Origin of the sequence: Janthinobacterium sp. HH102, from assembly GCF_001758625.2 — a bacterium.
In the GTDB taxonomy this organism is placed as follows: Bacteria; Pseudomonadota; Gammaproteobacteria; order Burkholderiales; family Burkholderiaceae_D; genus Janthinobacterium.
On sequence record NZ_CP062062.1, the window covers coordinates 2569658 to 2625369 of the forward strand.

Below are 55712 nucleotides of genomic sequence, written 5' to 3' on the forward strand. Positions count from 1 at the left end.
TTCCCTGTTTGACTGTTACGTCACTGCCGGCCTGGACGTGGTGGCGGGCCTGCCCCGTCATCCGCGCCTCAATCCGCCTTTATGGCAACTGGCGCAGATCGCCTGGTTTGCCGAGTGGTTCATCCTGCGCGAAGCGGCGTCCAGCCATCCGGCCGATGCCATTTATAACTCCCTGCTGACACGCGGCGACGACTTGTTCGACGCCAACATGGTGCAGCAGCGCGCGCGCTGGACGCTGGAACTGCCCAGTCCTGGCGCCGTCAAAACGTATTGCCACGAAGTACTCGACAGGGTCCTCGATAAACTGTCGCGCGAAGCCAATGTCGACAGCGCCCTGGCGCCGTACCGGCTGGCCCTGGCCCATGAAGACTTGTGTGGCGAGGAAATGCTGGCCGGTCTGCAATGGCTGGGCCTGGAAGCACCCGAATCCCTGGCCGCCAGCCCGGCCTTGCCGCCCGGAGCGGGCCAGATCGCTCTCCCTGGCGGTACCATCGCACTGGGTTCGCCGCGCGGTGCCGGATTTGCCTTCGACAATGAATCGCCGCCCCACAGCTGCTACGTGGCGCCGTTTTCCATCGATGCCTGCGCCGTATCCAATGCCCAGTTTGCCGATTTTGTCGCCGATGGCGGTTACCAGAACCGCCAGTTCTGGAGCGCGGCCGGCAGCGCCTGGCTGATGCGGCAGGAGCGCTCGTCGCCGCTGTACTGGCTGCGCGAAGCGACGCAGTGGCGCACCATGCGTTTCGGGCAGCGCACGACCTTGCCGCCGAACGAAGCCGTGCGCCACATCAACCTGTATGAAGCGCAGGCCTACTGCGCCTGGGCCGGGCGCCGCCTGGCGACCGAAGCGGAATGGGAGTATGCTGCGCTGTCCGGCCACCCGCGCTTTCACTGGGGCCAGGTGTGGGAGTGGACGGCGACGCCGTTCGAGCCGTATCCGGGCTTTGCGGTGGATGCCTGGCGCGAATATTCGGCGCCGTATTTCATGCAGCACCAGGTACTGCGCGGCGCCTCCTTCGCCACGCCGCCGCGCCTGCATTCGGCCCGCATGCGCGCCTTCCATGCGCCCGAACGGGGCGACATCTTTGCCGGCTTGCGCACCTGCGCCTGGTAGCGCGCCGAGAACAGACATCATTTCAGGATACCCTTGAGTACAGATAACGCCCCGCAGTTCATTCCCAAACGCATCACGCCCACGCCGGAGCAGGTCGCCATCCAGACGGCGCAAAAGAAAGTGGTCTTGATCGACGCCAATGCCGGCGCGGCCAAGACGACGACCCTGGCCCTGCGCCTGGCCGAGGCCCTGCACCGGGGCCGCGCGCCCGAACGCATGCTGGCCCTCGTCTTCACGGAAGCGGCGCGCGTGGCCCTGCGCCAGCGCCTGCTGGAAGTGGGCGTGCCGCTGGGCGTCGTCAAGCGCCTGACGATCGACACCTTCGACGCCTTTGCCGCCAAGGTGCTGTTGCAGCTGGAAAACATGCAGGTGGCCTCCATGCGCAGCGATGAAGAGCTGCGCCCCGTGGCCTGGGAAGCGCTGGAAGTGGTCTCCGAGAAATACGCTCACCGCTATCCGCTGGAAATCAACACGACGAATGGCGCCATCGCCGAATTCCTGAAACTGCAATTGCGCACCAAGGCGCGCCTGGATTTCCAGAATCCCGACTTCGAGAGCAATTCCCTGGACGACAACCTGGAAATGCTGGGCATGTCGCGCACGCATTATCTGTGGCTGCGCGAATATGAAGGCTTGCGCGGCGCCGACACGGGCGATATCCAGTTCCGCGCGCCCTTCGACGCCACCTACGACCTCGTGCGCATGCTCGACGGCGACGAACCGTTGCGCCAGCAATTGCCCGCGTTCCAGATCATCGTGGCCGATGAATTGCACGACCTGAACGAGGCGTCGTTCCGCCTGCTGACCATGCTGATACGCCGCGGCAACGCCTTTTTCTGCGGCGCCGGCGACAAGGATCAAGTGATCTACACGTGGTCGGGCGCTGACCACCGCTTCCTGCGCCAGCGCTTCGAGCAGGAATTTCCCGCCTTGCAGCGCCTGCCGCTGACGGCGTCCTACCGCTACGGCCCGCAACTGGCGCAGGCCGTGGGCGTGCTGAAAAACAAGCCCAGCGTGTCGGCCCTGTCGCGCGCCACCCACATTGAACTGCTCGAGTATGACCATGCGCAGCCGCAAGCGTGCAGCGCCCAGCTGATCGCCGCGCTCGAACACGCACATGCGGGCACGACAGCCATCTTGCTGCGCGACCGCGACCAGGCGATCCGCGTGGAAACGGCCCTGTTCCAGAGCGGCATCGCGTATGGCCTGGTGGACATGAACAGTTATCTGCTGAGCCTGGAAGTGCTGATGCTGCGCGGCATGGTCGCCATCGCCCGCAAGGATTTGCACGCGATCAAGAGCGGCCCGCGCCGCGGCGAAATCCTCGAAGCCCTGGTGGCCTTCGCGGAAATCCCTTTTACACGCGCGGAATTGCAGCAAGCCAAGGCCGACGTGGCCAATTACCCTGACTTGCTGGAAGGCTTCTTGACGAACCAGCTGGCCAAGTCGCAGAACCAGGACAAGGCGGCGCTGACCCTGGCCGCCGTCGACTACCTGCGCGCGCTGCCCCCCGACGCCCTGGCCGGCGACGCGCTGCAGCACATCTTTGGCCTGATGCAGCTGGAACAGACGGCGCGCCGCATCTATGTCGACCCTGCCCAGGCGCGGGTCGTCGCCCGTTCCCTGCATGGCTTTATCGCCGTGTGCCGCGAAGCGGGCGTGGCGCTGGGCGGCTTCGCCGGCTGGCTGGGCGAGATGGAAGACGCCGTGACGGTCTCGACTGGCAAGGCCAAGCTGGTCATCGCCTGCATCGACCAGATCAAGGGCCTCGAATACAACCACGTGATCCTGCCTTACCTGGCCGTCGACGAATTCCCGCGCAGCAAGACTGATCCGCTGGAAGAAGAGAACCGTTTTTATGTGGCCGCCACGCGCGCACGCGACAGGCTCAGCTTGCTGACGCCGGAAGACCCCGCCTACCGGAGCCGCTACATCGCCGCCCTGCAGCTGAAAAACAAGACTGTTGCGTCCAAGGCATAAATCTTTTGCCGCGCGGCCGCTTTTTGCGAAAGACGAAAGCGGGCATACTTTGTTGCTGTGATTGATTGCAATCTGAACCAACAAAGGAGTAATGATGCGAGTATTCTTGACAGGTGCGGCAGGTTTCATCGGCAGTTCCATCGCGGCGGGCCTCGTGCGGGCCGGCCATCAGGTCACGGGCCTCGTGCGCAAGCCGGAGCAGGTGGCCGAGCTGGCCACTATCGGCGTGCAGGGTATCGTCGGTACCTTGAACGACCGCGAGCTGATCATCGAGCAAGCGAAGGCGGCGGACGCCGTCATCAATGCGGCCAGCAGCGACCACCGAGGCGCCGTGGAAGCGATTATTGAAGCGCTGGCCGGCAGCAACAAGCCTTTCCTCCACACCAGCGGCTCGTCCATTGTGGGCGACGCGTCGGGCGGCGAGGGCACGGAACAGATCTATTATGAAGACAAGCTGCCGGCGCCCACGGCCGACAAGGCGGCACGGGTCGCCATCGATGAGCTGGTGCTGGCCAGCGCAAACAAGGGCGTGCGCGCCAGCGTGTTGTGCAACACCTTGATCTACGGCCACGGCGCCTTGCCGCGCGACAGCGTGCAGCTGCCCCGTTTGCTCAAGCAGGCGCGCAAGAGCGGCATCGTGCGCCACGTGGGGCCGGGCCGCAACATCTGGTCCAACGTGCATATCGACGATGTCGTCAGCCTGTATTTGCTGGCGCTGGAAAAATCCCCGGCCGGCACCTTTTACTTTGTCGAGTCGGGCGAAGCGGCTTTCCGCGACATGACGGCCGCCATCGCCCATGCACTGGACCTGGGCCCCGCGCAGGACTGGCCGCTGCCCGAGGCGATTGCCGAATGGGGCTACGAGATGGCCTCGTACGGCCTCGGTTCCAACAGCCGCGTGCGCGGGGAACTGTCGCGCAAGCTGCTGGGCTGGCAGCCGCAGGGGCCGTCCGTGCTGGCATGGATCGGGAACGACATGCTGCGTTCGCCGCACGCCACGGCTGCTTGATGCAGCTCAGCAAATCCGCATCTGTGTGCGCTAGCGAACGGTGCTTTAGTCCGATCGGGAGTATGATGCCTTTGCTTGGTTGAGACGCACTGCCGTGAAGTTGGCGGCATGTTCGATCTTCCAGCAGGTCAGCCGGTCGCCTCAAGGATCGGCACCAGATTTCTGCCCGCGTTTGCGCCCTGCGCCGCGCGGCTATGCACTGCAACTCCAGGTCGCGGTGTGAACTGCGAATCCCTTCAAGGCCGGCCCTAGCCGGTCTTTTTTTTGCCTGTCGTTCCGCCGTTGCGCCATTCACCGCCACCTGTCCGCCATTCGCCGAAGCGCTGTTTTCGCGCAGCCGAAATCCGCGTATCTTTACGATCAATTCACTTCAAGGGGCGACCGTGAAACCTGAACCAGCGTACTACCGCCGTACCCAGCTGTTGTGGGGCGTGTTGCTGATCGCCATCGGCGCCGTGATCCTGCTGGACCGGCTCGATGTGATCCATCTTCATGATTACTATGCACTATGGCATTATTGGCCGCTGATACTGGTCGTCTTCGGCCTCAACAAGCTGGTCGCGCCCGTGTCCGCCAAGCAGGTATTGAGCGGCTTGTGGCTGATCTTCTTCGCCGCCTGGTGGTATGTGTCGTATGAAGAACTGTGGAACTTGAATTTCTACAATAGCTGGCCAGCCTTGCTGATCGCCTGGGGCGTGGGCCTCGTGCTGGAGCCGCTGTTGAACAAACATTTTATTGCCTATCGGGAGTCCGAGCATGAAAAATAGACCGCCGCTGCACTCGCCATCGCAGATCGTGCTGGGCGTCATCGTCATCGTCCTGGGGCTGCTGTTCCTGCTCGATAACCTCGGCTTCATCAATGTGCGCTACACCTTCCGTTTCTGGCCCACCATCCTGATCATTTTCGGCTTGCTGAAAATATCGCAAAGCCATAACCGCTCCGGCTACATCCTCGGCGGCGTGATGGTCTTGCTGGGCCTGAGCTGGACCCTGAAAGCCATGGGCTTGTTTTATATTAACTGGAGCATGCTGTGGCCGCTGCTCATCATCGCCGCCGGCGTGGCCGTGGTGTCGAAATCCTTGCCTGGCGCACAGCAGCGGCAGCGCCGCCGGCATTTTGCCGCGCCGCCCGAGGCTGGCGCAGCGCCCGACGCCTTCGGCCAGGCCAGGAATGGCGCCGTGTCGCTCGACAAGGAACCCGCCGATGCCACTGCGGCGCCTGGCACGGGCGGCCAGGCCGACGACGACAGCATCATCGAAGTGACGGCCATCCTCGGCGGCTACGTGCGGCGCGTGTCGTCGCAGCGCTTCAGGGGCGGCGATATCAACGTCATCATGGCCGGCTGCGAAATCGACTTGCGCCAGGCATCGATCGACGGCGAAGCCGTGCTCAACGTGTTTGCCCTGTGCGGCGGCGTCACCATCAAAATTCCGCCCGACTGGAGCGTCGTGCTGCAAGGCACGCCCATCCTTGGCGGCTTCGAAGAAAAGACCATCGTGCCGCCAAACCAGAACAAGCGCCTGTACGTGACGGGTTACGCCATCATGGGCGGCCTGGAAATCCGCAACTAGGCGCGCATGTCCGGACCCTTGTCGAAGCGGCGCGGCGCCGTGGTGGTGTTCCTGGTGTGCATCGCGCTGGGCCTGGCCCTGGCCTCCCTCCTGGCCAGGGTGGCGCACGCGCCTTGGCTCAATGCCGTCCTGCTGGTGGTGCCCGCCACGCTCGTGTATGCGATCGGTTCGGGCTTTTCCGCGTTTTACCTGTGCCGCGCCTATCCCTTGCACGCGCGCCATCCGCTCGCCATTGCCGGCGTGATGGGCGTGGCGGCCCTGTTCGCGGGCTTGCTGTGGGCAACCCTGCTGCAATTTCTGAACAGCGTCAGCCTGTTGCCGGATGTGCGCTGGCTGGGCGTGGACCTGACGCAGTCGCTGCTGGCCCTGTTCTTCGGCCTGGGCGCGCTGCTGTATTGTCTGGCCGCCGCCGTGCATTATCTGCTGCTCGAATTCGTGCGCGCCAGCATGGCCGAGCAGCGGGGCCTGGAAGCGCAGCTGATGGCGCAGGAAGCGCAACTGCGCATGCTGCGCACGCAAATCGATCCGCATTTCCTGTTCAACAGCCTGAACTCCATCAGCGCCCTGACGTCTATCGATGCGGCGGGCGCGCGCCAGATGACGGTGCAGCTGGCCAGTTTCTTTCGCCAGAGCCTGAGCCTGGAAGCGCACAAGCACATTACCGTGCAAGAGGAGCTGGTGCTGATCCGCCACTTTCTCGCCATCGAGCAAGTGCGCTTCGGCGAACGCCTGCAAGTGGCGGAAAGCATCGACACTGCCGCGCTGGCCTGTTTGCTGCCGCCCATGCTGATACAGCCGCTGGTGGAAAATGCCGTCAAGCACGGCATCTGCGGCTTGACGGAGGGCGGCCTGATCGCCATCGAAGTCCGGCGCGCGGGCAGCCTGTTGCAGATTGCCGTGCGCAATCCTGTTGATGCGTATCAGGGGCCAGCGCGCGGCAATGGCGTGGGCCTGGAAAATGTACGCCAGCGCCTGGCCGGCGCGTATGGCCACAAGGCCGGCGTGCACTGGACGCGGCACGGCGCGACGTTTGAAGTAACCTTATCGATGCCTGCGCAGACCGGCGGCACGGAGGAAGCATGATGCAGGCAAGAATGCGGGTGGCCATCGTCGATGATGAATTACTGGCGCGCAGCGTGCTGCGCGAATACCTGGCGCGCCACGACGATATCGACATCGTGGCCGAGTGCGCCAACGGCTTCGACGCCGTCAAGGCCATCGCGGAACTGGAACCGGAACTGGTGTTCCTCGACATCCAGATGCCGCGCCTGGACGGTTTCGAAGTGGCCGAGCTGATCGGCGCGAAGACTAAGCTGATCTTTGTCACGGCCTACGACCAGTACGCCTTGAAGGCGTTCGAATGCCATGCGCTCGATTACCTGCTGAAACCGTTCAGCGAACAGCGCTTCGACCAGGCGCTGGCCCATGCGCGCGCCAACCGCAGCACGCCGGACACTGTGCAAATGGTGGCGCGCGAGGCGGCCACGCGCGCCGCGCCCCTGGATCGCGTGCTGATACGCGACGGCGCCAAGGTCCACGTCATCGCCAGTGCCCGGATCGATTACATCGAGGCGCAGGACGACTACATCAGCATCCGTTCCGAGGGCAAGTCCTACCTGAAAAGCCAACGTTTATCGGAGCTGGAAACCCAGCTCGATCCCGCCAAGTTCCTGCGCGTACACCGCTCGTACCTGCTCAATATCGACGGCATCCGCCGCATCGAGGCGGCCACCAAGGACAGCCACGTGGCCATCTTGCGCGACGAGACGAGGATACCCGTGAGCAAGGCGGGGTATCAGAAACTCAGATTACTGGTGGGCTAGCATTTTCTATGGCATAGATGCTTAATCATCTATGCGTGATATCATCAGGAGATGATAATTGAATGCGCCGAAGACTTGGCCGGTCACGTTTCACGATGACTTCGATGCGGAATTCGATGCTCTGCCGATAGATGTCCAGGATGAATTGCTGGCGAGTGCCGATGCGCTGTCGAAGCTGGGGCCGGCTGCCGGGCGTCCTCATGTCGGGACGTTGAAGCATCCTAAACACCCGAACATGAAAGAGCTGCGTTTCAAGGGCAATAACGGGGCAGAGGTGTGGCGTGCGGTCTTTGCTTTCGATACCCGGCGAGAGGCGGTGATTCTGGTTGCGGCAGCCAAGCAGGGTATCGGCGAGGACAGGTTTGACAGGGATTTGTTGTTCAAGGCAAATGCGCGCTACGAGCAACACCTCAAAAACCTGACCACGGCGACAGCAAGGCAGGGCAAAGGCAGGAGATGATTTCAGGAACAGGAGCTAGCCATGGGAAGAAATCTGAATGACGTGATCCACAGTTTGCCGGCCGAGCGTCAGGCAAAAATTGCGGCTCTGTCCCAGGAGAAAATGCAGGAAATGATAGCGCATGCTGCCACGCTGACGGATTTCCGCAAGGCCGTGGGCAAGACCCAGGCGGAGGTTGCCAGGGAACTGGGGATTCAACAGCATGCCGTTTCCCAACTGGAAAAGCGTACCGATACCTATGTCTCGACCTTGCGCCGCTTCCTGCAATCGCTGGGCATGACATTGGAATTGTCGGTCGTTGCGAAAAACGGTGTTCGTATCGAACTGCAGAATTTTCTGCGTAGCCAGGAAGTTGATGCCGATGTCCATGACAGCGCACTTGCTGCATCTGCGACGCCCCCAGGAAAGCGGAAGGCCAGTGTGCCGCGCAAGCGGGCTGGCAACACCTGAAGAGATTAACCGCGTGCTATCCGCCAGCCGGTTGCACATCCCACCACGTGGGCAAGAGCTGGCGGATTTCCGGGCGTGAAAAACGGTCGTCGATCAGGTACACGACGCCCTTGTCCGACTGGGTGCGGATGACCCTGCCGGCCGCCTGCACCACCTTCTGCATGCCCGGATACAGATACGTGTAGTCGTAGCCGGCGCCGAAGATGTCGCCCATGCGCTGGCGGATCTGCTCGTTGACGGGATTGATCTGCGGCAAACCCAGGGTGGCGATAAAGGCGCCGATCAGCCGGGCACCGGGCAAGTCGATGCCTTCGCCGAACGCGCCGCCGAGCACGGCAAAGCCGATGCCGCGTGTTTCCAGGCCGAAGCGGCCCAGAAATTGCGCGCGGGCACCGTCATCCATGCGGCGCGGCTGCTGCCAGATGGGCACGTCCGGGTAGTGCTGGGCGAACAGGGTGGCCGTCTTTTCCATGTAATCGAAGCTGCTGAAGAAGGCCAGGTAGTTGCCCGGCGTTTCTGCGTATTGCTTCGCTATCAATTGCACGATGGGCAGCAGCGAAGCGGCGCGGTGCTGGTAGCGCGTGGAAATGGTATCGGCCACGCGCACGGACAGTTGTTCCGCCTGGAATGGCGATTCCACGTCGACCCAGGCCGTGTCGGCCGGCATGCCCAGGGTATCGCTGTAGTAATTCCACGGGCTCAGGGTGGCGGAAAACAGGGCCGTGCTGTGGCTGGCCGCGAAGCGCTCTTTCAAGAACGGTGCCGGCACGATGTTGCGGATGCAGACGGTGGAACCCGTCTCCGTCTTGCTGACGTCGAACAGCGAATGCTCGCCAAAGCTTTCCGCCAGGCGGTTGATCAGCAGCACGTCGAAATAGAAGCGCTGCAAGTCTTCATCGAGCGCGGTAGCATGCTCGGCCATGTAGTCGCCGATGGCCGTGGCCACGCCTTGCAGGGCGCCAAAGAATTTGTCGGGCAAGGCGGCATGCACGTGGTAATCGCCATCCTGCTCCTTGAGCAGGGCCGTCCACTGGCGCGAGAGGCGGTCCAGCGGCTTTTTCAGCCCTTCGGGCGCGAACTTGCGCAGCATTTTCAGGTCGATCTGCGCCAGTTCGGCCGAATACATGCTGCGCGCGCGCGACACCATATTGTGCGCCTCGTCAACCAGCACATTGACTTTCCAGTCGTGGGCCAGGGTCATGCCGTACAGCATGGCACTGAGATCGAAATAATAATTGTAGTCGCCGATGACGACGTCGCTCCAGCGTGCCAGTTCCATGCCCAGGTAATACGGGCAAATACCCTGCTGCAAGGCGACGGCGCGCACGGCTTCCTTGTCGAGGATCAAACCGCTGGCCAGCGCCACCTCGCGCGCCAGCGGCAGGCGGTCGTAAAAACCCTTGGCCAGCGGACACGATTCGCCGTGACAAGCCTTGTCGGGATGTTCGCAGGCACTGCTCTTGGCGCTCAGTTCCAGCACGCGCAAGGGCAGCAGCGGCGCGCTCTCCTTGAGGATGGCGCAGGCGTCGAGCGCCATCTGGCGGCCCGGCACCTTGGCAGCGAGGAAAAACAGTTTGTCGAGGCCATGCGCGGCCGTCGCTTTCAACATGGGGAACAGGCTGCCCACCGTCTTGCCGATACCGGTCGGCGCCTGCGCCAGCAAACCGCAGCCGCGGCTGCTGGCCTTGTACATGGCTTCGGCCAGCTGGCGCTGTCCCGGGCGGAAGTCCGCGTGGGGAAAGGCCATGGCCGTGAGCTGCGCGTCGCGGCTGGCGCGGTGCGCCATTTCCTGCTCGGCCCAGTCGAGGAACAGCGCGCAATGCTGCTCGAAGAACAGGCGCAGTGCCTCGGCCGTGCATTCCTCGTGCATGACGGTTTCCTTCTGGCTGGCGATGTCGAAATACACGAGTGCCACGCGCAGCATGGGCAGGTTCAGCTGCTGGCACAGCAAGTGGCCGTAGATGCGCGCTTGCGCCCAGTGCAGCTGGCGGTGGTTGGCGGGCATCGTGTCCAGTTCGCCCCGGTAGGTCTTGATTTCTTCCAGCTGCCGCCGCGCCGGGTCGTAGCCATCGGCGCGGCCCCGCACGTGCAGGGGGCCGAAGTCGCCGCACAGGCTGATTTCGCGCTGGTAATCGTCGTCGCGCCGGCCCGTGACGGTGGCGTGGCCGGCCATGCCTTCCTGCGCCGTGGGCGAGGGCGTGAAACGCAGGTCCAGGTCGCCCACCTTGGCCGTGAATTCGCACAGGGCGCGCACGGCGATCATGTACCTCCTGGCGCTCATGCCGCCGCCTGCCATTGCAGATAGCACACGCTGACGGGCATGGCGTGCTGGGCGCAATACGCGATCCAGCGCAGCTGGTTGTCTTGCAGGCGGTCGCCCGGACCCTTGACTTCGATCATGCGATAGCGCCGTTCCGCCGGCCAGAACTGGATCAGATCAGGCAAGCCGCTGCGGTTGCTTTTGATATCGAGCAAGATGCGCTCGAACGCCTTCTTCAGGTGCGCGGCGGGCATGCAGGCCAGCGCCAGGTCCAGCAAGCCGTCGTCCAGCGCCTCCCAGCTGACGAAGGGCGAGACGACGCCGTGCTTCGCGGCAAAGGTGGCGCGGATGGCGGCGTGGTAGCTGCCGTCGTCCAGTTGCGCCAGGCAGGCGGCGAAGTCAATGCTGCGGCGCTGGTAAAAATCGGCGCTGTGCAAGTCGGCCGGGCCACGGTGGAACGGGTGGAAGAAGGCACCCGGCATGGCCTTGAAGATGGCGGGCCAGCACAGCAGGCCGAACAGCGAGTTGATCAGGGTATTTTCCACGTAGTACACGGGGGCCTCGTCCTGCATCAGGTGCTGCCGCACCACGCCTTCCACGTAGTACGCCTCGCTTGGATACGGCAGCAGCAGGTCGATGCGCTCGACGCTGGCGGGGGCGCTGGCCGCCTGCTTCGCATGGCCCAGCTTGCGCCGCAAGCGGGGGGCCATGCGCAGCAGCAATTGTTGTTCCGCCTCGCTTTCCGGCGCCGCCAGGGCAATCATCAGGCGTTCATAGGCCGCTTGCGGCTGCTCGTCTTTTTCCAGCACGCGGATGGCGCGGCCCCGGGCGCCCGGATAGCGGCAATCGGCATAGGCGCGGTAGGCGGCCGGCCAGTCCTGGCATTTTTCCAGGTGCTGGGCGATCTGGAAACGCAGCTTGTCGCGCCGGCTGGCCAGCCAGGTATTGTCTTCTGGCAATGGCAGCGCCGCCAGTTCCTGCAGCACTTCGTCCGCCGGTGCGCTGTCGTTGTAGCGTTCCCGGCACTGGTGCAGCACTTCATAGTGCTCGATATCCTGGCGCGTGCGAAAACCGCGCGACTCGGGCGAGAATTCCACTTTTTCATACTGGTATACGCCCAGGTCGGACAGCACGAATTCCGACCAGTCCTGATGATAGTTGCCAAAGTAAATCAGGCGCAGGCGGTCGCACAGGGGCTGCAAACCGATGCGGTACAGCACGTCGCTGCAGGCCGGATGCCAGGCGGAAAACGGTCTGTGTTCCCCATGCTGTTCGCGCAAGACCTCCAGCTGCTCGGCCTTGCGCGCCGCCTTCAGGGACGGGGCGAGATCGAAAGCCTGGGCGATTTCCGCTTTCAGCAGCAAGTCGAACAGCTCGTCGAGCGCAATGACGGGATCGGCTTCCACCCATGCCAGGGCCAGCAAGGGCAGGGCGGCCGCGCGCGTGTCGCCGATTTCCGGATACTTGAGCTTACTGGCGCGAAACAGGCAGCCTTTGCGCATGACGAGGCGCACGAACAGGGCGCGCGATGGCTGCGGCAGTGCGCCGAAGGCGGCGATGAAGCGCGTTTCTTCAGGGCTCAGCAGATCGGCGTAACGGGCGCTGATCCAGCTCAGCACGTCCTGGAAATTATCCAGATAGTACAGGGGATTTTCCAGGACTCTCAACATGGGGATGGCAATAGGGCAAGATGCAAGATGATCGGTTTTACTGTGTTTATATACAGTTTAAACCTTCAGCCGCCGCTTGCCCAGCGATTTTATGCTCAGCCAGCCGCGCTGTAGGCAAAACAGGTATCAAACTTTTCGTAGGGAATCAGTTCGGCGCGCAGGCGGGCCAGTTCGATGTCGGTCAGCAAGCCCCGGTGCGCCTGCTTGCGTCCTTTCGGCAACGCCACCTCGTAATCGAGGATGTCCCTGGCCAGCAAGGTTTGCAGCACGTCCGCTTGCCGCGCCGTCAGGTAGCGCGCATGCGTGCCCAGGGTGTTGGCCAGCTGTTCCCTGAATGCCTCGTCGCTGACCTCGTTATAGGTATCCTGATCCGCCATGCTGTTCAACAACATGTGGAACACGAAATCCTGCAGGTTTTTCGCCAGGTACTGCGCTTCATTCTGGTCATGCCACAGCAGCACGACGGGCATGTCGCCGTCCTGCTGGCCGGAGGCGAAAAAGCAGTAGTGGTCGCCCGCGCCCGTTTGCGCGAACGGGATGAAGCGGAAGGCGGGATCAATCTGCCGGTAATCGTCCGCGTCGCGCAAGGTGTCCGCCTCTTCGGCCACGGCCTTGATGTTGAGCAATTCGAAATCATCGGCATGCAACAGCAGGGTAGGGCGCTCCGTCAAGGTGGGATAGACCAGCTTGTACCAGTCGGGCCCGTATTCGCCCACGGCCAGCATGCCGTCGCGCTCGAGCTGCCGGTACAGCGCAGGATAGATAAAGCCGTGTTTGCTTTCCATTTCTGACAGCGTCATGTTTGTCCTGTTCAACGTGGGTCATGGCGGCATGATAGCCGAGGCGATGCCTGGCACGCTTCACGGCGGCAAGGATGAGCATGATTAATAGATATTTCAGTTTGCTTGTGTGGCATGGTCAACGTATGCTTGCCAGACTAAAATTCGCTGAGCCCGCATGAAAAACATCATCCTGATTTCCGCCGCCTGTTTGCTGGCGCTGCTGTCGACCATCGGCGCCTCCTTGCCATACCCGATCCTGCCGCCCCTGTTCGCGGCCGAGGCGCCGAATGCCTTCAACAATTTCCTCGGCTTGCCGTCCAAATTGCTGTTCGGACTGGCGCTGACCATCAACCCACTCGGTTTGCTGATCGGCTCGGCCCTGCTGGGGCCCCTGTCGGACCGCTACGGCCGCCGCCCCTTGCTGATGCGCACGGCCGTGGGCGCCGCCATCGGCCATGCCATCACGGCTTGGGCGCTGGTGATCCAGTCCTATCCGCTGTTCATCGTCGCCCGTTTCATCACGGGTTTGCTGGAGGGTAATGGCGCCGTGGCGCGCGCCATGCTGGCGGACCAGCTGACGGGAGCGCTGCGCCTGCGCGCCATGTCGTGGCTGAACGGCGCGTTTTACCTGGGCTGGCTGGTGGGCCCGATCCTGGCGGGCGCGACCCTGCATTGGGGCGTGACGGTGCCGTTCTGGATCGCCGCCGCCGCGCTGATGCTCGTCGCCGTGCTGGTGGCCGTCGGCTTGCCGCGCGAAACGCCCTCGCTATTGACGACGTCGTGGTGGCAAGTGGCGCGCGACCGCCATTCGCTCAATTTGCTGCGCCATGAGGAGCTGCGCACCCTGTTCATCGTGCAACTGGCGTTCACCTGCGGCGTGGCCAGTTTTTATGAGTTCTATCCGCTGTGGCTGGTCGAGACGGCCCATTATCATGCGCAGGAGATTGCCTGGGTGAATGTGGGCCTGTGCGGCACGATGACGGTCACGTCCTTGCTGGCGGGCGGTCCCAGCCGCCATGCGCCGCTGCTGCGCGCCTGCTGGTATGCCTGCGGCGTGGCGCTGGCCGTGGGGATTTTGGCGATGGGCAATATCTGGGTGGGCATCGCCGCCATCGTGCTGTTTGGCATTCCGAATGCGCTGTACAACACGGTGATACAGGGCTGGTGCGCCGAGCGCTTCAGTGCGCACGGACAGGGCGCCGTGATGGGCTTGCTGGCCACCACCTTTTGCATCGCCAACATCGTCGTGGCCCTCAGCGGCTCCGTGCTGACCCTGATCGACACCCGCCTGATCCTCGTCGCGGGCGCCTTGTCCGCCGCCTGGGCCGCATGGCGCATGGCGGCCTGGCGCCGCCAGCTGGCCGGAACCGTCGAGGCGAAGGCTCGCCAGGATTTCTGCAGCTAGGCTCAGGCTATTTCTGGGGTGTGGGAGGGGGGGCGAATACCGGACCCTGCCGGTGAATTCTTGTAGGTCGGGTAGGTCGGATTAGCGCGCAAGCGCGTAATCCGACATCACCATGAGCGCCAGCAGTGCGTCGGATTACGCGCGGCCTTGCCGCGCTAATCCGACCTACGGCTTACTTTTTAGCAGCCTTCGGTTTGGCCGCCGGCGCCGCTTTTTCAGCCGCAGCCTGGGCGCCGGCCGTCGCTTTTTCCGTGGCCTGCGCCACTTGCGCGCTGGCCTTGGCGATCTGCTCTTCCACGGTCTTCACGGCCTGTTTCGTGGCCTTGGTCACTTGTTCGTAGCCGAGGAAGGCGTTGTCGATGGCGGCCTTGACGATGGCGACGGCGTTTTCCGAGCCTGGCGGCACGTTTTTCGTGACGTCGTAGATCAGGGCGCTCAGATTGCTTTTCGCTTCGGCCACATGGGCTTCGGCGGCCGTGGTGAATTCCGTGTGGATTTCCTTGATGATGTCGTCGAGTTGCTGTTTATACGCTTTTGCACCGGCCACGCCCGGCTGCAGCTGGGCGGCGGCGGCGGCCATGGCGGCCTTCGGATCCTTGGCCTGGCTGATTTCCTTGCCGGCGGCAAGGCCATCCTCGATGCCGGACTTGGCGGTGGCCATGTTCAGCGCCAGCACCTGTTCCACGCCTTGCACGGCCTTGGAAGTAAGGGTATTGAAGGTCATCAGCTGGAATTCAAACAGGGCCTTGGTGGCCGATGCGAATTGTTCGGGATTCGTAAACATGTGGTCTCCTCGGTTTGAATAGATACGTTCTTATCGTTCCATACTCTTTCGACGCCGCATTGCCATCGCTTGATCTCAAGCCGGTGCCCCGTGTGGTCATGGCCCCATTATTTAACAAGCGCCGGTTTTTCGCAACGGCTATCTTTGTACGGTCCCGAGGCCAGTTCCCAGCCAAATCCGAGGGTGGACTGGGCGCACGACAGGGTGCCGTCGATCTTGCTGCGCCATTTGTACCAGGGAGCCGGTCCGGCCGTGGCGTACGCGCAGGCGGCCAGCAGGGCCGTGGCGATCAGGTATTTCATAAGTACTCCGAAAGAAAAGCCTGCCGGCATTGTAGCGTGCCTGCCGTTCAGGGGGCGGGCGATTGCGGCGCCACGGCGGGCAGCTGCAGGGTGAAGGTGGTGCCGCTGGCGTCGCCGATGCTGCTGGTGGCGTCGATATGGCCGCCCAGCACCCCCGTGACGATGTTGTGCGCCACATGCAAGCCCAGGCCCGAACCACCGGAACCGAGCTTGGTCGTGAAGAAAGGGTCGTAGACGTGCACGAGGTCGTCGGCGGCGATGCCCACGCCCGTGTCGGCGATGGACATGGTGATCGTCTTCCCGTCGTCGCTGCCGCGCGCCCTGACGTTTATGGTGCCGCCGCTGCGGCCCTCGAAGGCGTGGCGCAGGCAGTTTTCCAGCAGGTTGCTCAGCACCTGGCCCAGCGGACCGGGATAGCTGTCCATCGCCAGGCCCTCCGGCACGTCCTGCGTCAGGCTCAGGCCGGCGGCCTTGAGCTGCGTGCACAGGGGCAGCATCAGCTCGGCCACGAACTGGCGCAGCAGGAAGTGGCGGCGTTGCGAACTGGCGCGGTCGACGGCGATCTGCTTGAAGCTCGAAACGAGGTCGGCCGCGCGCTGCAGGTTGCGCAGCATGATGGCGTCCGCCTCGCTGGCCTGGGTCAGGTAGGCGCCCAGTTCGGAGCGGCGCAGGCCATCGAGAAAGCTGGCCTGGATTTCGCGCGTGCGTTCGGCCATGGTGGTGGCCACCACCAGACCGTTGCCGATCGGCGTATTGAGTTCATGCGCGATGCCGGCGACGAGCGCACCGAGCGCGGCCAGCTTGTCGCGGCGCACCAGTTCTTCCTGCGTGATGGACAGGTTTTCCAGCGCGGCGGCCAACTCGCGGTTCGTCTGCTCCGAGTGTTCCTTGGCCTGCGTCAGGGCCGCAGTGCGTTCGGCCACCAGCTCTTCCAGGTGGGTGCGGTGGCGTTGCAGCTCGCGTTCATGGCGCATGCGGCCAATCGCGATGCCGGCCAGGTCGGTGGCCGTGTCGATCAGTTCCAGGTCGCGCGCATCGGGCTGGCGTACTTCGCGGTAGTACATGGCGAAGGAACCGAGCACGGCGCCATCCTGGCCGAAAATGGGTTGCGACCAGCACGCGCGCAAGCCGAACGGCGCGGCCAGCTCGCGGTAGGGCGCCCACAGCGGATCGCGCATGATGTCGCTGACCACCACCTGTTCGCGCAGGAACATGGCGGTGCCGCAGGAGCCCACGCCGGGGCCGATGGCCACGCCTTCTAGCAGGGCCATGTACTCGGACGGTAGGCTGGGGCCGGCCGCGCTGTGCATGTGGGTGCCGTCGTCGTCGAGCAGCATGATGGAGCACAGCACGCCGCGCGACTGGCCTTCGATCAAGAGCAGCAGCTGGTTCAGCGTGGGGATCAGGGGCGCGCCCTTGGCGACCATTTCCAGCAGGGCGCTCTGGCCCGAGCGCATCGCTTCGGCGAGGTTGCGTTCGGTCAAGTCGATGATGCGCGCATGCACGAGCTGGCGGCCCGGCACGGACAGGCGCATCAGGCGGATTTCGCAGGCGATCGGGTGGCTGTCGCGGTGGCAGCAGCTGGCGCGGAAGACGACGATCTTGCCTTGCAGGGTATCGCGGATCTTTTCTTCCAGCAGCTGCGGCGAGGCGCGGCCATCGCTCTGATGTTTGGGGAACAGCGGCTCCATGCCGCCTTGCAGCAACTCGGCCAGCGGCATGCCGAACAGTTCTTCGGCCAAGTGGTTGGCGTCGATCAGCAGCTCGTTGTCGATATCGAACAGCAGCACGGCGTCGGGTGAACCGGCCAATATCGAGTGGTAATTGACTTCCAGCGTTTGCGGATGCACGGGGCGCGGCGGCGTGGCGGCATGCGGCGCGGAAGCTTCGGCCTTGTGCAAGGCCAGTTCCATGAGGATTTTTTCCGCCACGTCGCGTGCATTGAAGGGCATCTTGATGTAGTCGGAAGCGCCGGCGCCCACGCTGCGGCCCTGCTCCTCGGCGCTGGGCGTGGCCGACATCAGCAGCAGGGGCACGCTGTGGCGTCCGCCCGCATTGCGCAGACGCATGCAGGTGGCGCCGATATTCGAGCCCGCCAGAGCCGCGTCGAGCAGGATCAGGTCCGTGCCGCCGGCCGCCAGTTCCACGCCTTCGTCGATATCGCCCGCCAGCCCCGTGCCCAGGTTATGCCGGTCCAGCACATACAGCAGTTCGCGCACTTCGTTCGGCGAATTGCTGACCAGCAGTACATTGGCCCGGTCGGTGATGGAAGAAATCAACTGATTCATGGTGTCGCGCCCTTACGCGGTTCATGGGCCTAGTATTACATCAAGGCAAGTAGGAGTAAACGATAATTCTTGATGATCAAAAGCAATCTGCTCAAGCCGCATTTTGCGCTGGCGGTGCCGCATCCAGGGCCGCGCGCGCCTGTTCGATGCGCGGGTAATTGTCTTCGATCCAGTCGACCAGCACGGCCAGGCGTTCGGCCGCCTCGCGCCCCAGCGGCGTGAGGCTGTATTCCACCTTGGGCGGGATCACCAGATACGCCTGGCGCAGTACGAAGCCGTCGCCCGCCAGCGCTTCCAGGGTTTGCGCCAGCATTTTTTCGCTGACGCCGCCCACTTCGCGGCGCAGTTCGCTAAAGCGCCGCGTGCCGCTCAGCAGCAGTACCAGCACCAGCACGGCCCAGCGGCTGGTCAGGTGGCTGAGCACGGCGCGCGACGGGCAGGTGGCCGCCAGCAGGTGCGCCTCCTGGTTCTGGCGGGCGAGGGCGGCGCGCAGGCTGGCGCCGGGAGTGTCTGTGGGCATGATAGTTGGTCTTCAATGTGAGGGTAATCCATACTTACCAAAAGGTACGTACTTACAATAAGTAAGTAATAGTCCTATTATAGGGTTTTACCAGCCACCCTCCAAGGAGAAATCATGATCGTCATCACCGGCGCCACAGGCAATCTGGGCCAGCACGTCATCGCCAGCCTGCTCGCATCCGTCCCCGCAGCCAACATCATTGCCGCCGTGCGCAACCCGGCCAAGGCCGCCGGTCTGGCCGCCCGGGGCGTGCAGGTACGCCAGGCCGATTACAACGACGGCGCCAGCCTTGATGCGGCCTTCAAGGGCGCAACGAAAATCTTGCTGATTTCGTCGAGCGAAGTGGGCCAGCGCGCGCAGCAGCACCAGAACGTCATCGATGCGGCCAGGCGCGCCGGCGTTTCCCTGCTGGCCTATACCAGTGTCTTGCGCGCCGATACGTCGCCGCTGGGCCTGGCCGCCGAGCACGTGATCACGGAAGCGGCCATCCGCGCGTCCGGCCTGCCGTACACTTTCCTGCGCAACGGCTGGTATCTGGAAAACCATACGGAGCACCTGGCGCCCGTGCTCGAGCATGGCGTCGTGCTGGGCGCGGCGCAAAACGGCCGCTTCTCGTCCGCCGCGCGCGCTGACTACGCGGCGGCCGCCGCTGCCGTGCTGACGGCGGTCCAGCCGCAAGCGATCTATGAACTGGCCGGCGACCACGGCTTTACCCTGGCCGAGTATGCGGCCGAAGTGGCGCGCCAGTCGGGCAAGGCGATCGTCTACAAGGATTTGCCGCAGGCGGACTTCAAGGCGGCGCTGGTGAGCGTGGGCGTGCCGGAAGGCTTTGCCGAGTTGCTGGCCGATTCCGATGCGGGCGCCGCCAAGGGCGGCCTGGAAGACCATGGCAAGCAATTGAGCGCGCTGACAGGCCGTCCGACGACGACGCTGCTTGACGCCGTGAAGGCGGCGCTGGGCAAATAAGGGGAGGGAGGGCGCCATGGCAACACATGGCGTTCTGTGTCCAGTCCTAAAATAGGTTGACAGTATTTATTGCTGCACAAACGCCCGATGCACCGCATCGGGCGTTTTGTACTTCAAGGCCGTATGTGGTCGTTCCTGGTTGTATATCCGCACCGATTGCGCCACCATTTTGCTCGCCTGTTTCAGGTCTGCAGGTCGATTCAGCAAGAACTCGCCTTTCAGAATGCCGTTGATACGTTCGGCCAGCGCATTCTGATAGCAGTCGTAGCCGTCGGTCATGGAGCAAGTCAGTCCATGACGACGATGAATTTCTTGATAGTAAGTCGAGCAGTACTGGATGCCCCTGTCTGAATGATGGATCAGCGGCGTCTTGCGCTGTCGTGCTCGCAGGGCCATCTTCAAGGCCTCGCTGACCTCTTCGGTTTGCAGGCTTGCGTGCACGTGATAGCCCACGATCTTGCGCGAATACGCATCCGTTACCAAGCTCAGATAGACGAATTTTCCGGCGGTCGGGAGATACGTGATATCGGCTACCCACACCTGCTCCGGCCGCGTGGCGAGCACTTGTCCCGGCCCCTCCCTGAGTAAATTGGGATGGCGCCGGAAGCGGTGATGGCTATTCGTGGTCTTATGATAGGCCCGCTGTGGTTGCACCAGCAGCCGCTCCTGGCGCAAGATATCAAAGAGTCCATCGCGTCCCAATTTGATTTTTGCACCGGAAAAGGCTGCACCGAGCATGCTGTGCAGCTTGCGCGTGCCGATGCGTGGCTGGCGCAGGCGTATCGGCTGCACCAGCTTGACGACAGTTTGCGCCCTGTCCAGGCAATGTCGCTCGCGCTGACGGCGCTGGTAATACGCTTGGCGGCTGATGCCGACACAGCGGCAGGCCCGTTCGACGCTTAATCCTTCGACTTGCTTGCGCGCGATGACCTGCCCAAAGGCTTTTTTACCGGCACCCCGTATTCGTCACGCAGGACGTCGAGAACCGCCTCGAACAGCGCGGATTTCTGTTTTTCTTCCTTGAGCTGACGCTCCAGCTCCTTGATGCGCTGCTCTGGCGTCAGTGGCCTGGCTGGTGTGTCTGTCATGGTCGCTCTCCGTTGGCTTCGGCCCCTGGGATGCGTCCAATCCTGCAGGCCGTGTTTGCGACACCATACCAAAACTGTCGACCGACCCTGTATTCCGTAGCGCGTTTGCGCCTGCTTGTACGTCATCTCGCCTTTTTCAACCTGCTCGACAACGCTCAATTTAAAAGCCAGGCTGTAATCTCGCTGACTGCGTCGAAACCCTTGTTCCATCGGACACTCCTTCTCTGTAACGAAAAAGTGTCAACTTATTCCAGGACGGGTCACTGCAATGAAAAAAGCCGCAAACTCGTGAAAGTTTGCGGCTTTTTTGCGAATTAGGTAATGGTGCCCACGAAGGGACTCGAACCCCTACACCCGAAGGCACATGGACCTGAACCATGCGCGTCTACCAATTCCGCCACGTGGGCACTGATGCTGCTTACTGCTATATCTCACTACTGTACTGCTTTACTGCGGACTACAACGAAAACGACTCGTTGCTGGTGGTGCCCACGAAGGGACTCGAACCCCTACACCCGAAGGCACATGGACCTGAACCATGCGCGTCTACCAATTCCGCCACGTGGGCATTGTGCTGCGTTTTGCTGCTGCTTGCTGTCTGCTGCGTGTTCTGCAGCGACGGACAAAATAATAAGGGTTGGCGGCGATTCGGTCAATGAACATTTTGCTCTTTTCTTCAAGAAACCCCCTTTTCCGCTGAAAAAAGGGTTTTCCCTATGAGAAATGGCGTAAAGCTGCCTGTTTTTTCAGCGTAGTCAGCGTCGCTGCTGCCATGCCAGCAGCATCAGTGCCAGACATAACAGCGGGAAGGTGCCCGGCGCCGGGATGGCGTTCGGGGCGATATCCCAGCCGATGGCGTCGAGGGCGATCAAGTCGTTCCAGCGCAGGCGCAATAATTCGCCGTATGCCACCGCCGGGTCCATGATGCCCAGGTCTAAATTGTCGCGCCAGTGGCTGGCCTGGTCGCCGTCGCCGTGAAAGCTGCCGTTGGCAAACAGCGGACCGCGCGTCGCGCCGCCATCGAGCGAGAAATACTTGTCGCGGTTGTCGGCCGTCCAGTCGATCGCGCCGGCCGCGGCGCTTTCTGCCGAGTAGCGGAACAAGTCCAGTCCCGAGACGTAGGTAAATTCCGTGTCGTCATAGGGGCCGCCCAGCGGCGGTGAGTTGTAGTCGAGGATATCCACGCCGCTGAGAAAGCCCAGTGCGTGGCCGATTTCATGCATGGCCACGCCGATGAAGTCGATGCTGTGGGCGCCGATGCCATTGCCGGGATCGAAATCGAAGTTGAAATCGCTGTTGAACTGGATGAAGCCGTCGCAATTGCCGATGCAGCCGTCCAGCGATTGCGGCGGCGGCGCCAGGCCGACGGCCTTGGCTTCGGCATTGCTCAGGAATAAATACTGATTGTTGGCGTCGCCATTGTTGTCGAGATAGGGCAGGGCGCTGCCGGGTCCGTTGGGGCTGTTGGCCGTGCGGTTGATCAGCATGCCGAAGCTGTCGCCGCCGGGCAGGTGCGCCAACGCCCGCTGGTCGATGGTGGACGTGGCGTCGGCGGCCAGGGCGCCGCGAAAGTCGCTGTAGCGGTAAAACGCTTCCGACGAGCCCGTTTGCCCCAGGATGTTGCCGCCCAGCGAATTGAAGCCCACCGTCAGCTCGATGGTGACATTGTCTTTCAGGACGCGCGACCAGCGCGCGGCCGCCGCCTGGAATCCCTGCTGCGCCTGCAGCGAAGTGCCGGGTACGTATTGCAGATTGAACAGGGGCGAGGCGATAGTGCTGATAGGTAACATCAAGGCGAGGACGGCGACGAGGCTTTTCATGGCGGCGCTCCAGCAATGGCGATGCCATCGTGCAGGCAAGAAGCGTGCTCACTCGTAAAATCAAGGACTTGGCGCGTGCGCAGCCGTCACCTGTCAAGAATGCCGACAGGGTTTGCTGAGGCTGGAAATGAAAAAAGCCGCAAACTCGTGAAAGTTTGCGGCTCTTTTGCGAATTTTGGTAATGGTGCCCACGAAGGGACTCGAACCCCTACACCCGAAGGCACATGGACCTGAACCATGCGCGTCTACCAATTCCGCCACGTGGGCACTGATGCTGCTTTGCTGCTTGTCGCTGCGTGTTCTGCAGCGAGGACAAAATCATAAGGGCTGGCGCGCATTCGGTCAATCAACATTTTGTACTTTTCTTCAAGAAATACCCTTTTCACCTGAAAAAAGGCATTTCCCTAGGAGCGGAGGATGGATGCAGCTGTTTTTTTAGCAAAAAACAGGCGTTTGGCGCTTATTGGGGCAGGGTGATGGTTTGCGTGCCTATCTGCAGCAAGCGTCCGCCAGACACCGGCTGCAATGAAGTTGGCACCGATTTGCAGCCGATATCGAGCACGATCAGGAACTCTGCCGCCATGGCCGGGCTGGTCTTGACGTAGGCGGCATGCTGCTGGCTGGCTTCGAGGGGCGGATTGGGGGCGCTAAAGCCGGACAATTGCTCCTCGTCTGGCCGTAGTGATTGCAGGCAAAGTGATGCCGTGCCATTTTCTATGCTGGCTCGGCCATTCGGGTAAAGGTACAAGGTATTGAGTGCATGGATGTTCCATTCGAAAGTGCGGGCCGTCGCGGAGGTCAGCTTGTCGAGCACTACCACCACGTCATTCTGGCGCGAGTACCATACCTGGCGCCTGGCCAGGCTCAGGTCGTTGCTGTAGGCGGCGCTGGCATCGCCTTCCACATAGTCGAGGTCCGTACCGTGCGTGAAGGCCGTGATCTTGCCGTTTTTGTAGCGCGTCTCGTAATGGCCTTCGACGAGTTGGCCTTTTCCGCCATCAAATGTGATGGCGTTATGCGCGCGCGACTGGCGGTACCAGCTTTTCGAGAGCGGCGATGCATAGTAGTCCTGGTAGCCGGCTTCGATCAGCAGTGGTTTGTTGCCGCTGTTGATGACCAGGCTGTTTTGATCGCCGTGGCTGTGATTGAGGGCTCCAAACGGACTCGATTTGAAGTAGACGGAAGTGCGGGCAGCATTGCTGATGTCGCTATGCATGGCCGCCCAGCCAATGCTGGGAAAGAGCATGGCGTTGGGCGGTGCTTCGGGTGCGACCGTATCGGCGGGAAGCGGGTAGGGCGCCTGCAGCAGGGTGATGGGATTTTCTTGTGCGCCTGGCTGGTTGCTGTACCAGGCGGCCGCTGGCGTGGCTTGCCGTGCTACATATGCCTTCAGGAGTGCCGGGTCCGGTTTGCTTTCATGGACATCGCCGAAGACATGGCGCGGTGCGTTCGGTGGAATGAACTGCATGAAATAATTGGAGAATCCCGCCGTCCAGGGTTTGTTGAACAGGCTGACGCCAGTGGCTTCGGCCAGCGGCTGCCATAATTGCATTTGCATGTCGGTGGTGTACTGGCCATACGCCGAGCCGTTGGCAAAGCCGCCTTCCGGGCCACTCCAGACGTGGACGATATGCATGTACGAGCGCACGGCGAAGTTGAACCAGGCTTGCGCTTCCGGTCTGGCATCGAGCAGCAGGGTTGAGGTGGCGGCAAGGTAACCGAGCGCCTCGACGCCGTGCGAGTCCATGGGGGACTGGTCCAGACGTCCGCCGGCGATGGACAGGTCCGCATAAATCGGTGTCAGCCGCTGCGCGGCGACCGACAGCCAGTGCGCGCGGCGAGGTGCGTCCAGATCCAGCCACAGAAAATCGGCGCCCTTCGCAAGTACCAGGGCAATCATGCGCGCGACCTGATCCTGCGCCTTATAGCTGGTGGGGCCCTCCGGATTCAGCGCGGCCAACTGGTCGCCGCGCAGTATGGCTTCGTCCAGATATCTGCGTTCCTGTGTCAGGCGAAACAGGAGGGCGGCCGCTTCCATCTGCCGGATTACGGCGCCGGCGGCATTGGCAATGCGGTTGTACTGGCCGCTATCGTTGGGCTGGGTCCACAGGCCATCGTGGACGCTGGCCACGGCGGTGGTATTCAGATTGACCTCACTCACGAGGCGGTTCAGGAAGGGGCGCCGTTTGCTGTTCATGGCGGCATCCCAGGCGCTTGCTTGCGCAAAGGAGGCTGGCAACTGGCGCGGGCGCGGGTGGGCTCGCACGGTGGCCGCCAGCTCGGACGATTCGGGAACGACAAAAGTGCGTGAATTGCTGTCGATGGTAAATGGCCGCTTATTGGACCAGTCGGGGGACGTCGAGAGAGGGCTCACGCGCCATTCATAATTGCCTGGCGGCAGTGCGCTTGACGGCAGCAGGAAGTTGCGCGAAACGGTGTGGGTGCTTGCTGTGCCCTCAGCCGGCAAAATCTCCACGACATATTGCGCGGGATAGCTGGCATGGCGCGGCCAGGCAAAGGAAGGGGGATTTTGCACCTGCAAAGTCACCTGTTCGGGCGCCGGTTTGACGATTTCGGGGCTGCTGGAACGGGTGCTCACCCAGTCGGTCGCCTGGCTGGTGCCAGCGCCGAGGCTTAATGCGATGAGGCTGCTGAAAAGAATCCGTTTGTGTTTGCCGGGCCTGCATGTCATGACGTCTCTCCGTAATGCTGTTGCCAGTCACGCGCGATGCGTGGCATGGGGGAGATGTCAATATACTATTAAATGGAATGCAAATATTCTTTTTTGATAATTATTTGGCGTTCGATGTGCTGCATCGGTATCCAGTCCTAAAATAGGTTGACAGTATTTATTGCTGCACAAACGCCCGATGCACCGCATCGGGCGTTTTGTACTTCAAGGCCGTATGTGGTCGTTCCTGGTTGTATATCCGCACCGATTGCGCCACCATTTTGCTCGCCTGTTTCAGGTCTGCAGGCCGGTTCAGCAAGAACTCGCCTTTCAGAATGCCGTTGATACGTTCGGCCAGCGCATTCTGATAGCAGTCGTAGCCGTCGGTCATGGAGCAAGTCAGTCCATGACGACGATGAATTTCTTGATAGTAAGTCGAGCAGTACTGGATGCCCCTGTCTGAATGATGGATCAGCGGCGTCTTGCGCTGTCGTGCTCGCAGAGCCATCTTCAAGGCCTCGCTGACCTCTTCGGTTTGCAGGCTTGCGTGCACGTGATAGCCCACGATCTTGCGCGAATACGCATCCGTTACCAAGCTCAGATAGACGCATTTTCCGGCGGTCGGGAGATACGTGATATCGGCTACCCACACCTGCTCCGGCCGCGTGGCGAGCACTTGTCCCGGCCCCTCCTTGAGTAAATTGGGATGGCGCCGGAAGCGGTGATGGCTATTCGTGGTCTTATGATAGGCCCGCTGTGGTTGCACCAGCAGCCGCTCCTGGCGCAAGATATCAAAGAGTCCATCGCGTCCCAATTTGATTTTTGCACCGGAAAAGGCTGCGCCGAGCATGCTGTGCAGCTTGCGCGTGCCGATGCGTGGCTGGCGCAGGCGTATCGGCTGCACCAGCTTGACGACAGTTTGCGCCCTGTCCAGGCAATGTCGCTCGCGCTGACGGCGCTGGTAATACGCTTGGCGGCTGATGCCGACACAGCGGCAGGCCCGTTCGACGCTTAATCCTTCGACTTGCTTGCGCGCGATGACCTGCCCAAAGGCTTTTTTACCGGCACCCCGTATTCGTCACGCAGGACGTCGAGAACCGCCTCGAACAGCGCGGATTTCTGTTTTTCTTCCTTGAGCTGACGCTCCAGCTCCTTGATGCGCTGCTCTGGCGTCAGTGGCCTGGCTGGTGTGTCTGTCATGGTCGCTCTCCGTTGGCTTCGGCCCCTGGGATGCGTCCAATCCTGCAGGCCGTGTTTGCGACACCATACCAAAACTGTCGACCGACCCTGTATTCCGTAGCGCGTTTGCGCCTGCTTGTACGTCATCTCGCCTTTTTCAACCTGCTCGACAACGCTCAATTTAAAAGCCAGGCTGTAATCTCGCTGACTGCGTCGAAACCCTTGTTCCATCGGACACTCCTTCTCTGTAACGAAAAAGTGTCAACTTATTCCAGGACGGGTCACTGCAATGAAAAAAGCCGCAAACTCGTGAAAGTTTGCGGCTTTTTTGCGAATTAGGTAATGGTGCCCACGAAGGGACTCGAACCCCTACACCCGAAGGCACATGGACCTGAACCATGCGCGTCTACCAATTCCGCCACGTGGGCACTGATGCTGCTCTATTACTTGTTGTAAAATAACTTTACAGCAATTCTGCTATTATAGCGACTTGAAGAGTTTTGCGCCAGATGAGCTTTCGCTCCATACTGCACATCAACCCTGTACCGCTTTCCTGCAACTGCATTCCCGTGAAGGTTTGTTGCTGCAAGAGACCGAGATTATAGAGCAATATTTGGCGAAGTCAAATGCATTGCGCAGCTTTTCTCCTTTTTTTCATCGGCGGGGCACTTGTTCGGTTTCCGCTACGCTGTGCGTTAGGCAAACCAAGGCGTCCTCCGGTACACTACCGCACATCACCGTGTCAATATTGACGGTGATGTCATCGGTCTTTGTCTTCCGTTTGATCACTGTCAATAACAACTATAGAAATACTTTTGAGCCAAAATACCCACACCATCCCCAGCCGGGAGGACATTCTCGGCATATTCCGCAGCGTCAACGCGCCTCTCGACCCGCAGTCTCTCGGGAAAACGCTGCAAGTGCATGCCGATTCCATGGATGTCCTGGTCCGTCGCCTGAAGGCGATGGAGCGCGACGGCCAGCTCAAGTCTGACGCCAGCGGTGTTTTCAGCCTGGCCGACCAGAGCGCGCTTGTCGCCGGTCGCGTCATGAGCCACCGCGACGGCTTCGGTTTCGTCATTCCCGACGACGCCAGCGCCGACCTGTTCCTGCCAGAGAAAGAAATGCAGAAAGTTCTGCATGGCGACAAGGTCATGGCCCGCATCGTCGGCACGGACCGCCGCGGCCGCCCGGAAGGCACGATCGTTGAAGTCACGCAGCGCGCCAATACCCACGTCATCGGCCGCCTGATCCAGGAAAACGGCACCTGGGTCGTGGCGCCGGAAGACCAGCGCATCGGTCAGGACATTCTCGTCACCGGTTCGGTGGGCAAGGCGAAAGCCGGCCAGATCGTCAGCGTCGAGCTGACCGAGCAGCCGATGCGCTTCAAGCAGCCGGTCGGCAAGATCGTCGAAGTGCTCGGGGCGCTCGATGACCCCGGCATGGAAATCGAGATTGCCGTGCGCAAATTCAATGTGCCGCACATCTTTTCCGCCGCCGCCCTCAAGCAAGCTGAAAAACTGCCGTTCGAAGTGCGCGCCGCCGACCTGAAAGACCGTGTCGACCTGCGCGACGTGCCGCTCGTCACCATCGACGGCGAAGACGCGCGCGATTTCGATGATGCCGTGTATTGCGAACCCGTCAAGGTGGGCCGCGCCAACTGCTTCCGCCTGATCGTGGCGATTGCCGACGTCAGCCATTACGTGAAACCGAACGACGCGCTCGATATCGACGCGCTCGAACGCAGCACGTCCGTCTACTTCCCGCGCCGCGTGATCCCGATGCTGCCGGAAAAGCTGTCGAACGGCCTGTGTTCGCTGAACCCGGCCGTCGACCGTTTGACCCTCGTCTGCGACGCCGTCGTCAGCGACAAGGGCGAACTGAAGGCTTACCAGTTCTACCCGGCCGTGATCCACTCTGCTGCGCGCCTCACGTATGACGAAGTCGCTGCCGTGCTGGGCAATACCAAGGGACCTGAAGCGGCACGCCGCGCGGACATCCTGCCGCACCTGCAGAACCTGGAAGCCGTCTACCGCGCCTTGCTGAAAGCACGCACGGAGCGGGGCGCCATCGATTTCGAGACGACGGAAACGTATATCGTCTGCAACAGCGCTGGCAAGATCGAAAAGATCATCCCCCGCACGCGCAACGAAGCGCACAAGATCATCGAAGAGTGCATGCTGGCGGCCAACGTCTGCGCAGCCGATTTGTTGCTGCGTAACAAGCATCCAGGCACCTACCGCATCCACGCCAGCCCGACCAAGGAAAAGCTCACGCAAGTGCGTACTTTCCTGAAACAGGTTGGCTTGAACCTGACGGGCGGCGACACGCCGTCGGCATCCGATTACCAGACCCTGATGCAGCAGATCAAGCAGCGTCCCGATGCGGCCCTGCTGCAAACGATGCTGCTGCGTTCGATGCAGCAAGCCGTCTACAGCCCGGACAATATCGGTCACTTCGGCCTGGCCTACGAGGCGTATGCCCACTTCACCAGCCCGATCCGCCGCTATCCCGACCTGCTGACGCACCGCGCCATCAAGGCGATTCTGCAAGGCAAGAAATACGAGCCGAAACTGTCCGATAAGGTCGTGCTGAACACGAATGTGTCGAACGCCACGCGCAAGCAGCAGGCGAAGGACAAGGCCGACGGCAAGCCGAAGAAGACGGACCTGACCATCTGGGACGCGCTGGGCGTGCATTGCTCGGCCAACGAGCGCCGCGCCGATGAAGCGTCGCGCGACGTGGAAGCCTGGCTCAAGTGCTACTTCATGCAAGACAAATTGGGCGAGGAGTTCACCGGCACCATCACCGGCGTGACCACCTTCGGCGTGTTCGTGCAGCTCGACACCCTGTTTGTCGAAGGCCTGGTGCACGTCACCGAGCTCGGTACCGATTACTTCCAGTACGACGATGCGCGCCATGAATTGCGCGGCGAACGCACGGGCAAGCGCTACCAGCTGACCGACCGTCTGACGGTGCAAGTGGCGCGTGTCGACCTGGAAACGCGCAAGATCGACCTGCGTCTGGTTACCGATGCGGAACTGGCGGGCGACGAAGCGCCGGCCAAGCAGTCTGGCGGCAAGCGCAAGGGCGAAAAGAAGTCGATGGTCAAGCCCGGTCCCGCGACCGAGCAGCGCCATGAAATCAAGGCCAGCGGCAACAACGGCGGCAAATCCGGCAATGGTTCCGGCGGCCGTGCCAATGGCGCCAAACCTGCCGCCAAGGCGCAAGCCAAGGCAGCGCCGCAAGCAGCAGCCCCCAAGGCCGCCGCGCCGAAGCGCAGCAAGAAACCAGCCGCGGCACCCGCTGCGGCGGCACCACGAGCAGCAAAAACTGTATCAAAATCAAGCAAGAACAAGCGATAAAAGAAACGATAACAAATGAAGAATAAAATGATTTTCGGCTTCCACGCCGTCACTTCGCGTCTGCGTCATGAAGCGTCGTCCGTGGAAGAAATTTTCGTCGATGCCAGCCGCGTCGACGGCCGCATGAAGGACATGATCGCCGCCGCCAAGGCGGCCAACGTGCGCGTCATGCCCGTCGATTCGTCGCGTCTCGATAAAATCGTCGGCACGCGCCGCCATCAGGGCGTGATCGCGTTTGCGTCGCAGCTGTCGCTGGCGCGCAATCTCGACGAGTTGCTGGACGCCATCGATGGCCCGCCGCTGCTGTTGATTCTCGACGGCATCACCGACCCGCACAACCTGGGCGCCTGCCTGCGCGTGGCCGACGGTGTCGGCGCGCATGCCGTCATCGTGCCGAAGGACCGCGCCGTGGGCTTGAATGCCACGGCCGCCAAGGTTGCCAGCGGCGCCGCCGAAACCGTCCCGTACATCACGGTGACGAACCTGGCGCGCACCATGCGCGAACTGAAGGACCGCGGCATCTGGCTGATCGGTACCTCGGACGATGGCGAAAAAGGCTTGTACGAAGCCGATTTCACGGGCCCGACGGCCCTCGTCATGGGTTCCGAAGGCGAAGGCATGCGCCGCTTGACGCGCGACACCTGCGACATCCTCGTCAGCATCCCGATGTTCGGCTCCGTCGAGAGTCTGAACGTGTCGGTCGCCTCCGGTGTGTGCCTCTACGAAGCCCGCCGCCAGCGCATTGCGCTGGAAGCCTAAAAAACGTCCATGGCTGCGGTGCATTGCCTCGCCGTACATTCGTACTGTCTTCGGCAATGCGCCTTGCCCTGAACGTTTTGTAGCGCTTCCAGAAAATCAGCCGCCGCCCTTGAGGCGGCGGTTGTTTATCTGCCTCTCCGGCAGCACGCCGCCGAATACGCTACCATTTGCATTCCACCTTATCCATTTTCATTATGTTCCACCACCTTCGCGAAGACATCAACAGCATCATTGAACGTGACCCCGCCGCCCGCAATGGCTGGGAGGTGTTGACCTGTTATCCGGGCCTGCACGCCATCGTCATGCACGGCTGGGCGCACTGGTGCTGGACGCGGCGCATGAAATGGGTGGGGCGCTTCATTTCGTATATCGCCCGCATCATCACGGGCATCGAGATCCATCCGGGCGCCGTCATCGGCCGGCGCGTCTTCATCGACCACGGTTTCGGCGTGGTGATCGGCGAGACGGCCGTCGTCGGCGACGATTGCACCATCTACCAGGGGGTTACCTTGGGCGGCACCTCGCTGCACAGCGGCGCCAAGCGTCATCCGACGCTGGAGCGCGGCGTCATCGTCGGCGCCGGCGCGCAGGTGCTGGGCAGTTTCACGGTGGGCGAGTACGCCAAGGTGGGCTCGAATGCGGTGCTGCTCAAACCCGTGCCGTCCGGCGCGACGGCCGTGGGCAACCCCGCGCACATCGTGCAAAAGGATGTCAGCGCCCTGCGCGAAGGCAGCACGGCGCATCTGTTTGCCGCGTATGGCGTCACGCCCAACGGCGACGATCCGCTGTCGAAAGCCCTGCAAGGCCTGATCACGCACGCCGTGGCGCAGGAACAGCGCATCGAAACCATCCTCGCCACCCTGAAGGCGGCGGGCATCTGCTGCCAGGGCGTGCCCGAGTGTGATAAATTCGATTCCGAGCAAATGAACAAGCTGGTTGATTAAGGATACAGGCATGAATACTGATGTGACGGCAGGCGAAAAAAGCAATGACAATCCGAATCTGCTCGACCCCTTCGAGATACGCGTGCTGGCTGTGCTGGCCGAAAAGGAAGCGCTGACGCCGGACAGCTACCCGCTCTCGCTCAACGCGCTGACGAACGGCTGCAATCAATTGTCCAGCCGCGACCCCGTCATGGCCCTGTCCGAAGAAACCGTCTACGACGTGCTGCAGCGCCTGATGCAGCGCAAGTTCGTCAACGGCATCACGCAGGCCGGCGCGCGGGTCGCCAAGTACGAACACCGTATGCGCATCAAGTGGTCGCTGGAACAGGACAAGCTGGCCATCCTGACGATCCTGATGCTGCGCGGCTTGCAGACGGCGGGCGAAATCCGCAGCCGCAGCGGCCGCGTACATGAATTCAAGTCCGTCGCCGAGGTGGAATCCGGCCTGCAGTTTTTGATCGACAAATACCCGCCGCTGGTGGCGAAACTGGCCGTCGCCCCCGGCGCCAAGGAACCGCGCTACGGCCATCTGCTGGGCGGCGAGGAAGCGCTGGCGCAGATCGAGACGGCGGCAGGTTACGCTGGTGCCGTCAGCGCGCCGCAGCAGGGCAGCAGGGTGGCCCAGCTGGAACAGGAAGTGCTGCAGCTGCGCAGCGACTTCGATGGCCTGGCGGCGCAGTTCGAGGCGTTCCGCAAGCAATTCGAATAAGCAGCCTTCACGCATGCGTTTTTCCTTCCTGTGCCGCGCCTGCGGCGAGACTCACACGGGCATGCCCAGCTTCGGCGCCGACGCGCCGTGGCTGGTTGAGCAGATGGCGCCCGCCGAGCGCGAAACGCGCTGCCAGCTCGACAGCGACGCCTGCATCGTCGACGAAAAACACTGCTTCGTGCGCGCCACCATCGACATCCCCGTGCATGGCTCGGATGAACCATTCAGCTGGGGCGTGTGGGTGTCGCTGAGCAGCGAGAGCTTCGATGCGTGGGATGCCTGTTTCAATGACGCCAGGCGCGCGCACATCGGCCCCTTCTTCGGCTGGCTCAGCACGCAGCTGCCCGTGTATCCGGCTACCCTGAACCTGAAAACCCGCGTGCACCTGCGCGACGACGGCATGCGTCCGTACCTCGAGCTGGAGCCGACCGGCCATCCGCTGGCGGTGGAACAGCGCGACGGCATCACGGCCGAGCGGGTGGCCGAGCTGTATGTGCGGCTCGTGCATGACGCGTGACAGGAGCCGCTCCCTGTCAGTCCGCCCGCGTTTCCGGTATCATTCGGCATGAATAATATTTCCTTCCAACCGTTTGTTATTGGTGTCGCTGGCGGAAGCGGCAGTGGCAAGTCAACCGTATCACAGCAGGTGCTGGCATCGTTCGGTGCCGACATGGTCTCGGTCGTGATGCAGGACGACTATTACTGCGACCAAACCCATCTCTCCCCTGAAGTCCGGCGCCAGCAGAATTACGACCATCCGCAGGCGTTCGAGTGGCCATTGCTGGTGCAGCACATCCAGGCCTTGCGCAATGGCGAAGCGATCGAGATGCCGGAGTACGACTTCACGCTGCACAACCGCTCCAACAGGACCATTCCCGTCAAGCCGGCGCCGGTGATCGTGATCGAAGGCCTGTTTGCCTTGTATGACGAAGACTTGCGCAACATGATGTCGCTGAAGATCTTTGTCGACACGGCTTCCGACGTGCGCTTCATCCGCCGCATGCAACGCGATATCACGGAACGCGGCCGTTCCGTGGAAAGCGTCATCGAGCAGTATCTGGAAACGGTACGCCCGATGCACAAGCAATTCATCGAACCGACCAAGCGCAATGCCGATGTGATCTTGCCGCACGGCGCCAACGGTCCCGCGGTCGACATGATCACGGCCAAGGTGGCCAGCGTGATCGGCCGGTTGACGCGGGCCTGATCCCCGCCGGTCCGCTGCGCGTATGCCGGGCCGGCATACGCGTTACGCGTGCAGGGCGCTGCCCAAATTCTCCCATCATGGAAGAGGGGACTCAGCCTTCCTCGCGCCAGCGGCGCAGGCGGATGGCGGCGTAAATCAGCGCCGTACCTGCCGCCGTACCCAGCCACACGGCTGGCGAGGCCAGGCTGGACCAGGAGTTGCTGAACACATCAGTGCGCGTCGCGTGCGATCCCCCCTCTGCCAGCGCGTGCATCTGCGGCAGCAGGTCCGGCTCGAACAGATACCAGCTGCCGGGGAGGGTGCCCAGCAGGGCGCGTCCGATGACGTTCATCTGTATCCAGTCGACGCCGCTTTCCGTCTGCGTCAGCTTGCCGGCCCAGACGGCCAGGATGAGCAGCAGCAGCGGCACGCCGACGGCCCACAGGAAGACTTTCGACTTGGCCCAGCTCGATACCATCAGCAGCCAGCCGACCGTCGGCAAGGCCCACAGGCAATACACGGGCAGCAAGCCGAACACGCGCAGCGGTCCCAGATACAGGCCGGGCGTGGCGAGCAGTTCGGCGAACACGTGGATGCCGTTGGCCGCAAGCACGCCGCTCAGGATCAGCACGAGCAGCAGCGAGGTCACGCTGGCGGCGGCGGCCACGATCAGCGGCGCGACGAGCAGGGCGATGGCCGCTTTCGACAGCACCGTCTGGGCATCCGAGATGGGCAGCGACTTCCAGAACAGCACGCTGCGGTCGCGGCGGTCTTCATGCAGGGCGCTCAGGCAATAGAAAAACACGAGAAAGCCCAGTGCCAGGAACAGCGGCGCGGCCGCGTACGTGTAGTTGTTGGCGACGGCGTCGATGATTTCCGTGCGGCGCGGGCCGAAGGTGCGGGTATTGAAGACCGTGCTCCAGGACACTTCTTCGCCATTGACGATCAGCGCCGTGCGCATCTTGGTCTTGGCGATGGTGGCTATCGTCATCAGGGCGCCCAGTACGGTCATGACGACGCCGATCAGGGCGGGCGTCCATACCAGCATGCCCTTGTGTTCCCACAATTCACGCCGGATCAGCCATTGCATCTTGTTTGCAGGGGAAATACTCATTGGTACGATCCTTTCATGGTCGCGACAAACAGGTCAGCCAGGCTGGGCGTGCGGACTTCGCCCAGGGCGGCCAGCTGGGTGCGGGCGACGCCGTCGAACAGCATCACCGACTTGCCGAACACGCTGCGTTCGCTGATCGGCTGCAGCGCGCGCGCCGGATTGACGTGCTGCGGGCCCACCATCACCTCGATGTAGCGCTCGCCCACCTCTTCCATGCTCGAGGCCAGCACGATCTTGCCGTCGCGAATAAACATCAGGTCGCTCAGGATGTGTTCCACTTCCTCGATCTGGTGCGTGGTGATGACGATGGTCTTGTTTTCATCGAAATAGTCTTGCAGCAGGTTCTGGTAGAACTGCTTGCGGTACAGAATGTCCAGCCCCAGGGTCGGCTCGTCAAGCACCAGCAGTTTGGCGTCGATGGCCATCACCAGCGCCAGGTGCAGCTGCACCACCATGCCTTTCGACATGGCCTTGACCTTCATCTTCGGCGCCAGCTTGGTGTGGGCCAGATAGCGCTCGGCCTTGCTGCGGTCGAAACGTGGATGCACGCCGGCAACGAAATCGATGGCGTCGGCCACGCGCAGCCAGCCCGGCAGGATGGCCACGTCGGCGATGAAGCATACGTCGTCCATCAGCGCGTCGCGCTGCAGGCGCGGATCGCGTCCCAGCACCGACAGCTGGCCTTCGAAGCCCGTCAGGCCCAGGATGGCTTTCAGCGTGGTGGTCTTGCCGGAGCCGTTCGGCCCGATCAAGCCGACGATGCGCCCCGGCGCGATATCGAAGCTGATGCCGTCGATGGCGACCTGTTTGCCATACTGCTTGCGCAGGCCGCGGGCGCTGATGACGCTGTCCTTGTTCAATGCATTCATGCGCTCTCTCCGTGTGCGCCACTGTCGCGGCTCGCCTGCAGTAGTTGCTCGAGGTTAAGGTCCAGTTGCGTGATGCGTTCCAGCATCGCCGGCCATTCTTCGCACATGAAGCGCTCGCGTTCACTGGCCAGCAATTTGTCGCGGGCGCCTTCCAAGACATACATACCGAGTCCTCTGCGTTTTTCCACCAGGGCATCGTCGACCAGTTCCTGATAGGCGCGCGAAACCGTGATGGGATTCAATTGATAATCGGCCGCCACCTGGCGCACCGACGGCAGGGCGTCGCCGGACTGCAGCACGCCATCGAGCATCATGCCCACCACCCTGGCCTTGAGCTGGCGGTAGATGGGGCTATTGTCATTCCATTCCGTGCTCATGGGATGCGCTCCCACAAGGGCGGGGCCGTGCGGCGCGTGAAAAATGCTGTAGGCATCGAAGCTCCGTGATGTAGTTGATCGGTGTTGTAGTTAACTATGACACTAAGTCTCAAAAAATCAACACGTATTTTCAGGCCATCCGCGCCTGCAGGTCCAGCGCATTGAACAGGGCTGCGCCGGCCGCCGTGTTGTCGAAGATGCACCAGCTGCCCGCCTGCGCCGATGTGTGCAAGTCGGCGGCCAGCGCCGCCAGGTAGTCGGCCGGGTAGTCCGAGTAATAAATCTTTGGGCTGCCGTGCAGGCGCAGGTAGGTCACGCTGGTCGTCGGTATGTGCGGCCCCGGCTGTCCCGCAGGCGGATCGGCCCGCACGCGCGTGATGCCTTGCAGCGTCAATAGTTCGGTCGCGCCCGCCTCGAACCAGCTGGGGTGGCGCGCTTCGCAGGCGAGCATGCCGTCGAAGCGCTGGCGCAGCGCATGGAAAAATGCGGCGGCCACGTCGGCCTCGAAACGCAGGCTGGGCGGCAGCTGCACCAGCACGCAGCCCAGTTTATTCCCCAGTTGCATGACCTCTCCCGCGAAGCGATCCAGTTCGGCCGCACAGTCGCGCAAGCGCCGTTCGTGCGTGATGCTTCGCGGTAATTTCACGCTGAAGCGGAAATGCTCGGGCACGCTGGCGGCCCAGCGCGCGTACGTGGAGGGCTGGTGCGGACGGTAGAAGGAACTGTTGATTTCCACGCAGTCCAGTACCTGAGCATAGCGCTGCAGGTGGCTGCCATCGAGGGGAAAGTGGCTGGCGGCGGCGCTGGCGATGCTCCAGCCAGCCGTGCCGATGTAAACGGTATGCATGGCGCCATTACAGCAAGGCCAGGCGGGCGCGGCTATCGGACAAACACCCGTGCGGCCGTCGGCGCAGGCCTAGTCGACGATCTCGCCGTTCAGGTCGTGGCGCGTGATGTTGCCGCGCGTATCGATGGCGATCCAGCCGCCGCGCGGCTGTTGTGGCGGCGTCACGTCGCATTCCCAGTCGGGCAGGACATAGCGCAAGGTATTGTCGACCTGGTGCAGGGCGGGGCGGTGCGTATGGCCGTGGATCATGACGGTGCTCGCATGTTCGGCAAACACTTGCGCGACAGCATCGGGGGTGACATCCATGATGTCCATGGATTTTTCGCCATTGTGCTCGCGGCTGCTTTGACGCAAACCATCGATGATGGCCTTGCGCTGCGCCAGCGGCATGGACAGGAACTGTTTTTGCCAGGCGGGCTGGCGCACCATGGCGCGAAACTCCATGTAGCTGACGTCTTTCGTGCATTCGGCGTCGCCATGCAGCAAGACGATGCGCCGGCCGGCAATCGTGGCCACGTGCGGTTCGCTGAGCAGCGTAGCGCCGGCGGCGGCGGCAAAGCCGGAGCCGACAAGAAAGTCGCGGTTGCCGGCGATCCAGTAGACGTGCACGCCAGCATCGCTGACGGCGCGGATGGCGGCCGTCATGCGCGCATTGAACGGGTCTTCCAGGTCATCGTCGCCGGCCCAGTATTCGAACAGGTCGCCTAATAGATACAGCGCTTGCGCATATTGCGCATGGTGTTCCAGGAAAGAAAGAAACGCCGCGCTGGTGCGCGGGTGCGAACTCTGCAGATGCAGGTCGGAAATAAAGAGTGCGGCAGGCATTGTCATCGTTCAACGCTCCCAAAAAGTGATGTAGATGGAGAGGCGCCAACGCGGCAATGCCTGTGATTCATGATGCCGTAGCCGAATTAAACTGCTTCGACTTTTTCGATGATGACGTCGGTCACTGGCACATCGGCAAACATGCCGGCGCGCGAGGTTTTCACGGCGCGGATGGCGTCGACGACTTCCTTGCCATCGGTAACTTTACCGAACACGGCGTAACCCCAGCCGTCCTGGCCTGGGTAGTCGAGGAAGCTGTTGTTCTTGATGTTGATGAAGAACTGGGCCGATGCCGAGTGCGGGTCCGACGTGCGGGCCATGGCCAGGGTGTAGGTATCGTTTTTCAGGCCGTTCTTGGCTTCGTTTTCCACGGTGGTGTCGGCAGGCTTCTGTTTCATGCCTGGCTCGAAACCGCCGCCCTGGATCATGAAGCCGTCGATGACGCGGTGGAAGATCGTGTTGTCGTAGTGGCCGGCTTGCATGTAGGCCAGGAAGTTGGCAACCGTTTTCGGCGCTTTTTCGGCGTCCAGTTCAGCGGTGATCTTGCCCAGATTGGTGGTGATGATGACGGAGGTCATGATGATCCTTAATAAATTGGATGAATAATTGATTCAGCGGCGCCAGGCAGGCCGGCGCCGCAAAAACGCTATTTTACAGTTTTGCGGGCGCGGACTTGAGTAAAGTCGCCGATTCGATCACCACGGGGGTGACGGGCACGTTCTGGTGCGGTCCCTTGTCTGCCACGGGCACGGCCTTGATCTTGTCGACCACGTCCATGCCTTTGATGACTTTGCCGAACACCGTGTAGCCGAAGCCGTCGCGGCCAGGGTAGTCGAGCGCGCCGTTGTCGTTCACGTTGATAAAGAATTGCGCGGTGGCCGAATGCGGATCGCCCGTGCGCGCCATGGCGATGCTGTAGGTGACGTTTTGCAAGCCGTTTTGCGCTTCATTCTTGATCGGCGCCTTGGTGGCTTTCTGCTTCATGTTCTTGTCGAAGCCGCCGCCCTGTATCATGAAGCCGTCGATGACGCGGTGAAACACCGTGCCCTTGTAATAACCGCTTTTGACATACTGCAAGAAATTGGCCACGCTTTGCGGCGCTTTTTCCTGATTCAGTTCCAGCACGATTTCGCCCATGCTGGTTTTCAGGGCCACATGGGGCGTGGGGTCGAGGGCGGTCGCCGGAGCGGCCGCCACGACGGCGCTGCCCAGCGTCAGGCCGGCAAACAGGGTGCAAAAGCGGGCCAGGAAAGACAGGCGTTTTGATTTGGTTTCTTGCATGAAGGCGTCCTTGATCGTTATTTTTCTCTAAACTTGCTTTAATTGTAAAGAGCTGAAAATTCGGTTGAACATCGTAAAAACCTGATTCATATCGGGCCAGTATGGTTTTTATCAATGTTATACTTGACCGCTAACGCCCCAATTCTAACAAACAAGAACAACAATATAGCGGGTCGACAGTTTTCGGCGCACACGGCAGTTCAGTGGCGCGGCACCCCCGGTGTCCGCGCCTGTCTGTCGTTTTGCCAGGCTGGCGGCCGCTTCACTTGCAAAGTACGATGAGCAATCTAAAGATTTACAACACCCTGGCTCGCGAGAAGCAGGTATTCGTCCCGATGGAAGCGGGCAAGGTACGCATGTACGTCTGCGGCATGACCATCTACGATTATTGCCATATCGGCCATGCGCGCATGATGATGGCCTTCGACGTCATCTACCGCTGGCTGAAGGCGTCCGGTTTCGACGTCACCTATGTGCGCAACATTACGGACATCGACGACAAGATCATCCGCCGCGCCGTGGAAAACGGCGAGACGATTTCCCAGCTGACGACGCGTTTCACCCAGTACATGGATGAAGACACGGCCGCGCTGGGCATTTTGACGCCCGACCACACGCCGCGCGCCACCGAGTACGTGCCGCAGATGCTGCGCCTGATCGAGCAGCTCGAAGCGAAGGACCTGGCCTACCAGGGGGCCGACGGCGACGTCAATTACGCCGTGCGCAATTTCCCCCACTACGGCAAGCTGTCGGGCAAGTCGCTCGACGACCTGCGCGCGGGCGAGCGTGTCGACGTCAACACGGGCAAGCGCGATCCGCTCGACTTCGTGCTGTGGAAGTCGTCGAAGGAGTCCGAGCCGGAAGAAGTCAAATGGGATTCGAAGTGGGGCAAGGGCCGCCCGGGCTGGCATATAGAGTGCTCGGCCATGTCCTGCGCCTTGCTCGGTGAACAATTCGACATCCATGGCGGCGGCGCGGACTTGCAATTCCCGCACCACGAAAACGAGATCGCCCAATCCGAAGGCGCGTTCGGCCACACCAGCGTCAATTACTGGATCCATAACGGCTTCGTGCGCCTGGACAATGAAAAAATGTCCAAGTCGCTCGGCAATTTCTTCACCATCCGCGAAGTGCTGCAAAAGTTCGATGCCGAAGTGATCCGCTTCTTCATCCTGCGCGCGCATTACCGCAGCCCCCTGAATTACTCGGACGTGCACCTCGATGATGCGCGCCTGTCGCTGACGCGCCTGTACACGGCGCTGGCCGACGTGGCGGTGGAAGAGGGCGCCATCGACTGGAACGAAGCCCATGCCGTGCGCGTGCGCGAAGCGATGGACGACGATTTCAATACGCCGCTGGCCGTGGCGGCCCTGTTCGATCTGGCAACGGAAGTCAACAAGAGCAAATCGCCCGCCCTGGCGCGTCAATTGAAGGGCCTGGCGGGCGTATTCGGCTTGCTTGAGCGCACGCCGCAGCAATTCCTGCAGGCGACCGTCGGCGCCGCCGGCGGCCAGGACGAGGCGGCCGGCATCGAAGCGGCGATTGCGGCGCGCAGTGCGGCGAAAAAGGCGCGCGACTTTGCCCAGTCCGACAAGATCCGCGCCGACTTGCTGGCCGCAGGCATCATTCTTGAAGACAAGCCTGACGGCTCGACCAACTGGCGCCGCGCATGATGGCGACGTCCAGGGAAAACGGGGAAGCGCCAGTAATCGCTGCGCAGGTGATCCAGGTGCCGCACTACTGGGAAGAGGCGAAGATCGAGCTGATGAAGCGCGACCGCATCATGAAAAAACTCATCCCGCAATTTGGCGACCTGCACCTGGTCGGCCACAGCGACCCGTTTACCACCCTGGCCCGTTCGCTGGTGGGCCAGCAGATCACGCCCAAGGCGGCTGATGCCGCCTGGAAAAAGCTGCTGCTGGCTTGCCCGAAATGCACGCCTTCGCAAGTATTGAAGGCAGGCGCCGAGCAATTGTCCGCCTGCGGTTTGTCCAAACGCAAGACCGAATACATCCTCGACCTGGCCGACCATTTCAAGGCCAAGCGCGTGCACGCGAGCCAGTGGGACCAGATGGATGACGAAGCCGTCATCGCCGAACTGGTGCAGATCCGCGGCATCGGCCGCTGGACAGCCGAGATGTTTCTGATATTTAATCTGCTCCGGCCGAATGTCTTGCCGCTTGACGACCCTGGTCTGATCCAGGGCATCAGCGTCAATTACTTCTCCGGCGAACCCGTTTCCCGCAGCGATGCGCGCGAAGTTTCTGCCAATTGGGAACCGTGGCGCACCGTGGCGACGTGGTATTTGTGGCGCAGTCTCGACCCTGCAGCCGCCCCTGCCGCATCCGATACAGCCCCCGGCGCACCAGCCGGTACGGTAAAATAAACATAGATGACGCCGCGCGCCCTGGCGCCGTGGCCGGTAAAACCTGGAGGTACAATGACTAAAACGACTTTCCTCAATTTTGAACAGCCGATCGCGGAACTCGATTCCAAGATCGAAGAGTTGCGCTTCGTGCAAGACGATTCGGCCGTCGACATCTCGGAAGAGATCGACCGCCTGGCCAAGAAGAGCCAGCAGCTGACCAAGGATATCTACGCCAAGCTGACCCCTTGGCAAGTGGCGCAGATCGCGCGCCACCCGCAACGCCCGTACACCATGGATTACGTGAATGAAATCTTTACCGATTTCCACGAATTGCATGGCGACCGCAGCTACGCGGACGATCTGTCCGTCGTCGGCGGCCTGGCCCGCTTCAACGGCCAGCCGTGCATGGTCATCGGCCACCAGAAGGGCCGCGACACGAAAGAGCGCGCCATGCGCAATTTCGGCATGCCGAAACCGGAAGGCTACCGCAAGGCCATGCGCCTGATGAAAGTGGCGGAAAAGTTCAACCTGCCCATCTTCACCTTCGTCGACACGCCAGGCGCCTTCCCCGGCATCGACGCGGAAGAGCGCGGCCAGTCGGAAGCGATCGGCCACAACCTGTATGTGATGGCCGAACTGAAAGTGCCGCTGATCGCCACCATCATCGGTGAAGGCGGTTCCGGCGGCGCGCTGGCCATCGCCGTGGGCGACGCCGTGCTGATGCTGCAATACTCGACCTACGCCGTGATCTCGCCGGAAGGCTGCGCCTCGATCCTGTGGAAGAGCGCCGAGCGCGCCTCCGACGCGGCCGAAGCGCTGGGCCTGACCGCCCACCGCCTGAAAGCCATGGGCCTGATCGACAAGATCATCAACGAACCGCTGGGCGGCGCCCACCGCGATCCGAAACAGATGGCAACCTTGCTCAAACGCGCACTGGCCGACACCCTGCGCCAGTTCCAGGGCATGAAAACCAAGGACTTGCTGGCCGCGCGCCACGAAAAACTGCTGAGCTACGGCAAGTTCAAGGAAACCACGCCGAGCGAGTAAGCCAGCGCAAGTCGGCGTAGGTCGGCTTAGCGCAGCGTAAGCCGACAAGACGTAAGTCGCCAAGACGTAAGCCGACAAAATATCAAGAGTTACCAGGGACAGTCCGCTAAACGACACCATCCGTTTAGCCGCCTGTCCCTCTTTGCATTCCCGGAGTCCGAATGAAAAAGCAACAAACCGCCACCGTGCCCGACATCTTCGCCCGCGCGCTGGACGCCTGCGCACCTGCACCCGGCAGCACCGTCGGCATCGCCCTGAGCGGCGGCCTCGATTCCGCGGCCCTGCTGCACCTGGCGCATGCCTGGGCGCAAGAGCACGGCGTGGCCTTGCACGCGTTTCACGTGCACCATGGCCTGAGTCCGAACGCCGACGCCTGGCTGGCCCACTGCGCGCAGTTGTGCGCCGGCATGGGTATCGCCTTCGAGGCGCGCAAGGTCACCCTGGAAAAGAATGCGAAGACGGGCACGGAAGAGGCGGCCCGCAAGCGCCGTTATGCGGCCCTGGGCGAGCTGTGCGCCGCGCACGGCGTGCGCCTGCTGCTCACGGCCCACCACCAGGACGACCAGGCGGAAACGGTGCTGCTGCAATTGCTGCGCGGCTCCGGCACGGCAGGCCTGTCCGGCATGGATGGCGCCAACAGCGCGCCCGAGCTGCTGGGCAATCCGGACCTGGTGATGGCGCGCCCGCTGCTTTCCGTGTCGCGCAAACAACTCGAAGCGTACGTGGCGAAGCATGCGATCGCGCACATCCATGACGAATCGAACGACGATCCCCGCTTTGCCCGCAATGCCTTGCGGCACCAGGTGATGCCCGTGCTGGCGCAGGCCTTTCCCGGTTTTCAGGAACGCTTCGCCCGCAGCGCCCAGCACGCGCAATCGGCGCAGCGCCTGCTGACGGAACTGGCGACGCAGGATCTGGCAATGTGCCTCGATGGCGACTGCATCGAACTGGCGAAATTGCGCGCGCTGAGCGCGGACCGCTGCTACAACCTGCTGCGCCACTGGTTCGGCACGCGCGGCTTGCGCATGCCGTCGACGGCATGGCTGGCGGAAATGCTGGCGCAATTGCTGGAAGCGCGGCCCGATGCGCAATTGCTGGTCACGCATCCCGAATGCCACGTGCGGCGCCACCGCGACCGGCTGTACCTGACGCCCAAGCTGAATGACCTTGCCGGCATGCGCGAGCGTGACGACGCGGGTATTCCCGGCCTGGAAAAGGCCGGCCAGCAATTTAGCTGGCAGGGCGAAGCGAGCCTGGCGTTCCCCGCGTATGGCGGCGTGCTGCATTTCGATGCGGTGGAAGACGGCGGCCAGGGTATCGATATTGCCTGGTTGCAAGCCCAAACCTTGACCATCGACTTCCGCCAGGGCGGCGAGCGCTTGAAGCTGGCCTTGAACCGTCCCACCAAGAGCTTGAAATACCATTACCAGGCGTTTGACGTGCCCGCCTGGGAGCGCGAACGCCTGCCGCTTGTCTGTGCGGCGCAACAATTGCTGTATGCGGCTGGTATCGGCCTCGACTGCCATTGTCTGAGTCTGCTGGATCGTCCTCGCGTGACCTTACGCTGGCTCTCCTGCTGAGCGCAGGGGTGGCCGCCACGGCCACTCCCGGGGCGGTCGCCAAGTGGCTGCTCCAGCCAGCTGGACTGTATGGATTGGTTATTTCCATATGTACAATTGGTATGAGCTAATGCGCTTTTTAGCTTGTTATTTTGCATTGCGGCATGTAGAGTAAAGCCCTCCTTTTTTATTCTTCTTGAGCGGAAACTTCACTCTTATGGCTTTAATCGTCCACAAATATGGCGGTACGTCGATGGGCTCGACTGACCGTATCAAGAATGTCGCCAAGCGCGTTGCCAAGTGGCACGACGCCGGGCATCAAATCGTGGTGGTGCCATCCGCCATGTCGGGCGAAACCAACCGCCTGATTGGACTGGCCAAGGAAATCATGGATCAACCCGATCCCCGTGAACTTGACATGATCGCCTCGACAGGCGAACAGGTGTCCGTCGGCCTATTGTCGATGGCACTGCTGGCGATCGGCAAACAAGCCGTATCCTATGCTGGCTGGCAAGTCGCGATCAAGACCGATTCCGCCTTTACCAAGGCACGCATCCAGTCGATCGATGACGAAAAAGTCAAACGGGACCTCGATGCGGGCAAGATCGTCATCATTACCGGTTTCCAGGGCGTCGACGAACACGACAACATCGCGACCCTGGGCCGCGGCGGTTCCGATACGTCGGCCGTGGCGATCGCCGCCGCCATGAAGGCGTCCGAATGCCTGATCTTCACGGACGTCGACGGCGTCTACACGACCGACCCGCGCGTGGTTTCCGAGGCGCGCCGCCTGAAGACCATCACCTTTGAAGAAATGCTGGAACTGGCTTCGCTGGGTTCCAAAGTGCTGCAAACGCGTTCGGTGGAATTTGCCGGCAACTACCGCGTTCCCACGCGCGTGCTGTCGTCGCTGACCGACCCGATGTTGCCGCTGGAAATAGAAGCCAATTCAGGCACCCTGATTTCGTTTGAGGAAGATACAAACATGGAACAAGCAGTCATCTCCGGCATCGCCTTCAACCGCGATGAAGCCAAAATCACCGTGCTCGGCGTGCCCGACCGTCCAGGCGTGGCCTACCACATCCTGGGACCGGTGGCGGACGCGAATATCGAAGTCGACATGATCATACAGAATCAGTCGGTCGACGGTAAAACGGACTTCACCTTCACCGTCTCGCGCGGCGAATACACGCGCGCGCTGGCCGTGCTGGAAGCGAACCGCGAAGCACTGGGCGCGGCCAGCATCACGGGCGACGCGAAAGTGTCGAAACTGTCCGTCGTCGGCGTGGGCATGCGCAGCCACGTGGGCGTCGCATCGCAAATGTTCCGTACCTTGTCGGAAGAGGGCATCAACATCATGATGATCTCCACTTCCGAGATCAAGATCTCCGTGCTGATCGATGAAAAGTACATGGAACTGGCCGTGCGCGCGCTGCATAAAGCGTTCGAGCTGGAAAAAGCTTAAATATCCAAAAATATTGCCCCACGCCCTTGACCAAAGGGGGGGCAATCGATATTATGACGTTCGTCGCTGCAGCGCAGTTAGCTACAGAGACATAGTTGAGTAATCAGCTAGGAGACGTGGCCGAGTGGCCGAAGGCACATCCCTGCTAAGGATGCATACGGCTTATACCTGTATCGTGGGTTCGAATCCCACCGTCTCCGCCAGTATTATGAAAAAGCCCCTATGAAGGGGCTTTTTCTTTTTCCCCTACCCACATCTCTACCCCCATTAGTTTTTTGCCGACGGCGTACGCGCATCCTCGATAATTTTTTCCTGCCATGCTGCGATTGCTGTCGAATCCCACACCACCGCGCGCGGCCCCAGGCTGATTGGCGCAGGGAAGGTGCCCTTCTTGATGCGGTCGTAGATTGCCGTGCGCTGGATGCCGACGATCTCGATCACCGAGGGCAGGCGCAGGAATTTTCGAACTTCGGTCATAGTGCTCATGATGTGCTTTCCAGTTGTTTCAGGGGTTTGATCAGGTCGAGCTGGCGCGGATCGCTTTTATCCAGCACGTAGATGTAGGTCATGCCGGCCGGCGAGCGGTCGTCGCAGTCCGGCTGGTCGTTGGCCACGGCCAGCGCGGCGGCCGTTGAGCACACGCCCACAGAGCGCTCGAACAGGCAGCCTTCGCAGCTGGGCGCGTTCGCTTCCTGCGCTTTGAAGCGCACGGTGGACGGGATGACCGGTTCATCACGGTCACCGCGCCATTTGTCGCTGGTGATGCACTTGGTCATGCAAACATCCTCCCTTGCGTTCTTTCCGCCTCCAGCGCTGCTGCGCATGCAGGATTAATCCACACCACCTCTGTTCTGGCTTTGCCACCATCGGCGACATGGCGCCGCTCATGTCGGATCCAATCCGGATACAGATCGTCGTCATACAGCTGGCTCGGATATCCCGATAGCACCACCATGCCGCGCGCCTGGCGCAGCGTGCCAGCCAGCGCACGATGATCGTCGTCGGTCATTTCATGACGGTAGCCATGCGTTTTGTTCGATCGGCCTACCAGCGATGACCTGGTGCTATGGCAGTAGGGCGGATCCGCGTAGATAAGCGTGTTCGGTGAGTCCATGCGTTCAATGACCTCGATTGCGCTGCGGTTTTCTATAACTACACCCCGCAAGCGATTGGTGAATGAAGGGATCGCATTCGACCAGGTGGAGTACTCCACCGAAGGCAGCACGCGGCCGTCGCTCAGCTTTGAGCGAAAGCCCGTGCGGCAGGAGCGCGTCGCTGAATCGGAACCGTGGCCCATGAAGGACTTCACTATCGTTTTGTGGGCCGCGTCCATATCACTGATGGCCGCCTCGTAAGCCCAGTCGAATTCTTGCCGTGCAAACGGCGTGAGTTCCACCAGACGTTGCAGCTCGAGCGCTTGCAGGGGATCGCGCAGCAGCCGGAATAGGTTGACCACGGTACCGTCCAAGTCGTTGTAGCATTCGGCACCCACGCGAGGCTTCTGCAGCAGCACCGAGGCGGCGCCGCCGAACGGCTCCACGTACACGACGTGGCTCGGGAAGAAAGTCAAGATCCAGGGGGCCAGGCGGAACTTACCGCCGTGATAGCGCAGCACCGGGCGCGTTGGGGCGCTCATGGTGCACTCCGGACACAGGTGACGCAGCGGCCGTACTGGCGCAGCTGGCGCGCCGTGGTGGCCTTGCCGCAGGCGCAGCGCTTACGCGTCAGTGTGTAGAACGGCCCCTTCTTGTTGGCCAGGTGTTGCCTTGTAATTTGAGCCGGGTTGGCAATCATGCTACGATTCCCTTTTTACATGGAGGCGCACCATGTGGACCTGCAAACGATGCACCGTTGATCTGAAATTTTCCGAGGTTGAGCCGGCTGTCGACCACTTCGGCTGCTATTTCCTTTGCCCGCGCTGCGGGTATCGAAACAAGCTGAAGAACGTTGGCCGTCCGGACGGTGATTTTGAGTTGGTCCAGACAGGCGACTAAATTTCGCAATGTCATGCCACCCTCGCAATCTCACGCTCATGCGCGAAGTTGGCGAGGATCAGTGCCTTGGCCATGGGTGGGCAGACTGAGTTGCCGCACATGCGCACCTGGGCGCTCTTCGTCAGTTTCAGGCCCTGGGCCGGGTCGTCGCCGATGATGTAATCGTCGGGAAATCCCTGGGCCCGGAACAACTCGCGCGGCTGCAGCATGCGCAGGCCGATGTCCACGATCTGATAATCCTGACCGTGGATCGTCACCAGGCCGAAGCGGTCACGGCTGGTGACGGTGGCAAGTGGCCCGTCGATCTCGGGCGCCTGGTCGGTACCGTAATACGACAGCAGGAAGGCGCGCACCTCGGCGTGGTGCTGGCCGCCGGCGCTGATCGTGCCCAGCGGCTCGTTGGTACCGGCCGCCGTGCTGGTGCCGCGCAGCTTTATCATGTTGCTCGTGACCAGTGCCGACTTGCCGCCACCGCCGGCCATGACCGTGCCGAGCGGCGCATCGGCGGCGTGGCCAACGCTTGCGCCCATGTCGCGCTGGATATGCGCCGATACCATGCTGAAATGGCCGCCCTTGACCTGTGCGCAGATCGTGCGCAGCGGTTCGTCTACCGACATCACGCGCTGATTGCTCGCGTTGGCGTGCTCGGTCAGGAATGCCGTCACCAGGCTGTGGTGGTCGCATGCGGTGACTGTGCCGATAGGGTCAGTCAAGTCCGACCCGACGACGCCCGTGTAATGCTTGGCCAGGAACGCGGTGGCCACGGCCTTGTTGCCGCTTGCCGTCACGGTGCCCAGCGGAGCCTCGACGGCGTGCGCGCCAGCGCCCCAGCGCTTCACGCCGCCGGGCGATACCTCGCCGTGCGCGGCGTCGACCAGCACAGCCGTCACCAGAGCTGCGTCGGCTTTCGACGTGGCGGTCGCAGTTGGCTCGTTCAGGCCGCGCGGGCGGCTCTGACCAGCACGGCCGCCGACGCCGGTCAGCAGCGCCGATACCAGCGCATGCTTGCTCTCGCCCACCACCGTGCCCAGCGGCTTCTCGATATCCAGCGCACGCGGTGCCTGGCCCTTGCGTTCGCCGTAACCCACCTGCACCAGCGTGGCCACGCCCAGCGCCTTCTCGCCGCGGTGCGCGCCAGTGATGGTGCGGAACGGCTCGCCGATGGATTCGGTGCGGTCGGCGCCCTGGTGTGTGACCGGGACGATGGTTGGCGCCACGACAGAAAAGCCTGGCGCACTGGTGATGGTCCGCAGGGGTTCGGCCGCCTCCCACACGTTCGGGGCCCTGCCGGTGGTCTTGCTGTTGGCCGTGTTCACGATAAACGGATCGGCCGCGTCGACCACATAGCGCATGATGCCCTTGGCGATGCGGCGCAGCGTGGCCGGCGCCAGCGGCTTGTCGCGCTCGAAGATGCTCGGGCACGGCAGGCTGAAGTCGATGCACTCGGCCGCCGTGCGGTACGGCAGCAGCTTGCCGGCGCGCACGCCGATGCTGTCTGGCGCACCATGGGTAGGCTCTGGCCACTTGATGGCGATGCCGTCGCGGCGCGCCACCAGGAAGAAACGCTTGCGGATTGTGGGCGTATCGTGGTCGCAGCCTCGCATTTCACGGTAGTCGACGGTGTAGCCGTGCCCGCGCAGCTGACGGATGAACGAATCGAACGTCTTGCCCTTGTTCGCCGGATCCGGCTTGGCGCTGCCGTCGGCCTCGACCAGTAGCGGGCCCCACGTCTTAAATTCCTCGACGTTTTCTAGCATGATGACGCGGGGCTTGCACTTGGCTGCCCAGCGCAACGTCACCCAGGCCAGGCCACGGATGCGTTTTTCGACGGGCTTGCCGCCCTTGGCCTTGCTGAAATGCTTGCAGTCCGGCGACAGCCAGACCAGGCCTACGGGGCGGTTGCCCGTCACCTTGATCGGATCGACGTCCCATACGCTTTCGCACAGGTGCGTGGTGTGCGGGTGGTTCGCCGCGTGCATGGCCAGTGCTTCGGGATCGTGATTGATGGCGATGTCGACCGGGCGGCCGAAAGCCTGCTCCAGGCCGGTGCTGGTACCGCCGCCGCCGGCGAAGTTGTCGATGATCAGCTCATTGCCCAGGTCAAGGGACATGGTGAAGAGGTCGCGCTTCATGGGCGCACCTCTGCCACCTGGCGACGAACCACCAGTACCGGCATGGCGCCCGCCACGCCGCGGAAGTGCGGCGCCGCTACTTGGCCAGCCGGTGCCGTCTGGATGCCCAGCAGCGCGGCGCGGGAGGCTTCCTTGAGTACGTACATGATGCCGTCGAGGCGGGCGTGGCCCTGGATGCCGCGCGAGAAGATCATGCGCAGGCGGCTCTCCATGCCCGCTTCTTCGATATCGAAGCCGGCTCGCTCTGCGATCTGGTAGAAGGTGCCGGGGCCGGCGATCAGCGCCTGCAGCAGGGCGTAGGAGCGGCTGCTGGGTTTCGGCAGTGGCAGGCGCCTCATGCTGCAACTCCTTCGGGAGCGGCCTGCAATTTCGATGCGTCGTATTTCTCGATTCCCCAGGCCAGTGCATAGCAGCACCAGACGAAACGGTGCGAGTATTCCTCGCTGTCCACCTCGTAAAAATCGGGGAAAACGAGCTTCCCGTTCCAGACAAAATCCATCGCTGCGCGGTAGGCCGCGTCGGCGCCATCATCCGCATGGTCCAGCACTTCGGATTGAAGCTCATCGCGCAGGCCGTGCCCGAGCTTTCCAGCCAGCCCCCGCTGCTCAATCCAGTCCATGACATTCGTCTTGAATTTCTCGGCAGAGTACTTCCGATAACCGTCGTGGTCTGTCGCCTGAAGCTTTTCGCCCCAGTACGAGAGGTTGACCGCCAACTTGGCGCCGTTGCGTTTTTTGTACTCCCGATCTGTGCGGAAGAACTCAAACATGTCGGTCAGTCGCTGAAACACGTAGGTTCCCATGTCGCCGGTGTAGCAAAGGTAGCCCGGCCAGGTGATCAGGTCGAAGTGCATGCAGCTCGTGCCCGGCTTGGCGAACCGAATATGTCGGCTCACGCCGTCTTCGCGGATCACGGTCATCGCATGCTCGGCGACGTCGCGCAGGAATTGGTCTTCAGGGAAGGTGGCGCTCACAGCACACCGCCTTTCGCATCCAGCAGCTGCTCGAGCTCGCGCTCCAGCCGGTTGCGGGTGGTGATCAGGCAGCTGGCCTGGATGCGGCGACCGGTCTCGATGCTGGTCAGGCGGTCGATCTCGGCCTGCGACGCCACGCTGCCGGCGCCCCAGCCCAGGACCAGCACGGACAAGAGGATGATGGCGGCGCTGGCCGCTGGTTCGATTTCGCCCAGGCTCATGGCCAGGCTGCCGGTGATGGCGCCGATGATGGCCACAGCGATCAGCAGGTAGATGTTGATCTTGAATTTCATGCTGCACCGCCTTCCAATGCGGCGAGGGCGGACTTGAAGTTGAAGCGGGACATGCGCGCGTCGGCCTGGGCCTGATCCATGCCCCAGTTGTGCATGAACATGGCGCGGATCTCGACGACGAGCTCGCTGTCCTCGGGCCACAGTTCGGCGTCGAGCAGACTGTCGGCGATGGCATCGATTGCCATAGCTGACGCGGTGTTGGTCAGGAAGGGGATGGGAACGTGCGTTTTGTGCAGGTCGGCAGGGCTGGTGGCGTGTGACATTTTCTCTCCATCGGTTGAGGTGGTGCGTCGATGGATGAATAGTAGCACTGCTATTTTTTCAATGCAATAGCAATGCTATTTAAAATTATTATTTTCATGAGAAATAAAAAAGCCCGCACGATGGCGGGCTTTTGCTTGTTCAGTTTTTAGCTTATGTGGGGAATGGCTCACCGCAACGGCGACACTCCTGCGCGTCGCCCGCGCCCATGTGATGACAGTTTCTACAGATTGATACTGAATTGCTTGTAGCACCTGAATCAACCGGATCTGCCGCGGATTGTTCTTGCTCGACTGGAAGTGCATCATTATTTTGGGGTTTCGAAATCGACGAAAAACCCACTAAAATTGCTCCGACAACTGACAGTATTCCGGAAAAAATGAGGAAGCTCTGGCGTTTTGCTATCAGGTCAATGTTGGACACCCGCATGTCAGGCGAGGTTACGCCATATCCGTAATCCCTCGCGGCCACACCAACAGTCGTGTCCATAAAAAGGCAGAAAGTTGCTAGAATTAGGCCTGCTACAAGTATCAAAATTCCTGCCAACTTCATATACGCTCCGTTTCCCTTTTGACGACCCTGCCGACTACGAGGCATTCACTATTACTACAGCGTTTCCGTCGATACTTCTGTTGGTCTGGATTGTCAGATGTAAGCCACCAATCGCCAGACTCACGCATGAAGCGCTTAATCACAGCCTCACCTTCGTAATTTACTGCGAAGACCTTGCCATCAATGATCTTTGTGTCGGCCGTATTGACAATCACCAGATCGTCGGCATAAAGATTGGGCTCCATACTCTCACCTTTTACTGACATTGCTATCAGTTTGCTAGGATTGAAGCCGTTCCTGTCCACCCAGTTTTTACTTACACTCAATTTGCTACCGTCGTAGATTTCAGGAACTGTTTGAAAGCCAGTTACGCCTGCGGATAGTCGCAGCTGAACCTTCGGAATCTGGTAAAAATCCGGGTTATTGGGATCAGCCAAGATTACATCTTGATACTCGCCAGCTAGTTCCCGCACGTCAAGTTGCGGCGCCAATGTCGCCGATTGCGAAACATAGTCGATCTGAGAAGCGAGAGTAGGGCTGAACGCGTGCACTTGCACACCAAGCCCGCGCGCAAAGGCTGTGGCCGCCTTGATGTTTAAAGGTCGGTGGCCTGACAGATACTGCCAAACCATACTTTGAGACCCAAGTCCGTGCTGGGCGCCAAATTCTGCTTGCGACACTTTTGGCTCGCGCGCGGCGAACAGCTCCTTCAGTCGCGCGGCGTCTTCAAGCTGCCAAGGTTCAAGTGTCTTTGTTTCGTTTTTCATGTTCAAAGTATAGCAATGCTATTTAATAGAGCAACGAGCATTGCTATTGACTTGTGCAATAGCAATGCTATTATTGCGGCATGAACCTCTCAACCTACTTGGCAGACTCGAAGATCCGAAAGGCTGACTTCGCCCGGCTTCTCAAAATTTCCCCAGCAGTGCTTCACCAGTGGCTGAAAGGGATTCGACCTATTTCAATTCGATATTGCGCCGCAATCGAAGGTTTGACTAACAAGCAGGTAACCAGGCAAGAGCTGCGACCTAACGATTGGAACTTGATTTGGCCTGATCTCGTCGCCGCTTCTGGTGGGGCGTTGGTCCTCGAAGTGTCCAACATTCAACAGAAACCAGAGTAAACCACCCCGAGGAATAAATCATGCGTATTGAGTCGCACAAAACCCTGATCGGCATCCTGCGCGAGCACGTGGCCGACTGGCGCCGGGCCGCTGGGCTGTCGAGCGCGAGCGCCATCGACCTGATCGTCGCGGCGCATGCGCAAGTCGGCGGCCCGGCCGTGACCGGTATCCGCTTCGATGCGCACACGGACGAGTTCCAGCGCATGAAGAACAACAGCGACCGCGTGCTGCGTTGGCTCGACGACGAGACCAAGGACACCAATTTTTTACCGGCGAACTTCGTTTTTTCCATCCTCGCCGGCATGCCCGATGACGCTCGCGTGCACTGCCTGAACGACATGCTGCGCCGCTTCGGTCTGTGCGTGCGTGCCATCGAGTCGAGCGACGAGGCGGGCTTGGCCCTGGGTGATATCTGCGACTTAGCCAGCGCCGACGCTGACGCGCTGGCGTCGCTGGCCAATGTCATCGCGGCGCCCACCCAAGCCAACTATGAGATTGCGCTACGCAAGGCGGCCCGGGCGGCCGAGAAGAAGGCGCGTATCGTCCGCATCCTCACTGGCGCGCGCAAGGCCTTAGCCCGCACCAAGGACGTGTTTCAGCGCGTAATGCACCCGACGCGGAGAACGAAGGAGAAGGCATGAGGCCGAGTGCAGGAGGCGTAGCTGGCTTTCACTATCCCAAGCCAGTTGCTATGACCAGGCTTGAGACTGCTGCCGACGATCAAAGAGGTTAATCCTGATTCGAGCGTTCCATTATTCGTTTGGCGTATTGCTCGATGAAATCGTGGCAAAAATCTGCCAGCACTGCGCCTTCTTTCAGTGACTGGGTGGTTTGGCGATGCAGCAGATCAGGCTGCGATTTGATGATGAGCTCTAGCATGCTTTCTGCGCTAATGCGAGCGGAAGACAGTTTCATGGGGAGTTCCTTTCGTAAATTGCTTAATGGGATTGACAATTTAACACGTTTAGATTTGCTCACCCAATTCCTGGCCACCGCGCCGGAACAAGTTTCAAACGGGGCAGCGGCTGCGCAGCTGCGACTTGGCGAATCCAGCCCGCCGGTCACGCCCCGACCCATTCACGGCTGGATGGAAGGCTGGACATGACTTTGAACAACGACCAGGCGCATGCGATACGCGCCGTCGATGCTGGACGGGGTGGGTGGAAATAATGTCCAACCCCTGGTTCCGCATGTATGCCGAGTTCGCGCACGACCCGAAGGTGCAAATGCTGCCCGAGGTAATGCAGCGTCGTTACGTCATGTTGATGTGCATGCGTTGCAGTAACGCGCTTGTAACGTTACAGGCAGATGAGATTGCGTTTCACCTGCGTATCGACGCCGCGCAACTTGAAGAAACGAAGGCGCTTTTCCTCGCGAAAGGTTTCATCAACGAGGCGTGGGAACTGCTGAACTGGGAAAAGCGCCAGTTCAGCTCAGACACCAGCGCACAGAGGGTGGCGAAGCACCGAGCGGCCAAGAAAGCAGCCGAAGAAGCCGCACGAAACGGCCATGTAACGTTACCGCAACAGAAAAGTAACGCCCTAGATACAGATACAGATACAGATACAGAAGAGAAGAGAAGAGCAGAGACAACGTCAAAAGCAGAAGCCAAAGCCACCGCGTCGCGGCTGCCTGCGGACTGGTCTGCATCAGCTGACGATATTGAATTTTGCAAAGCCGAGCGTCCCGACCTGGTGCCGACGCAGACCGAGCAGCGCTTCCGTGACTACTGGATCGCCCAGCCCGGCGTCAAGGGCCGCAAGGCGGATTGGCCGGCCACCTGGCGCAACTGGGTTCGAAACGAGCGTGCACCGCATGGTGCATCGGCAGGGCGCCCAGCGAAATTTGACCCGACCGCATTCGTCAATCGTGGCCGGCCGCAACCAGGGAGCCCGATATGAGCGCACTTGCTGCAGCTGGCAGCCCAAGCTGCTTCCTGGGCCAGTCAAGCACGGCGCCTGACTCGCGCTGGTTCGAGGTGCATCCGACCCTCAAGGTGTCGATGATCGAACACCTGTACAACCGCCTGGACGGTGCATATCCGCACTGGTGGGCATCCAATTTTGCCAGCGAAGTCGCGCTGCGGAACTGGGCCGAATCATGGGTCGAGGCCTTCGAGGAAGAGGGCATCACCCCCAAGGACGTCGCGGTCGGCCTGAAGGCCTGCCGTCTGCGCTACCAGAAGCCACCGAGCTGCGCTGAGTTCATCCAGGCATGCAAGCCCTTCGCCGACCCTGTGCCGGCGTACCACGAGGCCATCGTTGGCATCGAGGCCCGCCGCAAAGGCGAGTGGGGCGTCTGGTCCCATCCGGCGGTCTACTGGTCGGCGACGCTACTGGCACGCGATTTGATGATGCAGTCGTACGGCCAGGTAAAGGATCGCTGGGCGGCCACGCTGAGCGCGCAGCTGGCGCGCGGCCAATGGGCCGAGATCCCGGCGCCGGCGCCAGCGCTGCCGGCGCCGGGGAAGGGCAGTCTCTCTCGAGAGGATGCGGCCCGCATGCTGGCCGAGTTGGAGGCCAGTGGCGTCACCAAGTCGGCGCGGGCAACGCATTTCGACCACAAGACGTGGGCGCGCCGGATCATGGACCGGCTGGCGAACGGCGATAAGTCGCTGCATGCCATGCAGATCACCAACGCCAAGACCGCCCTTGGCATTATTTGAAAGATACGAATGAGTTTTCACCTGTTCCGGACCGGCAAGGCCAAGAATTACCACTACCGCTTCCAGATCGCTGGCGCGCGCGTGCAGCGCAGCACCCGCGAGAGCAGCAAGGCGAAAGCCAACGTGGTAGCGCAGCGTGCGTACGACGAGGCGCTGATCCTGACCAACGGCGGCAAAGTCGTGCCGACGCTGGCGGCCATGGCGCAGGAATGGCTGGAGGTGAACGGCCCGATCAGCAGCGCCGCGCACAAGCGCAGCGTCGAGACTACCGCCCGGCTGCACTTCTACGACCTGGGCCAACTGCCGCTGAACCAGATCACCACCAGCCTCGTAGAGCAGGCCCGTAATCTGCACCTGGTCGACCACGCCAAGGCCAGCGCGAACCACTGGCTGCGCGTGCTTAAGCTGATCGCAAACTGGGCCGTGAAGCGCGAGATCATCCGCTCGATTCCCTGGCAGGTGCGCATGCTCAAGGTGCAGAAGCGCCCGCGCTCGATCCTGCCTATCGCTGCCGTGGCCGAGTGGTTTGCAGCTGTCGATCAGGTCACGCGCGCAGACCCGTCGGTGGCCACGGCCATTCGCTTGATGTTCGGCCTGGGTCTGCGCGAGTCCGAGGCGGCCGGCGCGCGCTGGGAATGGCTGGACTGGCAGCGCGCCACCTACACGCCCGGCGTCACCAAGGGCCGCGAGGCCGAGCCCGTGCCTGTTCCTGCCTGGCTGGTCGAGCAGCTGGTGCCTCACCGCCAGGTGGAGGGCCTGATTGCCGGCAAGCGCGGCGGTGCCCATCAGCACCCGCCCGGCTTCGCGCGCAAGGCCATGAAGTCCGCCAACCTGAGCTGCAAGATCAAGGGCATCACCCCG

General features: G+C 61.6%; 55 protein-coding genes and 5 tRNA genes (2 of these 60 running past the window's edge). 27 read left to right on the plus strand and 33 right to left on the minus strand.

The features are described 5' to 3' along the window. The 9 genes from senA to JAB4_RS11730 all read left to right on the plus strand — a co-directional run. Positions 1-1114: the 3' portion of a selenoneine synthase SenA gene (gene senA, locus JAB4_RS11690; protein ID WP_227742142.1), read on the plus strand. It extends 83 nt beyond the left edge of the window; 1114 of the gene's 1197 nt are visible here — the last part of the coding sequence; the start codon falls outside the window, past its left edge; its stop codon occupies positions 1112-1114. A gap of 33 nt (positions 1115-1147) precedes the next feature. After that, positions 1148-3094: an ATP-dependent helicase gene (locus tag JAB4_RS11695; RefSeq protein WP_070218055.1), complete on the plus strand. Its 1947-nt coding sequence runs from the start codon at positions 1148-1150 to the stop codon at positions 3092-3094. Between the two features lie 94 nt (positions 3095-3188). Continuing rightward, positions 3189-4103: an NAD-dependent epimerase/dehydratase family protein gene (locus JAB4_RS11700; RefSeq protein WP_070218082.1), complete on the plus strand. Its 915-nt coding sequence runs from the start codon at positions 3189-3191 to the stop codon at positions 4101-4103. A gap of 383 nt (positions 4104-4486) precedes the next feature. Next, positions 4487-4870 (plus strand): DUF5668 domain-containing protein, encoded by a 384-nt coding sequence (locus JAB4_RS11705; RefSeq protein ID WP_070218057.1) that lies wholly within the window; start codon positions 4487-4489, stop codon positions 4868-4870. After that, positions 4860-5675 (plus strand): DUF5668 domain-containing protein, encoded by an 816-nt coding sequence (locus JAB4_RS11710; protein WP_070218059.1) that lies wholly within the window; start codon positions 4860-4862, stop codon positions 5673-5675. The genes JAB4_RS11705 and JAB4_RS11710 overlap by 11 nt, the downstream gene beginning before the upstream one ends. Positions 5676-5681: 6 nt before the next feature. Beyond that, on the plus strand, positions 5682-6758 hold the full coding sequence (locus JAB4_RS11715) for a histidine kinase (RefSeq protein ID WP_070218061.1): 1077 nt from the start codon (positions 5682-5684) through the stop codon (positions 6756-6758). 11 nt (positions 6759-6769) lie between these two features. After that, on the plus strand, positions 6770-7498 hold the full coding sequence (locus tag JAB4_RS11720; RefSeq protein WP_070218062.1) for a LytTR family DNA-binding domain-containing protein: 729 nt from the start codon (positions 6770-6772) through the stop codon (positions 7496-7498). 58 nt (positions 7499-7556) lie between these two features. After that, the gene (locus JAB4_RS11725) at positions 7557-7958 is read left to right on the plus strand and encodes a type II toxin-antitoxin system RelE/ParE family toxin (RefSeq protein WP_070218063.1); all 402 of its coding nucleotides are present in this window, start codon (positions 7557-7559) and stop codon (positions 7956-7958) included. Positions 7959-7979: 21 nt separating this feature from the next. Further along, positions 7980-8408 carry an XRE family transcriptional regulator gene (locus tag JAB4_RS11730; RefSeq protein WP_070218064.1) on the plus strand — a complete coding sequence of 143 codons (429 nt, stop codon included), beginning with the start codon at positions 7980-7982 and terminating at the stop codon, positions 8406-8408. 16 nt (positions 8409-8424) lie between these two features. Here the strand turns inward: JAB4_RS11730 and JAB4_RS11735 are convergent, their stop codons facing one another. The 3 genes from JAB4_RS11735 to JAB4_RS11745 form a co-directional block, all read right to left on the minus strand. Then, positions 8425-10689 carry an ATP-dependent DNA helicase gene (locus JAB4_RS11735; protein WP_070218083.1) on the minus strand — a complete coding sequence of 755 codons (2265 nt, stop codon included), beginning with the start codon at positions 10687-10689 and terminating at the stop codon, positions 8425-8427. Beyond that, positions 10686-12338 (minus strand): VRR-NUC domain-containing protein, encoded by a 1653-nt coding sequence (locus JAB4_RS11740; RefSeq protein WP_070218066.1) that lies wholly within the window; start codon positions 12336-12338, stop codon positions 10686-10688. Before JAB4_RS11740 ends, JAB4_RS11735 begins: the two co-directional genes overlap by 4 nt. Positions 12339-12433: 95 nt before the next feature. Next, entirely contained in the window at positions 12434-13138 is a 705-nt protein-coding gene (locus tag JAB4_RS11745) for an SMI1/KNR4 family protein (protein WP_070218068.1), read from the minus strand. A 157-nt stretch (positions 13139-13295) separates the two neighbouring features. On the opposite strand from JAB4_RS11745, the gene JAB4_RS11750 reads away from it, so the two are divergent. Next, the gene (locus JAB4_RS11750) at positions 13296-14525 is read left to right on the plus strand and encodes an MFS transporter (RefSeq protein ID WP_070218070.1); all 1230 of its coding nucleotides are present in this window, start codon (positions 13296-13298) and stop codon (positions 14523-14525) included. A gap of 172 nt (positions 14526-14697) precedes the next feature. On the opposite strand, the gene phaP is transcribed toward JAB4_RS11750, so the two are convergent. The 4 genes from phaP to JAB4_RS11770 all read right to left on the minus strand — a co-directional run bounded on the left by phaP (position 14698) and on the right by JAB4_RS11770 (position 18419). After that, positions 14698-15309 carry a TIGR01841 family phasin gene (gene phaP / locus JAB4_RS11755; RefSeq protein ID WP_070218072.1) on the minus strand — a complete coding sequence of 204 codons (612 nt, stop codon included), beginning with the start codon at positions 15307-15309 and terminating at the stop codon, positions 14698-14700. A gap of 107 nt (positions 15310-15416) precedes the next feature. Beyond that, positions 15417-15611 carry a hypothetical protein gene (locus tag JAB4_RS11760; protein WP_070218074.1) on the minus strand — a complete coding sequence of 65 codons (195 nt, stop codon included), beginning with the start codon at positions 15609-15611 and terminating at the stop codon, positions 15417-15419. 47 nt (positions 15612-15658) lie between these two features. Then, positions 15659-17899 (minus strand): ATP-binding protein, encoded by a 2241-nt coding sequence (locus tag JAB4_RS11765; protein WP_070218075.1) that lies wholly within the window; start codon positions 17897-17899, stop codon positions 15659-15661. 91 nt (positions 17900-17990) lie between these two features. Continuing rightward, complete coding sequence (locus tag JAB4_RS11770) at positions 17991-18419, minus strand: helix-turn-helix domain-containing protein (protein WP_070218077.1); 429 nt, start codon at positions 18417-18419, stop codon at positions 17991-17993. A 114-nt stretch (positions 18420-18533) separates the two neighbouring features. On the opposite strand from JAB4_RS11770, the gene JAB4_RS11775 reads away from it, so the two are divergent. Then, positions 18534-19385, plus strand: a complete 852-nt coding sequence (locus tag JAB4_RS11775; RefSeq protein ID WP_070300439.1) for an SDR family oxidoreductase — start codon at positions 18534-18536, stop codon at positions 19383-19385. A gap of 66 nt (positions 19386-19451) precedes the next feature. Here the strand turns inward: JAB4_RS11775 and JAB4_RS11780 are convergent. From JAB4_RS11780 to JAB4_RS11815, 8 genes are all read right to left on the minus strand, one after another. Then, a protein-coding gene (locus JAB4_RS11780) for an IS3 family transposase (RefSeq protein ID WP_254670581.1) occupies positions 19452-20683 on the minus strand; the annotation gives its coding sequence in 2 pieces (ribosomal slippage) (positions 19452-20315 and positions 20318-20683; 1230 coding nt in all). Between the two features lie 112 nt (positions 20684-20795). Beyond that, positions 20796-20880: transfer RNA gene (locus JAB4_RS11785), tRNA-Leu, on the minus strand. 76 nt (positions 20881-20956) lie between these two features. Next, positions 20957-21041 (minus strand) — tRNA-Leu (locus JAB4_RS11790). Between the two features lie 187 nt (positions 21042-21228). Further along, entirely contained in the window at positions 21229-22293 is a 1065-nt protein-coding gene (locus JAB4_RS11795) for an NF038122 family metalloprotease (protein ID WP_070218137.1), read from the minus strand. A 182-nt stretch (positions 22294-22475) separates the two neighbouring features. After that, positions 22476-22560, minus strand: a tRNA-Leu gene (locus tag JAB4_RS11800). A 193-nt stretch (positions 22561-22753) separates the two neighbouring features. After that, entirely contained in the window at positions 22754-24985 is a 2232-nt protein-coding gene (locus JAB4_RS11805; protein ID WP_070218033.1) for a heparinase II/III family protein, read from the minus strand. A gap of 157 nt (positions 24986-25142) precedes the next feature. Then, positions 25143-26374, minus strand: a protein-coding gene (locus JAB4_RS11810; protein WP_265334727.1) for an IS3 family transposase whose coding sequence is annotated in 2 segments (ribosomal slippage) — positions 25143-26006 and positions 26009-26374 — 1230 coding nt in all. Because the reading frame shifts where the segments join, the coding sequence is not laid out codon by codon here. A 112-nt stretch (positions 26375-26486) separates the two neighbouring features. Then, positions 26487-26571, minus strand: a tRNA-Leu gene (locus JAB4_RS11815). 387 nt (positions 26572-26958) lie between these two features. Between JAB4_RS11815 and rnr the strand changes: the two genes are divergently transcribed. The 6 genes from rnr to udk all read left to right on the plus strand — a co-directional run bounded on the left by rnr (position 26959) and on the right by udk (position 33127). Then, entirely contained in the window at positions 26959-29508 is a 2550-nt protein-coding gene (gene rnr / locus JAB4_RS11820) for a ribonuclease R (RefSeq protein ID WP_070221305.1), read from the plus strand. Positions 29509-29523: 15 nt separating this feature from the next. Further along, positions 29524-30267 carry a 23S rRNA (guanosine(2251)-2'-O)-methyltransferase RlmB gene (rlmB, locus tag JAB4_RS11825; protein WP_058048541.1) on the plus strand — a complete coding sequence of 248 codons (744 nt, stop codon included), beginning with the start codon at positions 29524-29526 and terminating at the stop codon, positions 30265-30267. A gap of 194 nt (positions 30268-30461) precedes the next feature. Further along, positions 30462-31211: a serine O-acetyltransferase gene (gene cysE, locus JAB4_RS11830; RefSeq protein WP_034756915.1), complete on the plus strand. Its 750-nt coding sequence runs from the start codon at positions 30462-30464 to the stop codon at positions 31209-31211. A gap of 10 nt (positions 31212-31221) precedes the next feature. Then, positions 31222-31920: a YceH family protein gene (locus JAB4_RS11835; protein WP_070221306.1), complete on the plus strand. Its 699-nt coding sequence runs from the start codon at positions 31222-31224 to the stop codon at positions 31918-31920. Positions 31921-31933: 13 nt separating this feature from the next. Next, positions 31934-32437 carry a DUF2199 domain-containing protein gene (locus JAB4_RS11840; protein ID WP_070221307.1) on the plus strand — a complete coding sequence of 168 codons (504 nt, stop codon included), beginning with the start codon at positions 31934-31936 and terminating at the stop codon, positions 32435-32437. Positions 32438-32485: 48 nt separating this feature from the next. Further along, a complete protein-coding gene (gene udk / locus JAB4_RS11845; RefSeq protein ID WP_070221308.1) occupies positions 32486-33127 on the plus strand; it encodes a uridine kinase in 642 nt (213 codons plus the stop codon). Positions 33128-33218: 91 nt separating this feature from the next. Here udk and JAB4_RS11850 read toward each other — a convergent pair whose 3' ends face one another. The 7 genes from JAB4_RS11850 to JAB4_RS11880 all read right to left on the minus strand — a co-directional run bounded on the left by JAB4_RS11850 (position 33219) and on the right by JAB4_RS11880 (position 38419). Then, a complete protein-coding gene (locus tag JAB4_RS11850) occupies positions 33219-34220 on the minus strand; it encodes a hypothetical protein (RefSeq protein WP_070221309.1) in 1002 nt (333 codons plus the stop codon). Next, positions 34217-35089 carry an ABC transporter ATP-binding protein gene (locus JAB4_RS11855; protein ID WP_070221310.1) on the minus strand — a complete coding sequence of 291 codons (873 nt, stop codon included), beginning with the start codon at positions 35087-35089 and terminating at the stop codon, positions 34217-34219. Before JAB4_RS11855 ends, JAB4_RS11850 begins: the two co-directional genes overlap by 4 nt. Beyond that, complete coding sequence (locus JAB4_RS11860) at positions 35086-35466, minus strand: GntR family transcriptional regulator (protein WP_070221311.1); 381 nt, start codon at positions 35464-35466, stop codon at positions 35086-35088. Before JAB4_RS11860 ends, JAB4_RS11855 begins: the two co-directional genes overlap by 4 nt. A 130-nt stretch (positions 35467-35596) precedes the next feature. Beyond that, on the minus strand, positions 35597-36313 hold the full coding sequence (locus JAB4_RS11865) for a DUF72 domain-containing protein (protein ID WP_070221312.1): 717 nt from the start codon (positions 36311-36313) through the stop codon (positions 35597-35599). Positions 36314-36382: 69 nt separating this feature from the next. Beyond that, complete coding sequence (locus JAB4_RS11870; RefSeq protein ID WP_070221313.1) at positions 36383-37138, minus strand: UDP-2,3-diacylglucosamine diphosphatase; 756 nt, start codon at positions 37136-37138, stop codon at positions 36383-36385. 86 nt (positions 37139-37224) lie between these two features. Beyond that, positions 37225-37716: a peptidylprolyl isomerase gene (locus tag JAB4_RS11875; RefSeq protein ID WP_070221314.1), complete on the minus strand. Its 492-nt coding sequence runs from the start codon at positions 37714-37716 to the stop codon at positions 37225-37227. 73 nt (positions 37717-37789) lie between these two features. Next, positions 37790-38419, minus strand: coding sequence for a peptidylprolyl isomerase (locus JAB4_RS11880; RefSeq protein ID WP_175444739.1), 630 nt, complete (start codon positions 38417-38419; stop codon positions 37790-37792). A 278-nt stretch (positions 38420-38697) separates the two neighbouring features. Between JAB4_RS11880 and cysS the strand changes: the two genes are divergently transcribed. The 6 genes from cysS to JAB4_RS11910 all read left to right on the plus strand — a co-directional run bounded on the left by cysS (position 38698) and on the right by JAB4_RS11910 (position 45061). Then, positions 38698-40092, plus strand: coding sequence for a cysteine--tRNA ligase (gene cysS, locus JAB4_RS11885; protein ID WP_070221315.1), 1395 nt, complete (start codon positions 38698-38700; stop codon positions 40090-40092). Then, entirely contained in the window at positions 40092-40805 is a 714-nt protein-coding gene (locus tag JAB4_RS11890) for a DNA-3-methyladenine glycosylase (RefSeq protein WP_070221359.1), read from the plus strand. The genes cysS and JAB4_RS11890 overlap by 1 nt, the downstream gene beginning before the upstream one ends. Positions 40806-40859: 54 nt before the next feature. Then, complete coding sequence (locus tag JAB4_RS11895; protein ID WP_034784047.1) at positions 40860-41834, plus strand: acetyl-CoA carboxylase carboxyltransferase subunit alpha; 975 nt, start codon at positions 40860-40862, stop codon at positions 41832-41834. A gap of 161 nt (positions 41835-41995) precedes the next feature. Beyond that, positions 41996-43414: a tRNA lysidine(34) synthetase TilS gene (tilS, locus tag JAB4_RS11900; protein WP_070221316.1), complete on the plus strand. Its 1419-nt coding sequence runs from the start codon at positions 41996-41998 to the stop codon at positions 43412-43414. Positions 43415-43610: 196 nt separating this feature from the next. After that, a complete protein-coding gene (locus tag JAB4_RS11905) occupies positions 43611-44858 on the plus strand; it encodes an aspartate kinase (protein ID WP_070221317.1) in 1248 nt (415 codons plus the stop codon). Positions 44859-44968: 110 nt separating this feature from the next. Beyond that, positions 44969-45061, plus strand: a tRNA-Ser gene (locus JAB4_RS11910). Positions 45062-45125: 64 nt separating this feature from the next. On the opposite strand, the gene JAB4_RS11915 is transcribed toward JAB4_RS11910, so the two are convergent. The 10 genes from JAB4_RS11915 to JAB4_RS11960 all read right to left on the minus strand — a co-directional run bounded on the left by JAB4_RS11915 (position 45126) and on the right by JAB4_RS11960 (position 51830). Then, positions 45126-45344, minus strand: a complete 219-nt coding sequence (locus JAB4_RS11915) for an AlpA family phage regulatory protein (RefSeq protein WP_070221318.1) — start codon at positions 45342-45344, stop codon at positions 45126-45128. Next, entirely contained in the window at positions 45341-45634 is a 294-nt protein-coding gene (locus JAB4_RS11920) for a hypothetical protein (RefSeq protein ID WP_070221319.1), read from the minus strand. The genes JAB4_RS11915 and JAB4_RS11920 overlap by 4 nt, the downstream gene beginning before the upstream one ends. Next, positions 45631-46494 (minus strand): DNA adenine methylase, encoded by an 864-nt coding sequence (locus JAB4_RS11925; protein WP_070221320.1) that lies wholly within the window; start codon positions 46492-46494, stop codon positions 45631-45633. The genes JAB4_RS11920 and JAB4_RS11925 overlap by 4 nt, the downstream gene beginning before the upstream one ends. Before the next feature lie 369 nt (positions 46495-46863). Further along, positions 46864-48984, minus strand: coding sequence for a DNA cytosine methyltransferase (locus tag JAB4_RS11930; RefSeq protein ID WP_070221321.1), 2121 nt, complete (start codon positions 48982-48984; stop codon positions 46864-46866). After that, entirely contained in the window at positions 48981-49322 is a 342-nt protein-coding gene (locus JAB4_RS11935) for a hypothetical protein (RefSeq protein WP_070221322.1), read from the minus strand. Before JAB4_RS11935 ends, JAB4_RS11930 begins: the two co-directional genes overlap by 4 nt. Next, the gene (locus tag JAB4_RS11940) at positions 49319-49957 is read right to left on the minus strand and encodes a hypothetical protein (RefSeq protein ID WP_070221323.1); all 639 of its coding nucleotides are present in this window, start codon (positions 49955-49957) and stop codon (positions 49319-49321) included. The genes JAB4_RS11935 and JAB4_RS11940 overlap by 4 nt, the downstream gene beginning before the upstream one ends. Beyond that, complete coding sequence (locus JAB4_RS11945; protein ID WP_070221324.1) at positions 49954-50250, minus strand: hypothetical protein; 297 nt, start codon at positions 50248-50250, stop codon at positions 49954-49956. The genes JAB4_RS11940 and JAB4_RS11945 overlap by 4 nt, the downstream gene beginning before the upstream one ends. Continuing rightward, a complete protein-coding gene (locus JAB4_RS11950) occupies positions 50247-50513 on the minus strand; it encodes a hypothetical protein (protein ID WP_070221325.1) in 267 nt (88 codons plus the stop codon). The genes JAB4_RS11945 and JAB4_RS11950 overlap by 4 nt, the downstream gene beginning before the upstream one ends. Before the next feature lie 75 nt (positions 50514-50588). Continuing rightward, a complete protein-coding gene (locus JAB4_RS11955; RefSeq protein WP_139143643.1) occupies positions 50589-50819 on the minus strand; it encodes a hypothetical protein in 231 nt (76 codons plus the stop codon). A 240-nt stretch (positions 50820-51059) separates the two neighbouring features. Beyond that, positions 51060-51830 carry a LexA family transcriptional regulator gene (locus JAB4_RS11960; RefSeq protein WP_070221326.1) on the minus strand — a complete coding sequence of 257 codons (771 nt, stop codon included), beginning with the start codon at positions 51828-51830 and terminating at the stop codon, positions 51060-51062. A gap of 376 nt (positions 51831-52206) precedes the next feature. On the opposite strand from JAB4_RS11960, the gene JAB4_RS11970 reads away from it, so the two are divergent. Continuing rightward, complete coding sequence (locus tag JAB4_RS11970; protein WP_070221328.1) at positions 52207-52827, plus strand: hypothetical protein; 621 nt, start codon at positions 52207-52209, stop codon at positions 52825-52827. An 88-nt stretch (positions 52828-52915) separates the two neighbouring features. On the opposite strand, the gene JAB4_RS11975 is transcribed toward JAB4_RS11970, so the two are convergent. Further along, positions 52916-53101 carry a hypothetical protein gene (locus JAB4_RS11975; protein ID WP_139143644.1) on the minus strand — a complete coding sequence of 62 codons (186 nt, stop codon included), beginning with the start codon at positions 53099-53101 and terminating at the stop codon, positions 52916-52918. Between the two features lie 254 nt (positions 53102-53355). Between JAB4_RS11975 and JAB4_RS11980 the strand changes: the two genes are divergently transcribed. The 3 genes in view from JAB4_RS11980 to JAB4_RS11990 are tightly spaced (at most 9 nt apart) and all read left to right on the plus strand, a layout consistent with a single transcriptional unit that may run on beyond the window. After that, on the plus strand, positions 53356-54087 hold the full coding sequence (locus JAB4_RS11980) for a hypothetical protein (RefSeq protein ID WP_070221329.1): 732 nt from the start codon (positions 53356-53358) through the stop codon (positions 54085-54087). Further along, a complete protein-coding gene (locus tag JAB4_RS11985) occupies positions 54084-54851 on the plus strand; it encodes a replication protein P (protein ID WP_139143645.1) in 768 nt (255 codons plus the stop codon). The genes JAB4_RS11980 and JAB4_RS11985 overlap by 4 nt, the downstream gene beginning before the upstream one ends. Before the next feature lie 9 nt (positions 54852-54860). Beyond that, positions 54861-55712: the 5' portion of a site-specific integrase gene (locus JAB4_RS11990; protein WP_070221331.1), read on the plus strand. Its footprint extends 306 nt past the window's final position; the window shows 852 of its 1158 coding nt (coding positions 1-852); it begins with the start codon at positions 54861-54863; the stop codon falls past the right edge of the window.

Bases quoted from the DNA above. Each gene is read 5' to 3' on its own strand.
- JAB4_RS11980 (WP_070221329.1), top strand. From the start codon at position 53,356: ATGTCCAACCCCTGGTTCCGCATGTATGCCGAGTTCGCGCACGACCCG.
- JAB4_RS11835 (WP_070221306.1), top strand. From the start codon at position 31,222: ATGAATACTGATGTGACGGCAGGCGAAAAAAGCAATGACAATCCGAAT.
- JAB4_RS11880 (WP_175444739.1), bottom strand. From the start codon at position 38,419: ATGCAAGAAACCAAATCAAAACGCCTGTCTTTCCTGGCCCGCTTTTGC.
- JAB4_RS11805 (WP_070218033.1), bottom strand. From the start codon at position 24,985: ATGACATGCAGGCCCGGCAAACACAAACGGATTCTTTTCAGCAGCCTC.
- JAB4_RS11950 (WP_070221325.1), bottom strand. From the start codon at position 50,513: ATGTCACACGCCACCAGCCCTGCCGACCTGCACAAAACGCACGTTCCC.
- JAB4_RS11865 (WP_070221312.1), bottom strand. From the start codon at position 36,313: ATGCATACCGTTTACATCGGCACGGCTGGCTGGAGCATCGCCAGCGCC.
- JAB4_RS11920 (WP_070221319.1), bottom strand. From the start codon at position 45,634: ATGACCAAGTGCATCACCAGCGACAAATGGCGCGGTGACCGTGATGAA.
- JAB4_RS11760 (WP_070218074.1), bottom strand. From the start codon at position 15,611: ATGAAATACCTGATCGCCACGGCCCTGCTGGCCGCCTGCGCGTACGCC.
- JAB4_RS11915 (WP_070221318.1), bottom strand. From the start codon at position 45,344: ATGAGCACTATGACCGAAGTTCGAAAATTCCTGCGCCTGCCCTCGGTG.
- JAB4_RS11730 (WP_070218064.1), top strand. From the start codon at position 7,980: ATGGGAAGAAATCTGAATGACGTGATCCACAGTTTGCCGGCCGAGCGT.
- JAB4_RS11925 (WP_070221320.1), bottom strand. From the start codon at position 46,494: ATGAGCGCCCCAACGCGCCCGGTGCTGCGCTATCACGGCGGTAAGTTC.
- JAB4_RS11765 (WP_070218075.1), bottom strand. From the start codon at position 17,899: ATGAATCAGTTGATTTCTTCCATCACCGACCGGGCCAATGTACTGCTG.
- JAB4_RS11875 (WP_070221314.1), bottom strand. From the start codon at position 37,716: ATGACCTCCGTCATCATCACCACCAATCTGGGCAAGATCACCGCTGAA.
- JAB4_RS11735 (WP_070218083.1), bottom strand. From the start codon at position 10,689: ATGAGCGCCAGGAGGTACATGATCGCCGTGCGCGCCCTGTGCGAATTC.
- JAB4_RS11745 (WP_070218068.1), bottom strand. From the start codon at position 13,138: ATGACGCTGTCAGAAATGGAAAGCAAACACGGCTTTATCTATCCTGCG.
- JAB4_RS11710 (WP_070218059.1), top strand. From the start codon at position 4,860: ATGAAAAATAGACCGCCGCTGCACTCGCCATCGCAGATCGTGCTGGGC.
- JAB4_RS11855 (WP_070221310.1), bottom strand. From the start codon at position 35,089: ATGAATGCATTGAACAAGGACAGCGTCATCAGCGCCCGCGGCCTGCGC.
- JAB4_RS11970 (WP_070221328.1), top strand. From the start codon at position 52,207: ATGCGTATTGAGTCGCACAAAACCCTGATCGGCATCCTGCGCGAGCAC.
- JAB4_RS11930 (WP_070221321.1), bottom strand. From the start codon at position 48,984: ATGAAGCGCGACCTCTTCACCATGTCCCTTGACCTGGGCAATGAGCTG.
- JAB4_RS11750 (WP_070218070.1), top strand. From the start codon at position 13,296: ATGAAAAACATCATCCTGATTTCCGCCGCCTGTTTGCTGGCGCTGCTG.
- JAB4_RS11795 (WP_070218137.1), bottom strand. From the start codon at position 22,293: ATGAAAAGCCTCGTCGCCGTCCTCGCCTTGATGTTACCTATCAGCACT.
- JAB4_RS11860 (WP_070221311.1), bottom strand. From the start codon at position 35,466: ATGAGCACGGAATGGAATGACAATAGCCCCATCTACCGCCAGCTCAAG.
- JAB4_RS11720 (WP_070218062.1), top strand. From the start codon at position 6,770: ATGCGGGTGGCCATCGTCGATGATGAATTACTGGCGCGCAGCGTGCTG.
- JAB4_RS11715 (WP_070218061.1), top strand. From the start codon at position 5,682: ATGTCCGGACCCTTGTCGAAGCGGCGCGGCGCCGTGGTGGTGTTCCTG.
- cysE (WP_034756915.1), top strand. From the start codon at position 30,462: ATGTTCCACCACCTTCGCGAAGACATCAACAGCATCATTGAACGTGAC.
- JAB4_RS11840 (WP_070221307.1), top strand. From the start codon at position 31,934: ATGCGTTTTTCCTTCCTGTGCCGCGCCTGCGGCGAGACTCACACGGGC.
- rlmB (WP_058048541.1), top strand. From the start codon at position 29,524: ATGAAGAATAAAATGATTTTCGGCTTCCACGCCGTCACTTCGCGTCTG.
- udk (WP_070221308.1), top strand. From the start codon at position 32,486: ATGAATAATATTTCCTTCCAACCGTTTGTTATTGGTGTCGCTGGCGGA.
- phaP (WP_070218072.1), bottom strand. From the start codon at position 15,309: ATGTTTACGAATCCCGAACAATTCGCATCGGCCACCAAGGCCCTGTTT.
- JAB4_RS11905 (WP_070221317.1), top strand. From the start codon at position 43,611: ATGGCTTTAATCGTCCACAAATATGGCGGTACGTCGATGGGCTCGACT.
- JAB4_RS11935 (WP_070221322.1), bottom strand. From the start codon at position 49,322: ATGAGGCGCCTGCCACTGCCGAAACCCAGCAGCCGCTCCTACGCCCTG.
- JAB4_RS11895 (WP_034784047.1), top strand. From the start codon at position 40,860: ATGACTAAAACGACTTTCCTCAATTTTGAACAGCCGATCGCGGAACTC.
- cysS (WP_070221315.1), top strand. From the start codon at position 38,698: ATGAGCAATCTAAAGATTTACAACACCCTGGCTCGCGAGAAGCAGGTA.
- JAB4_RS11770 (WP_070218077.1), bottom strand. From the start codon at position 18,419: ATGCCCACAGACACTCCCGGCGCCAGCCTGCGCGCCGCCCTCGCCCGC.
- JAB4_RS11960 (WP_070221326.1), bottom strand. From the start codon at position 51,830: ATGAAAAACGAAACAAAGACACTTGAACCTTGGCAGCTTGAAGACGCC.
- JAB4_RS11870 (WP_070221313.1), bottom strand. From the start codon at position 37,138: ATGCCTGCCGCACTCTTTATTTCCGACCTGCATCTGCAGAGTTCGCAC.
- JAB4_RS11985 (WP_139143645.1), top strand. From the start codon at position 54,084: ATGAGCGCACTTGCTGCAGCTGGCAGCCCAAGCTGCTTCCTGGGCCAG.
- JAB4_RS11775 (WP_070300439.1), top strand. From the start codon at position 18,534: ATGATCGTCATCACCGGCGCCACAGGCAATCTGGGCCAGCACGTCATC.
- JAB4_RS11975 (WP_139143644.1), bottom strand. From the start codon at position 53,101: ATGAAACTGTCTTCCGCTCGCATTAGCGCAGAAAGCATGCTAGAGCTC.
- tilS (WP_070221316.1), top strand. From the start codon at position 41,996: ATGAAAAAGCAACAAACCGCCACCGTGCCCGACATCTTCGCCCGCGCG.
- JAB4_RS11850 (WP_070221309.1), bottom strand. From the start codon at position 34,220: ATGAGTATTTCCCCTGCAAACAAGATGCAATGGCTGATCCGGCGTGAA.
- JAB4_RS11700 (WP_070218082.1), top strand. From the start codon at position 3,189: ATGCGAGTATTCTTGACAGGTGCGGCAGGTTTCATCGGCAGTTCCATC.
- JAB4_RS11945 (WP_070221324.1), bottom strand. From the start codon at position 50,250: ATGAAATTCAAGATCAACATCTACCTGCTGATCGCTGTGGCCATCATC.
- JAB4_RS11890 (WP_070221359.1), top strand. From the start codon at position 40,092: ATGGCGACGTCCAGGGAAAACGGGGAAGCGCCAGTAATCGCTGCGCAG.
- JAB4_RS11740 (WP_070218066.1), bottom strand. From the start codon at position 12,338: ATGTTGAGAGTCCTGGAAAATCCCCTGTACTATCTGGATAATTTCCAG.
- JAB4_RS11955 (WP_139143643.1), bottom strand. From the start codon at position 50,819: ATGATGCACTTCCAGTCGAGCAAGAACAATCCGCGGCAGATCCGGTTG.